We start from the raw sequence: 57671 nt of genomic DNA, 5'->3' as shown, positions 1-57671 counted from the left end.
GAGATGTTCGACATCGTCGCCGATGACGAGCGCCATGAGCGGCGCTTCCAGCTTCGCGGCCAGCTTCTTGCCTTCGCCCAGCAGCTGCCAGGACACCTTCTTCGCAACGCCGTCGCGCTGCTCCACTACGATGAGCACGCCCCGATAGGCGGACCAGTCGGGCATTGCCGCTTCGGCTTGGTCTTGTTCATTAGCCAAGATGACTCCCTCCATTCGTTACGAGATCGCTTATTATACGCATGAGCCGTCTCTTCCTCATGGCGACGACCAATCGAGCAGCTTCTGCATATCGTCCGTGAGCAGCTGGTCGGCCAATTGAGCGGCGGCCGCTTCCGGCGTATCAGACGTAATCATTTGCGTCTTGACAGCCTTTACCTCCGGCACCCAGGTTTTGGCGACGATCGTCGGCGAACCTTTGAGCCCGATTTTGGCCCGCTCCAAATCCGGGAAGTCCGCTGTCGTCCATACCGTCGGCTTATACCGTGCCGCGCGGATCATGCCCGGCAGCGAGGCCCGCCTAACCTTGTTCAGTTCCTTGAGCGCCGTAATCAACACCGGCATGCTTGTCTCCACAACTTCGATGCCGTCTTCCAACAGCCTGTGCACGCGCACCTTGCGCTTCTCTTCATCAACCTGAACCACTTTATTCACATACGTCAGCTGCTCCAAATCCAACCGGCAGGCAACGCCCGGCCCCACCTGTCCCGTATCGCCATCCAGCGTTTGTTTGCCGCAAAACACCATGTCCACCGGTCCCCACGTTTCCGCAATCTTGCGGATCGTTCGCGCGACCACATAGGAAGTCGCAAGCGTGTCCGCTCCTGCAAAGCCGCGGTCGGTGACCAAAACGGCGTCATCCGCACCGAGGGAGATGCACTCCTTTAGGCTCTTCTCTGCAGGTGGCGGCCCCATCGTGACGACCGTCACCCTTGCGCCGGTTTCATCCTTAATCCGCAGCGCTTCCTCCAGCCCGTGCATATCGTAGAAATTGACGATACTGGGGACGCCTTGGCGGATTAACGTATTGTTTTTCGGATCGATACGAATTTCTCTGGAGTCAGGAACCTGCTTAATACATACGACAATATGCAGCATCTCTGCACCCTCCTGTTTCTTCGGGGGAACTCTGTCGCATCCATTGACAAAGCACCCGCAATGCTTGTCATCATTGTGAAATTTGTCACTAAACGCCGCATAGAAATCGCTTTCAACAAAAAATGATGCTATACATAGCCTACAACAATATATGCTTCCGAAAATCTAACATGACACTTACTTTTGACCGTAGCTCCGCAGATATCACAGAAAGTACAGTTTTTCACTTATCGTAAGGTTCGTGAGGCTGGTCAAGAAGAGCAGGCGTAAATATGCATCTTGTAGATATCGCAGAAAGTGCTGTTTTGGATATTGCGAGGTTGATGAGGTAGGCAAGACCCGGCGCACTCATGCATTTTGCAGATATCACAGAACCCACTGTTTCGGATTTGCGAGGTTGATGAGGCAGGCAGGACCCGGCGAACTTATGCATTTTGCAGATGTCACAGGATGCGCTGTTTTTTGCTTATGGCGAGGCTGGTGGAGTTGGTGAAGTTGGTGAAGTTGGTGAAGTTGGTGGAGTTGGTGAAGTTGGTGAAGTTGGTGAAGTTGGCACTCATGCAATTTGCAGATATTACAGGAAGCACTGTTTTTGTTCGTCGGCGCTGCCACAGTGACTAACCCGCAATTTAGAAATTCTGTTGTATCTACAAAGATATCCCCCAATATTTCCGGCCTTCCGCTTTAAGTTGGCACAAAAAAGGCTCGTCAGGATCCTCCAAATCCTGACGAGCCTTTTTGCGTTTCAGCTACTCATCCTCCGGGTCTATCTCATAGGTGCAAACAAAGCGCTCGACGCCCGGATATTTTTCGCCTATGCTGCGAATGACGAACCCGATGCTTCGGTAAAACTGCACAGCCTCCTCGTCCGTTTCCACGACGATTCTGAGGGGATGCATGTCTTCGATAATTTCGAGAATGATGCCCCGCCCGAAGCCCGCTCCCCGGCTATGAGGCTCCACAGCCAGATGATGAATGGTCATCTCTTGGTCGCGATTAATGTCAAACCCGATAATGCCAACGAGGATGCCTTCGGATTCGTATCCATAGAGCATCAGGTTGGAGTCATTCACATAACGGCTAACCGTCTCTTCCAACTGATCGGGATCGGGAAATATGCTATAGCCGAGCAAGTCCTGTATTTGTTGTTCATGCAGCTTGAATTTCACATCGATCAGCACGTGCACTCACTTCTTTCTCTTGATTTGCAAATTTTAGATTAACCTAAATATAATCTAACAGACGCAACAGCTTGTCAATGTGCGCTGCTGGCCGAACTCTTTTTTCCGCCATCGCAGATGAAGGTGAGTCTCCATAGCTAATAAACGGAATCCCCGCGTCCTCGGCTGCCCTGCCGTCTATCCAAGAATCTCCGATCGCGATCCATTGATCACCCTTCAACGAGTTAAAATGCTGCAATACAGTCAAATTGCCTGAAGGAGAAGGCTTCATCGCTTCCATTTGCTCGCGGCCTACGATGAGATCGAAACGATCCTTAATCCCCGTTATCTGTAACGCGCGGATGGCGGCTGCATGCGAATTGTTCGTCACGATGACCAGCTTATACCTGCCATACAACCGGTCCAAAAGCTCGGCTGCGCCAGGCTCGAGCCCGGCCCCCTCCATTCCCTTCAGCTCATGGGTGGCTGCGATGCGCAGAGCCTCGGCTATCATCTCGTCGGTTGCTCCGTTCTCACTCGCGTAAGCAAGAAGTGTCGATGTCGTATGCGCATCCGCCTGAAAGTTTGCGGGCAGGAGTCCCTTTTCCGCCAACCATGCCGCTACCTCGCTCTTCATCGCCTTGAAGTCAATGCGGGATTGAAGCAGCGTATTATCCATATCAAAGATAATGCCTCGAATGCTTTTTGGAACCATCTTCGATCCTCCTTTCCCTACTTTTGCAAAGTTTTCGTGGATTTCGACAGTTTTCGCTAAAAACACTTATGAAGCGCTATATACAGGCTATTACTCAGTTACTATAATAAGAAAGCAGTGTATTCCGGATTGAGAACACTTTTCAATGAGAGGTATTATATATGCAGCATGCACTTGCGAACCACTATACGATGTATCTTGTTATGCTGGCATTCGTCATTATTTGGCTAGCCTCTTATACATGTCTGAGTTTATCCCACCGTATTGCCATCAGCAAGGGGTGGCAGCAAAAGCTATGGATCGCCTGCAGTGCGATGACGATCGGATCAGGCGCATGGTCCATGCATTTTATCGCCATGCTCGCGCAATATCATCCGGACCGGCTAGTTTATAACGTTCAGACCATCCTAGCATCATTGGCGGTTGTCGCCGCCGGTTCGCTCATCGGTTTTTTCATTGCGTTTCTAACCGGTCCCGGCGTTCCAAGTATACTAATTGGCGGAGTCTTTATGGGACTTTCCGTTTCCAGTATGCACTACATAGGTCTGAGTGCCATCAATGCGGTTGAGGTCCGCTTCTCACCGGTGCTTTTCATCCTCTCCGTACTGCTCGCCGTCGCTGCCTCGATTGCCGTACTCAAGATGTCTGTCGCAAGGAGCCCCAAAATACTCATCCGAGGCTTCCTTATCTCTGTAACTATCACGGGTATGCATTATTTGGGTACGCTATCCGCTTCGGCCGCACTCCCGTTGAACCATACGGAATACGGCGAGAATGCTTCGCAGCTGAACGCTTTCGTACTAGCGATGCTGATTGCATTCGGTACGATTATTTTTTTATCGCTGATCATTATTTACTCGCTCCGAATCGATCAGAGGCTCGCCGACCACTCTTCGCTCAAAGCCTTGCTGCTCGATACTAGCATCGACAGTATTCTCATGATTAACAGCCGGGGGTGGATTATTGAATTTAATCCTGCCGCAGCGGCTACGTTCGGGTATAGCCGCAAACAAGCATTATCCATGACGATGCTCGACTTCCTATACCCGTTCGATCAGAACGGAGAGGCTGCCGCTTCCTTGTACAGGCAATTAGCCCGGCAGGATGCCGCTCTCCTCGGCAAGCGGGTTCACATGAAAGCCTACCGCTCCGACCGTTCCGCATTTCCGGCTGAAGTTACGATTACGAAGATTCCATACGCCGGTAATATGATATTCGCGGCTACGGTTCGTGACCTGACCGAAGGTAAGCATGAATTTGCCGCCATTTCCTAAATTGGCTGGATGATGAAATACCCTGAGGCTGCTGCCTCAGGGTATTGGGATTGCAATCAAGCTGTCTGCTTGGCCGGTGATTGAAGTAGAAACGGGATGAACATCGAGACCAGGCTGGCAATGAAGCCGAACACGAACATCCCGTGAAACCCGCTGTAAAACATCGTCGATTTGGTTAGTATGGCGCCCATAATCGTCACGCTCACCGCTGTGCCGATATTGCGGGCGAACAATTGGAGCGATGTGGAAATCCCTTTTTGATGAGGCTCAACAAGCTGCTGGGAACCAATCGTGGAAACCGTAAAAATTAATCCGTAGGCAAGTCCGAGCATGGTCATCGTCGCGAAGGAGTACCAGAAGGATGTCGCTTCGTTCATCAAATACAGCATGATCGCCGTCACCACGAGCAGACCGTTCCCAATAATGAGCAGCGGCTTGTAACCGTACTGCAGCACCCATTTACCGCTTGGAACGGCGACTGCCATCCAGCCTATGGACGTTCCCAAGAGGGCAATGCCGCTTATGAACAGCGAATGACCTTGATTTTGCAGGAAAAGCGGGATAAAGCTCGAAGTCCCGAACAAGGCCGTACATGTGATGAAAGAAATAGCGATCATGATCGCTATCGGCCGGTTGCGCAGCAAATTGAGCGGCACGATCGGGGCGCTGATTTTTTTCTCATAAAGGAAAAAGACGATCATGCAGATCACGCCGAGTATGCCGTATATGTAATTGTTCCGCTCGACTGTCGTCGTTAGCAGCAGCAGGGAAATCCCAGCCGCAAACAGCGCCGCTCCGCCGTAATCGACCATTGATTTCTTCGGTTCATATACTTCCTTATACGGCTTCAGCGCAATTAAGGCGACCAAACAGATCGGAATATTAACGAAGAAAATCCATCGCCAACTCATATATGTGACGAAAAATGTACCTAGCAGCGGCGCCAACACAGCCGCCAATCCCCACATCGCAGTGAAGAACGCCTGCACCTTCCCCCGCTGCTCAACCGGATAAATATCTCCGGCGATAATCGCAGGAAATGGCATCATAACCCCCGCTCCGATCCCTTGCACCGCGCGAAATATGATGAGCTGCAGCATGCTCTGGGACATTCCGCAGAGCACGGATCCGCCTAGAAATAAAAGAATACCGGCGGCATAAATCCTTTTCCGACCGAATAGATCAGATAATCGTCCGGCTAACGGAGCCAGTACGGTCGATAGCACCATATACGAGGTGAAAGCCCATGCAAACAGGTCTTCGCCGCCAATCTCCTTCACAATAATCGGCATCGTCGTATTGGCGATCGTCGTATCCATTGAAGCCACCAGCATCGCGAGCACAATACTGATCATGACTGTCGTTCGATTGCTCAAATCATACACCTCCAAGCTGTCTTCTAAAAACTGTCCTCCAATGTCACATCCACATATTGTAACTTATTCTCCGCTTAATGAATAGCATGTACGGAGATTGGATTGCCAAAGGCCTTCGTTCACATCAAAAAATTTCTCTTTACATATCGCTTCTCCATATAATAAAATTAATCCAATTGAATTAGTCGGTAATTGATTGGGGACATGACAACATGACTTTAAGCGTTTTGTTAATGGGTGTAATCGTTGGTTTTCTGGTCGGATTGACCGGAGTTGGGGGAGCTTCGCTGCTCACCCCCATATTAATCCTGATTGGGATTCATCCATCTATTGCCGTAGGCACGGACCTCCTTTATAATTCCATCACGAAGCTGTTCGGCACGATTCAGCATTGGCGGCAGAAAACAATTGACTTCAAACTGGTCAAAATGCTAGCCATGGGCAGTATACCAGGCGTTATCCTCGCAGTTATTTTTTTGAAAATTTTCAACTCCTTCTACCACAATCAAGAGGTCATTATTAAGCACGCGCTTGGCTATGTCTTGATTCTGGTCGCTTTTGCCACTCTGTTCAAAGTGTTCTTCGGCCATAAGATCAAGGAGAACCGCTGGCAGCTTAGAAGCCTGGAGGAGAAAAAGGGGCTGACGATCACGATCGGCGCCGTCCTCGGATTCGTGGTCGGATTAACCTCGATCGGCTCCGGCTCGTTGTACGCGATAGCGATGCTCTACTTTTTCCGCATGGTACCCGCTACGCTCGTCGGAACTGACATCGCACACGCCTTCTTCCTGGCTACGACAGCCGGCATTTTGCACGCAAGCATGGGCAATGTGAATTATACGCTCGTCATTAACCTGCTGCTTGGTTCGATCCCCGGCGTACTGCTTGGCAGTATGTTGGCTACCAAGGCGCCAACGAATGTCCTGCGGACGATTATCGCCTCTTTAGTTTTAATTAGCGGCCTTAAATTAATTTAATCCACCGCAGAAACGCCCGAGCCCGCTCGGGTTTTTTTGTGTGCAAACGGATGTCGATTCCTGCGATTACCCGGGAAATCGGCATGGTATCTACCCATTTTTGGGAGGGGCTGGGCCATTGCCTACACAAGAAGACTTGCCTTCATCATACGTTGTGATGAACACCCAATGTGATGATAAAGGAGCTACTGCATATGCAGCGACTAATGTGTAAAGGCAAGATCCACCGTGCCACCGTGACGGAGGCCGATCTGAACTATGTCGGGAGTATTACGATAGATGCCCTGTTGATGCGCAAAGCGCACATTTTACCTTACGAAATGGTGCAGGTCACGAGTTTGCGCAATGCGACCCGTTGGAAAACATACGCCATTCCGGCTCCGGAAGGCTGCGGCAAAATCGGGCTGAACGGACCGCCGGCCCATCTGTTTCAACCCGGCGATCTTGTCATTATTTTGAGCATGGGGCTAATGAACGAGGAAGAAATCAGCGTCTTGAAGCCGCAGGTGGTATTCGTGGATGAACACAATCAAGTGCTGCGTGTGGAAGAGCACGACATTGTCATTCAAGAGCAAGAAGTGAAGTCCTATGAGTAATCTCAGCACGAGCAAATGGACGAAATACAAGCTGCTGCGAAGATCGGAGGAGCTCCGGGCGCATCTCCCGGAAACCGCTTGGCTGAAGGAGTCGACCTTCTGGCGAATGATCGATAAATACGGTCAAGTCATTATTAAGCCGACCGGCAGCTATGGCGGGCATGGCGTTGTGCGAATCAGAAAAACGGGAGATTCCGAATATGAAGTGCAAGACGGAGCCCGCAAAAAACGGTACACGAGCCAAGAGCAGATGGCCGCTTATCTCAAAAAGAAGGCTGGGAAAAATTACATTGTCCAGCAGCGCATCCATCTGGCCACGGTGAACGGCCGTCCCTTCGATCTGCGGGTCATGGTACAGCGCAACCCCCGCTCACCGTGGCAGGTGACGGGCAAGCTGGCCAAAGTTGCCGGAGCAGGCTTCATCGTGACGAATATTCGCATGAGCAGCGGCAAAGTCGTATCCGTTGATCATGCCATCCGGCATTCGGCATTGCGGACGATGCGATCCGGCGATCTCCTTGCCCGGCTGGATAGAGTCGCTCTGAAAAGCGCAGCCAAGCTCGGTCCCTCCTATCGCTGGGTGAAAACGATGGGCATCGATATGGCATTGGACACTGAGGGGCATGTGTGGATTATTGAAGTTAATTTCGCTCCGATGCTGGAGCTGTTTCTGAAGCTGAAAGATAAATCGGCCTTCCGAAAAATCAAGTCTTTTCACAAAAAATAAACAAAAGCAAGAGACACAAGCCGTCTCCATCTTCGCCTCACGGTAATAGTCTACATTAGAGTTTGCATGTGCGAATTCAAAGGATGACAACTACAACAGTTTTCCCGCTGAAAACGGTGAGGAGGCCCAAAAGATGAAGCAATTGGGGCTTTATTGCTCACGATGTTCGGCAAAGCTCCCGTTCCGCTACCAAGACATGAAATGCGCGTGCGGCGGTACGTTGTTGGTCGAGTACGACCTGGAGCGCTTGTCCCGAACATTCAAGAAGGAAGCCTTACTGACTCGCTACCCATCCATGTGGAGATACAACGAACTGCTTCCGGTGAGTGACCCGGATTGTATCATCACGCTAGGCGAGGGCTGGACCCCGCTTGTTCGCATGCAGGAATGGGAAGCCAAGCTGCCGCTCCGGCAGCTGTGGATTAAACGAGAGGAGCAGAACCCGACGGGCAGCTTCAAATCACGCGGTTTCTCCGTCGCCGTCTCCTTATTGAAGGAGTCCGGCGCCGCCAAGGCTGCCGTACCTTCGAACGGCAATGCCGCGGGCGCGTTGGCTGCCTACGCCAGCCGTGCAGGAATTGAGGCTTCTGTCTTTATTCCTCAAGACTGCCCGCCGCTCATCGTGGAAGAGTGTCCCTTATACGGCGCCGACACTTACCTCGTCGACGGCTTCATTCACGATGCCGCGGCGATCATCGAAGCCGGCAGGACGGAGCAAGGCTGGGTAAACGTCGGCACCCTGAAGGAGCCGGGCCGTGTCGAAGGCAAGAAAACGATGGGACTTGAGCTCGCCGAGCAGCTCGGATGGACGTTCCCGGACTGCATCATCTATCCGACCGGCGGAGGCTCCGGTATTATTGGCATGTGGAAAGCCTACCATGAGCTCAAAGCGCTTGGCTGGATCGACGGTCCGATGCCGAAGTTCGTCTGCGTGCAGGAGGAAGGCTGCCAACCGATCGTTGACGCGTTGACTCAAGCTCCTCCGCCTGCCGGCGTTGAAGCTAGTCCGACCGGCATGCGTGTCCCGCAGCCGCCCGACTTGGAACTGCTGCTGTCGATTGTGCAGCAGAGCGGCGGCACGGCGCTGGCGCTCTCGAAGCGCCAAATCGCCGAAGCTACGCGCACGTTGGGCGCGCAGGGCATCTCCGCGTCGCCGGAGGGCTCGGCAACGTGGGCCGGACTGCTCGCGCTCTGCGACAGCGGCTGGCTTCGCCCGAGCGACTCCGTCGTGCTGTTCAACACGTCGCACGCCATGAAATACGCGAAGCTTGGCAGCGGCTTCACGGTTCCGACGATCAGGAGCTATGCGGATTATGTGCAGCTCCGTCACTGATCACGGCCAAAAAAAGCCAGGAGGCTGAAACCTCCTGGCTTTCTATTAAGCTTGGCCGAGATTATTTTCTTCGTACAGACGGTACATCGCTTGAATCATCGGCTCCGCAGGGTCGCGATTCAATAAATATAACGTCATTAAATATTGCAGCGGAAGCGCACAAGTGTTATTGCCCTCTTGTACCGCAACAAAGCCGGCTTCCAGAACCGGACCATGCTCCTCATGAAGCTCGAGATCCACATAAATCTTCTGCTCCGGGAACTCTTCACGTACAGCCGTAGCTACATATGGAACGATGTGCTTATCGAGCAGTTCCTTCGCGTCATCCTCGGTTTGCGGCGGGTTCGGCAGCGGATGACTTTCCGGGCTTCTCAATAAATCCACGAAGAAGGAAGACAGCCAAAGGCCCGCGTTCGGATTCGTTTGGAAGTTACGCATAATCTCATTTAAGAAAAATCCGCATGTCGTGAATTTCTCTTCTTGTTTAAGAGTAAAAGCAAACATCGGACCATAGATCGGATTGTTTCCAATTTGGCCATCGACTTCATATTCCGGAAATTGCGCTTTCACAACTTCATTGATGTGTTGAAACCAAGTCATTATGATTTGGGCTTGTTCTTGCTCCAGATCTTGGGTTGTATTTTCTTCAGCTTGTGTATCGATCTCTTTTTCTGTCATTGGGGTGAAAGCCTCCTGAATCATTCATATTGGCACGAATATACCTATTGTACCGCATTTAATCCCGTTCAGAAAGCTATTGTTGCATTTTTAAGGCCGGATGCGGACGACGCCGACCTCCGAAGCGTTGACCGAGATCGAATTGCCGCCTTGGCCGATCGTCGCGCTCGCGGATTGTCTCACTCTGACTTTCGTTTTGCCGCTGCTGTAGCCGGACTTTTTACTCGATTTGCGCTGCATGCCTTCACCCCCTCTCGTTGAACGAAAATTATCCGTTTCCCGACGGGGTGCTACCGCTTTTTACGTTTTTTTTGCTTTTTGAAGATTTGAATATTAAGCGCATTGCTGGCTAGGGCATTGCCCATCTTAGCCGATGCCCGGGCAGTTTGATAGATTTTAATGACGATAAATTGTTTTTGACCGATACGGTAACGATACGTTTTCACTTTGGACTGAAGCATAGCAGGCTCCTCCTCGTCAACGCCGAACAATGACGTGTATGAAGTAGCATATGCAGCAGGATGACAGGCTGTATCGGCACTCGCATATCATCCGTCCGTGTGCGGGCTACAACCGTTTCGGCGTCGGCATGCCGAGCAGTTCGAGCGCTTGATGCAGCCTGCTTCTCACCAATTGCGTGATCCACAAGCGATGCGCGATGCGGTCCTCATTGCCTTTCAACACAGGACATGCGCTGTAGAAATGATTGAACAGCGAGGCCAGCTCAAACGCATAATGACAGATTAGGCTCGGTGCCAGCTGATCGGTTGCATTGTCCAACGTTTCCGGCCAGTACGCCATATGGCGCAGCAGCTGATACTCGGGTTCCTCCAGCAGATTCCCGGCAAAATGGGCCTGTATCGCCTGCAGGCGAGGTTCTTTCTGCGCTTTATCCAAAATGCTGTTCGCTCTCGTATACGCATAGAGCAGATAGACGCCTGAGTTTCCCGTTACCTCAGTCGCCTGCTCCATATCGAAAACCACCTCGGTCTGCAGCTGGTACTTCAGCAAATAGTAGCGGATCGCCGCCGCGGCGATCGCTCTGCTGGATATGCCCGCTTTCCTCGAACGCTTCGCGTCGATCACCTGCTCCATGCGATCCAGCAGATCCGTTACTTTGATGCCGATGCCTTGGCGGCCTGACATCGCGTAGGAGCCTTTGCCATCCGACGTATCGATGCCTAGCCCCGCTGCCGTGCCCGGACTGAGTGACACGACGCCATAACTCACATGCTTGAGCTGGCTGGCCTGTTTCTCGTATCCCAGCACCTCCAGCGCGAGCTTCACCATCTCCTGCGGATATTGCTGGCGATAGTCGATAACGTTAATGACCATATCCGCGTGCCCGATCGGTTTTTTACGGCCCTCGGCTGCTGTGGACCAAAGTCCGTCTTCCCATTTTTTATAGACAAAGTCATTCTCGAGCAGTCCGAACTTCCACAGATGATAAGCGATGTCCTTGGCCGTATAGGTCAGAATGCCGTTAGAACGCACGAGCACCTTATCTCCCTGAAAGTCTTGGCTATCCGTTGACGCATCCGCGCTGTCCTCCGCCTGTTTGAGCACCCAGCAGCCGGCCAGCTTCCCTTCCGTCACTTTGTGGAACATGTTCGTTCGGCTTAACAGCTCGAACGTCGTATCCCAGAATCCGGCGCGAACGATGGAGCTCTCCCAGACCAGCACATCGTAGTTGATACCGAACTGCTTCATTTCCTCCAACTGCTCGCGGACGATCCGTTCCGCCACCAGAGCGCCCATCCAAGCCAGATTGGATGTACCGCTCTCAATCGCGTGCAGCACGACAGCGCGCTGCTCCGCCAGCTCCGGCTGCGCTTTATAAGCCTGATTCACCTTCGCGTACGTTTCCCAACAGAAATCGCCGAAACGCAGAAACGTTCCTTCGGATTGCGTATGAAGAATGCCTACCACCGTATCCGCCAGCTGATTGCCAAGGTCGTCGATGTAGTTGTGCACCTCCACCTGATAGCCCGCATGAGACAGCATGCGAGTGAGCGTATCCCCGATACAGGAATTACGCAGATGGCCCACATGCGCCGCTTTGTTCGGATTGATCGAGGTATGCTCCACCAGCACCTTCGTTTGCTCGCGACGCATACGCTGCTTATCCTCCGTCTGATAAGCGCCGGAAGCCCATACGTTCCAATCGATATAGAAATTCAGAAATCCGGGTGCCACGGCAGCTACCTTGCGGAACAAGCCCTGCACCGAACCGCCTTCTTCGATGCGGCTTTGCAGCTCCCCGGCGATTTGCAGCGGTGATCTGCGTACGATCTTGGCCAATTGCATAGCAATATTGGAGCTGTAGTCTCCATGCTCGGGATGTGCGGGATGCTCGGTCAAGATCTTCAATTGTGCCGGGCGTTCGGCGGCATAGGCAGCGAGCAGCGCTTCGACATGCCCCTCCAGTTCTGCAAGGATAAGCTGTTGAATCATGGATAAATCCTCCCTCTCTCGAATAAATACAAAAAGCCCCCGTCTCTAATAAGAGACGAGAGCTGTTTCATTCCCGCGGTACCACTCTAAGTGTTAAATCTGCGGATGATGTCCGGATTTAACCCCTCCTAAGATAACGGCATGCGCCGGATCCCCCTACTCACCAGTTCGGGAGACCATCTCCCAGGTCCGCTTCGTTCCTGACATTCGTACCGGTTCCCACCAATCCCGGCTCGCTGCGACTGTCCGACAAGAACTACTGTCCTGTTCCTCAATGTTCACTATCAAGTTATGAATTGACTGAATATTACTGCAATAAGTGCCGTTTGTCAAGAAGCAACCAACTTCATCATCACAATTCCGATAAAAGCAAGCGCCAGCCCGGACTGCTCCAGCCTGGAAAACCTGTCCTTCAATATAAATCGCGTGTACAGCAGTACGATTAGCACGTTTAGTGCAACGACGGCGGATACAAGGCCCGCCTTGCCATGTTCAAAGCCATGCAGGATGAAGATCATGCCGACCACATTCGTTATCCCCACGAGCATCCCGAACAGAAATGTGCGCTGCTCCGACCACTTCGCAGAGGAGATCGCCACTTCCCTTCCGGGTTCCCGTGACGACTGGTCCTTCAGCCACCATAGTCCGAAACATACGGTGCCTGTGGCGAACATGCAGAACAGCGTCGGAAACAGCGGAGCGGATACGAGCGTCGTCCATTTGCCCGAGAGATCGTTACCGGCGAAGAGCAGCAGCGCCAGCGCTCCCCATCCGGCCCCTTGCAAATTCTTCATCGTGATTTCATTGGAATATCGGACGACGAGGATGCCGATGACAATGATGACGAAGGCTGCAAACTGCAGCATATTCAGCCGTTCGTCCCAGATCAGGTAGGCGACGAAGACGACGACGACGGATGGCAAACCCGTGAGGATGGCCACGAGCGAGGCTTTCCCTACGGCAAAGCCTTTGAACATACTTGCGTTAGCTCCGAAGGAAAACAGCCCCATCTGAACGCCGATCAGCGCCGAAACCGTCCAATCCTGATGCAGAAGAAAAGCGCTGATACCGCTGATCAGAGCGCCCATGAAAAATGTGCCGCAGAGCAGCACATTCCGATTCAGCGATTGCTGGCTGGTCCAGTGATAGAGGATGCCCCGGAGCCCGAAGCTTAGAGCCGCAAGCACGGAGTACATAAGCCACATGCGAAATGCTTCCCCTTTCTAACAACATGCCAAGATCGGGTAATTTTATCACACTATGCGCTATTGAACAACCGTCTGCTGCAAGATCAGCCGCTCCAGAATGGCATCGCCGTTCTTGGAAACCTTCACTTCGGCGAACTTCGCCTGCCGTTCGTAATCGCTGCCGGTTCCTTCTGGGATGAAATAGTGCTCGATGCCGTATTCCACGGTTTCGAAGCCGGTCCGTTTGCCGTTCAAACGAACTTCACCTGCCGCCAGCGGCCCCCCCTTCTTATAAACGCGGCTGAACTCATAAACGCCCGTGGCTGCATTCGGAGCCAGCACGACCGTAATGCGTTTGGAGGCGGCCTCCTCCGGCCTGTCGCCAAAAATAGGCGGCTCCGAAATCGTGTACCGCAAGCGCACATAATCGCCTTGGATCAGCGAGCGCGGGTCGAGCGGCTCCAGCTGCAAGCGGATCTGCTGGCCGCTTGCGAGCAGCCACTCGCTTTTGCCGATTTGCAGCGACATCGCGGCAATTTGCAGCACGACCAGCACGGCGATCACAAAGCGGTTCGCCGCATAGTCGGTCTTCGCAGCGGGTTCCGCCGCCTCAGCGTGCTTCTTCTCATACCATACGGTGAAGGCGAGAATCAGAATGCCTAGTATCGCGAAGGTGAACGACTTGTGCAGCAGCTTCCAGGCGAGATCGTAATATTTGTACACAAGGAACGCTGTCCAGAAGCCCATCGACCAAGCGAACACCCATCTGATTTGCAGCTGTTTGCTGACCGCCAGAGCCAGCAGGACTAGCAGAAAGAAGAAGCCATTGGCCACATAATACCAGTAAGACTCGGTTATAAAAGTGAGAACGAACATCGACAGCAGCAATGTTGGGTAAGCGCTGTACAGCACCGGCTGCCTGATGGAGGCATTCGGAATAACCTGACCGCCGGCGAATAGAGCGAATAAGAGCACCGTAAGGATCGTAACGACCGTTACGCCGCTCTCGATCCAGTTAAATAAGATAGCAGCGGTTAGCACGATGGCGGCCAGTACAAAGAAAATGCGGTGCAGCAAGCCCGTTATATAAATAAACGCTGCGACCGTAAGCGCCAGGAATGCCCATAGCACCGGAACGTTCTCGGAGAACGCGGCTGCCCCCGCGCCCAGCAGCAAGCCGCTGATGAGAATCGTGTACCGGACGAGTGCGTTCAGCTTTTTCGCCGCAATCATCCCAAGCACAACCGCAAGGCCGTAACCGATCAAAATATTGGCCGGCTCTTCGAACCCGAGCACCAACGTCACGATGCCGATGACGGTCAAGCTGCCTAGCAAAGAACCGACGATCACGACGGAAACCGTCAATACGCGGACGACCCATTTGGTGAAATCGCCATCCGCTTTCCCGCTCCCGGATGCTCCTTCAGCCTGCTCATCCGCAGCAGACTGCGTGCCCGACGGCTGCCAAGCCCGTATATAATTCATAAATTTCACGTTGGCACCGATGAACACGATGATGAACAATAAGCTTACTATGAAGAACAGTTCATTATAATAGTGGGCGACCAGCTCGATATATTTCACCGTGATCGCAGCGGAAATCCAGAGTCCGGTAAACAGCAGGTACGCTTTGTTTGTCGTCTTATGCGTATATCGGACGGCTGCTGCCAGCGCAATAACGAGCGGCAGATTCATGAAGACGCCATAATCCTCGAAGGCGTGTGAATTGGAAACATACACCAGCATGCCCAATGCCGCTTGAAACGAAATCCATTTCAGGAAGGGAGCTTGCAAGCGCCCTTGTTCCGTCCATACGAAAAGCGCGCCGTTCACCAGCACCAGGCCCAGCCAGACGGCGAGCTGAACGGCTTCCGTCTCCAAGCTTCCCTGCCATCGCGGAAAGAAATAATAGCCGTAAGCCAGATGGCCGAGGATATAAGCCAGTACATAGAACGGCTGCCACCTCGTTAACAGGCTGAACAGAAAAGCCGGAACGAACCAGACGGCGAACAACGCATAACTGTCGGCATGCGAGTTGTACGTTTGCCCGATAACACCGATTCCCACCCCGAAGGAAATACAGCTGGCGAACAAGCTGAGCTTGCTGAGAAACTGCCTGCCTGATTGCCGGGATAACCATATGGATAATCCATAGAAGCCGAGGATGAGGAGGAAGGCGGGAACGAATTTCTCCCAGCGGTTTAGCTTCTCCCAGTTGGTTGCGAAAAAATATACAATGGCGGTTAGCAGCGCGCTGGCTCCCAACACATAACCTAATTGAATTGTGATCCATTTCGATTTCATGTTGCAGGACCTCCTCTCGTCATACTCTTATTGTTACTCAAGTTACGCCGATTGAGAAGTACTATCTATTCCTAGTACCTGATCATTAGCCCTGGTGATTATCCCTTTGCACCGCACTGCGGTAAGGTTTGCCGGTGCCATTCATAAGAAAGCTCGGCTCCTCCAAGAGAGCTAAGCCTCTACCGAGAGTCCCGCCCATAGCGGGAATTTCTCCTGTTACATGCAGCCTGGCGAATCCTCGAATGCTGAATAACAGGAATTCCTCCCGTTTTTCAGCCCGTACTCGCGGCCTTTACGCGAAATGGGGATGAATGAACGGGAGGAATTCCCTTTATTCGTACAACTAGGCTAATTTTCTCGCGAATAACGGGAGAAATTCCTGTTACGACCTGCGGCTGACCAAATAAAGCTCGGCTCCCTCAACGAGAGAGCCCCGCCCCGCCGCAGTTCAATAAAAAGAACCGTCAAAGTGACGGTTCTCCAAGGCGATCATCCGCCCGCTTCGTTCATTGCTTCATGTTAAACTTCTGCACGGAACCTTGAAGCGCTGCCGCCATCTCCGACAGATTCCGAATCGCCGCCGTGATTTCCTGGATGGAGGCGCTTTGCTCCTCAGCGGCGGCTGCAACCTCCTCGTAGCCCGCGGATTGTTCTTCCGTAATTCCGGAGATTCGCTGCATCACAGCCGAAATCGTCTCGAACGATTGGACCGCTCGTTCCAGCGTATCCAAGAGTCGATCTGTCCTTTCGGAAAACATGGATATACCATTGAAAATGATCTTGAAATTCTCATAGGTATCGTGAATCCACGTTTGCCCCTGCTCCACGGCTTGATTGCCTTGCGTAATGCTCGCCATCACCACAAGACTGTCGTTCTGCGTGCTGGATACAAGATCCGTAATCGAACTCGCCGCACGAGTAGACTGCTCGGCCAACTTCTTCACTTCGCCGGCAACGACGGCAAAGCCTTTGCCCTGCTCGCCGACACGGGCCGCTTCGATCGATGCGTTCAACGCCAGCAGGTTCGTCTGCTGCGCAATTTCGGTAATGATATGTATGATTTCGCCGATCTCTTTGGAGCGATTGCCTAATTGCTGAGCCGCTTCTTCGGATTGCTTCATTTCCTTCTGAATCACGTTCATTTGATGCAGCGTTTTCTCCACAAGCTGCTGGCCGTCAACCGACTGCGCCCCGACTTGGTGGGCCATGAGCTGCATTTGTTTGACCTCCGACGTCACTTCCGTCAGCTCCCCATTGATTTCGAAGATGGATGTCGTGCTGTCCGTTATCGACGAAACGACTTCCGCGACACCGCCGTACATATTGTTCATCGAGACGGCGACGACGCCGGCACTCGAGCTCGACTCGTCCGCCGAGTGATACAATTGCTCGCTGGTCTGTGTGATCATATTGGCGGAGGTGAACATTTGGCGGATCAGAATGTCCAGATTCTCCCGCATGACATTGAACGCCTCGGCCAGCTTGCCGATCTCATCCTCCCGCTGGATATGCACCCGCTCGGATAAATCGCCTGCCGCCACCTTCTCCGTCATATGCATCAGACGCACAACCGGCCTCGTTACGCTTCTGCTGATGAAGTAGGCGATCAAACTGCCTAGCAGAAGAATAAGCAGCGTTATCATGATCATCGTCCAGACCAACTCCTGCTTCGTCTGCGGGATGACCGTTGCGTCGAGATCGATGCCGACGATGCCGATGTTTTCACCGTTTTGGTTGCGGAGCGGTGCGAATATGGATTTATGAATGCCGTACTCATCTGTATAAATGGAGCTGATCACCGGCTTATCCTGCTTGACGGCTTCGTTCATCTCAGGCGTGAACGGATACTCGGTGCCGTAATCGTCCTCTACGCCGGTTAGCACAATGATCTGTTCTTTGTTGTCTTTCTTCATCAACACATAGACGTTCTCCAGCGAATCTTCCTTCTTGAACGCCTCGAATTGTTTTTTGATTCGCTCATAAGCTTGGTGTTTCGTATCCGATATCTGCTCGGGGCGGTCCGGAATGACAGCGAGGTAGTTCGTCACGTTCTGAATATTCGTCGTTAACCGCAGTACGAACTGATCCTCCAGCTTCGCGGATAACTTGGTGGAGATCCAGTAGCCGGATAAAGAAAAGATGCCGCTGACCAATAAGAGCAGCAATACGATGCTGGCGGTCATCTTCACCGCGAGACGGGAACGGAATCCGTTCACCGCTTTTTTAAAATATGACTTAATCCCTAACATTCATTATTACCTCCTGCTCATCGCTGCTTCACCGGCGTATTGGCGATACGTCTGATCGATCGTTTCTTTCAAATAACGGACGATTTCGTCCACATGCTGCACTTCCGTATAGGGGGAGATGATGAATAGTTTGGAGGCATAGAGCGCCACAGAACTGTGATCGGAAGTTGGAACAAGCAGGTGCTTCTTCGTATCGCCGAAGAAAATTTGGTCCCGCCGTTCGCCCAGCAGCTCGAACCACAATTCGTTAAATCGGTTGTTTCGCTCTACCTCCTGCAGCGTGCATGTACCGCCAAGCTCGTCCTGAAACCTGGAGACGCCTTCCGGATAAATGCGCAGCAGTGTAATGATGCCGGGATTGTCTTCATTCACGATGACAGCCTGCGGGATTGCCTCGCGAATCGCCTCACGAAAAGCGAGATTCACCTCAACGAACTGCGCCAGAAGGCGCTGATAGCCCTGAATGCCAAAAGCCAAGAGTGCACTGTAGATGCTGATGGAGCTGCCCATACGGGAACATTCCAACGTATACCCCGTGTGGTATTGCCCATAACCCCGGTGTCCGACATACGGCGTTTCGTCAGGATGCAGATCCATCAACCGCAAATCGCCGGCCTCCCGCACCAGAAACAAGCTGGTGACGTAAGGAGTTTGACCCAGCTTCTGAAAATCGAAGCATAGGGAATCCGCCATATGCAAATGCTTCATTCTGCCATGAATCTGAAGCAGCGCATGCAGAACCTCCTGCTTCAGATCGAGCGGATTCAACTCGAAGTCGTAATCGTTGAAGAAGGCGAAGAACCCGCCTAGAGCGGAATCCGCATGAATGTGCGCTCTTGGCAAATCATGCTGCTTCGCAATGGCATCGCTAACCGCATAAATTGCGGACAAATCGTCGATTCCCATAGCATCCGTCGTGCCTGTGGTCGCAACAATATAGACGGGAATGCCGCCGCCTGCGACCACTTCTTCCATCTTGAGCCGCAAATCGCCGACATCCATGGAGCTATCCGGATTCGTGCGAACGCGAATCAAGTGGTCGCTTCCGATCCCCGATGCTTCCATGGACTTGAACAAGGAGTAATGCGCCGCTTCGGAGCAGAACGCGTAGAGATTGCCGGGGACGCCTTGCTGCAAGGCATTCGGCGCTACTTTCGCAATCGCGATGCGCAGCCCGGAGAAGACGGCGCCCTGCCCGCCCCATGTCGTATAGCCGCCGCTGGTAAGCGGATCGTAGCCGATGAGCTTCGACATCATACTGATGACGCGAACTTCCGCTTCCGCGCCCGCCGGTCCGTATACATCCCACAAGTTGTTGCCATTCACCATGAACGCCGCCATCATGCCCAGAATACCGGGGATGGAGGCCATCGGTAGAATGTTGGTCAGAAAATATTTGGTATGGTAGGGATGGGCGTGCAGCAGCTTCAACAGCTCTGCGTTCACTTCCTCCAGGGGAACGCTGTCTCCCGGAATCGCGCTGTTCCGAATCAGGTTGCTGTAGAAATTCCCCGACCGGTCCTTTTCTCCTTTGAGGTTAACGCCATTCGGGTTTTTCAAGGCGTCGACGCCCGTCAGGATTTGTTCCATCAGCTGAAGCACCATTTGACGCGTTTGCGGATTCCCATTCTCACTTGGGAACAAATGCTGCATATTCGCAGGTCTTCTCTCTCTCATTATCTCTACTCCTATCGCTAGATTCGCTAGATTGGCCAAGCATAAATACGCACACAAAAAAAAAGTGAACCCTGGCAACAATGCCAATAACTTCACCAATCGCAGAGCTGCAACTGGCTGACATATCCTTGTTGGATGTAGTCCCTCTAGTTTTGCGTCCCTATTTTTCAATAGGTTTGCCAGTATGCTGTTTGAAAAACTACAACTCCTTTCGACATCCATCGACATAATGTTTACAATTTTATACATCAGTATAGTACATTAGTCCAAATTAAACAACATAATTTACCACTTTTGTTTAGAAACCTTATTTTCTCTCTTTATATTGGTCCGCTTACATTTACTTGACCGAAGGTAGAATAATAGAAAAAAAAGCTTAGCTACGACTCTAATTATGAGTCATAACTAAGCTTATCCTGATGCCTATGATATCGTTTGAGCGGTCTCCGCGCTGCCCTGCGAGTGCAGGTACAGCTGCTCGTAGTACCCGTGCTGCGCCAACAGCTCCGCATGGTTCCCTTCTTCCACGATATGTCCGTGGCTCATGACCAGAATGCGGTTGGCATGAATGATCGTCGAGATGCGGTGAGCGATAACCAGTGTCGTCCGCCCCTCTGCGACAACCTGCAGCGCAGCTTGGATAAGCTGCTCCGTTTGCGAATCCAGATTCGCCGTCGCTTCGTCGAGAATCAAAATTTTGGGCTGGAACACGATAATGCGCGCGAACGAAATGAGCTGCCGCTCGCCGGCCGACAAGCCGCTTCCCCGTTCGGAGATCCGCGTGTCATAGCCATCCTTCAGCCTGGCGATCAGCGCATCGGCGCCGACCAACCGGCAAGCCTCAATCACCGCTTCCCGAGGGATGGTTTCATCGAACATCCGCACATTGTCCAGAATGCTGCCGGCGTACAGATACGGCTCCTGCTGCACAAGGCCTACGATCCTGTGAAGTTCAGCCTGCGGGATATCGCGGATATCCGTCCCGTCGATGCTGACGCTTCCCTTCTGCACATCGTAGAAGCGGCAGAGCAGCGAAATCAGCGAGCTTTTACCGGCGCCCGTCGTACCGACAATGCCGATCATTTCACCGGGTGCGATGCGCAGCTCCAGATTCTCGATAACGGACACCTCCTTCAAATAGCCGAAGGTCACATTGCTGAAATGAATCTCGCCTTTCACGTTCTGCATGGCAACCGGCTTCGCGTCCGGCTTATCCTTGACTTCCGGCTGCGTGGCGAAAATGTTCCAAATCCGGTTCATCGAAACTGTCGTTGATTGGAGCGTATTCCACTGCTGCGTAATATTATTGATGGGCTGGAAAAACTGCCGAATATACGTAATGAACGCATAGAGAACGCCAAATTCGATCGTTTTATCGAAAACGGCAATGCCGCCGATCCACGTAATGAACGCGACCGACAAATTGCCCAAAATATCAAAGGAACGGTTGAACAAAACGTTCGTGCGAATTTCCCGCAAATTGGCCCGGAAATAGCTGTGATTGCGCTCCTCGAAGCGGCTCATCTGCTCCTTCTCCTGATGGAAGGCCTGGATGAGATGCATGCCCGACAAATTCTCCGCGGCGAAAGCGACCATCTGGGACAGCTGCGTTCTGGACAGCTGGTACGTCTTGCGCATGTACCTGCGGAAGCTGATCGCGATAAGCGCAATGATCGGAATAACGATCATACTGTACAGCGTCAACACCGGATCGAGATGATACATCAGCACGATGATGAATATCAGGGTCATGCCGTCGCGCACGAGACTGAGCAGCACTTGCGTAAAAAACTGGTTAAGCGTCTCCGTGTCGCTCGAAACGTGCGTAATCAAGCTGCCGCTTGGCGTTTTGTCATAATAGGACATCGATTGTTTGAAAATGTGTTGGAACAGGTCCTTGCGAATTTTGGCCACAATGCTTTGGCCGGCGAATTGAAGCAGGTTGTTCTGCAGATAACTGAAAAACAGCGAGCTTATCGAAAGTCCTACATAAAATAAACAGATGAGCAGCAGGGCTCTGTAATCGTTTTTGCCGATCATCAAGTTATCATCGATCGCGATCTTGACGAGGTACGGCTGGAACAAGTCTGCGGCGATTCCCATCAGCGCGCATACGAGGACGGCCGCGAAGGTCCATTTGTGCGGCTTGGCGTATCCGGATAAGACCCGTAAGGACGCTTTGGCGGGCTGCGGCTCTTTCATGCCGGCGGTTTTATTCTGCGACATCGTGGCTCCCCCCTTCCTGTATCGCATGAAGCTCTGCATACAAGCCTTCCTGGGCGATCAGCTCTTCATGTGTGCCGCGCTGCACGATGCGGCCTTCATGGAGCACGATGATTTCATCGGTATGCTTTAACGCCGATATCCGGTGCGCGATCCAAATCGTCGTTTTGTTGGAGCGCTCCTTGCGGATCGTATCGATAATGTGCTTCTCTGTGACGGCGTCTACAGCGCTTACACTATCATCCAGAATCATCAGCGGCGAATCCTTGATAATCCCTCGGGCCAAGCTCGTTCTCTGGCGTTGTCCGCCCGACAGCGTGACGCCGCGTTCGCCCAGCTTCGTTTCGAACTTCTCGGGAAACGACGTGATGCTGGATAAAATCTGCGCTTTCTTCGCGGCGCGCTCCACCTGCTCCAGCGGCAGCTCCCTTTTGTAGAAGGCGATATTATCGCGAATGGTTGTGCTGAACAGGAAGCCTTCCTGAGGCACATAGGCGATCTGGTTGCGCAAGCTTTCCAAGGTCACGTTGCGAATATCCGTATCCCCGATGTAAACGGTCCCCTCCGGCGGGTCGTAAATCCGCAACATCAGTTTCACCAAAGTTGATTTGCCGCTGCCGGTTTTACCGATAATGCCGATGGATTTGCCCGGTTCGATCGTAAGCGAGATGTCATGCAGCACCTCATCGTCGTCATCCGGATAGGCAAAGGAGAGATGCTCGATGCGTATGCCTTCATGATCCAAATGGCTGGGCTGCGCAAGCTCGTTCTGCACGACCTCTGATCTCAGATTCAGCAGCTCATTGAGCCGTTCGAGCGACGCCTTGGAGCGCTGCATGGCGTTGATGACGCGTCCGATCTGCTGCAAGGGGTTCACCATCATGCGTATGTACAAGGTTAATTCTACGAAATTACCGATTGTAATTCTGCCGAGAATCGTCAAATAGCCCCCAAAAGCAATCGCGATAATCAGCGATATTGCGCCCAGAAACGGAATGAGTGCTTCAAATAGGGAGGAAAGCCGGACCAGTCTCAGCTGGTTGTCGCGAATCCGGTCAACCGTCGCGCTAAACCTGCCGATCATAATGGACTCTACAGCGAACTTCTTCGTCACCCGGATGCCGCCGAACTGTTCTTCGGCCGACTCCGTCATTTTGCCTAATGCTTCTTGAACTTGCAAGGAACGGTTCTTAATGATCGGCTGAAACTTCACCGTCAGGAAAGGAATGAGCAGTAAAGGCAAAATGCAGATCGCAATTAAATACAACGGAATTGAGCTGAACAGCATCGTTGCCACGACGGCGATAATGAGTATCGCTGAGTTCGTGATCTGATTGATGCCCATCGAAATCGATTCGCGGATGACGGTTACGTCGTTCATGACATAGCTGAGCAGCTTGCCGACACCGTTCTTGGAATAGAAAGTAGCTCCCAGCTGTGTAAAATGATCGAACAACCGGTTACGGGTGACGAATTCGAATCTTCTGCCGTTGCGCATGATCAAATACTGGCCGATTGCCGTCAGAATGCCGAAGCTCAGACCGATGGCCAGCAGCATCAGGCTGTAATCGATAATCAGTTCCTTGCTGAGGCCTCCCTGCTGCAGCTTGTCGGTGAATTCGCCCAACAGCTTCGGATAATACGAATGAATGATGTTGCCAAGCGAGATCGACAATACGGCAGCGGCATACAACGGCCATTTCACTTTGAGAAAATCAATCAACAACCGTGTAGACTTCAAAACGACATCACTTCCTGTTACTTGTTGTCTGGAATATACAGCATTCCGATATAATTTCTGCAAGCTTCACGCGTCCCCTTACCAGTATACGCCTATTCCCCCCCACTTCCTATATCAGATATTGACGGTATAATAGAGAAGTGATCTAATCTTTACATCAGTTTCCCGGGAGGATTATCGCGATGGACTTCATACTGGACCGCATGGAAAATAAAATCGAGTTTTATCAAGGATATGATTTGAAACTGCTGGAGAAGCAGATTAACGAGCAAATCGATAACAATAAAGCGCTGCTGCTCGATGTTTTCGCCATTCAGCATCAGTCTGCCTTCGATCCGAATGCCGGCAAAATGCTGTACAGCGCCGTCGTTCATTTTAAAGCGAAAGCTCTCGGTTAAACCCTGCAAGACGACGAAAATGCCCTCCCATCTATGATGAGAGCGGCATTTTTCTTTTATAAACCAAGCATGAATTGCAAGGTTTTATCGTTAAAGCCAGGCAGACCCTCATGACCGAAATCAGGGTACAATTCATAGCTTTTTTTCGATTTGATTTTATTGTACGCGGCAAATTGCGTTGAAGGCGGGCAGACGGTGTCGGCGAGTCCGACGGCCATCATCACTTCCCCTTGAATTCGCTCCGCGAGGTTCTGAATGTCGATATAGCCCAGCTTCGTGAATACTTCGTCTTCACGCTTATGCTGCGGGTCGTGACGGCGGAAGAAGTCCTTCAGCTCCTGATACGCATCCTTCGCCAAATCCATTTCCCATACGCGCTTGTAGTCGCTGAGGAACGGATAGACGGGTGCCAATCGCTTGATTCTCGGCTCGAGCGCGGCGCATGCGATCGTCAATGCCCCTCCCTGCGAGCCGCCCATTGCGCCTACGCGCTCCGGATCCACCTCCGGCATGCTCATCGCAATGCCTGCAAGCTGCGCCGTGTCCAGGAAAATGTCGCGGAACAGCAGCTGGTCGGGATGGTCGTCCAGCCCTCTGACAATATGTCCTCTGAGCGTTGTCCCCTTCATCCCCCCAACATCTTCGGACAAGCCCCCTTGACCGCGGCAATCCATAGAGAAGAACGAATAACCCAGCGCTGCATATTGAATTTTATCGGACCAATCGCCGGAATTGCCGGAATAACCGTGGAACTGCACAATCGCCGGATGCGGCGCGGATGTGTGCTTGGGACGAATATATTTGGCATAAATGCGCGCGCCTTTCACCCCTGTGAAATAAAGGTCGAAGCATTCTGCGAAAGGCACTTGATACTCGCTTGGACGCAGCTCGATCTGCGGGTCAACCGCTTTCATTTCGGCAATCGCCCGCTCCCAATAAGCATCGAAATCGTCCGGGCGCGGGTTGCGCCCTTCATAGCTAAGCAGCTTCTCTAACGGCATGTCCACTAATGGCATGTTAACATCCTCTTTTCCTTTTATTTTAAAGGGACCGTGTAATCGGCGAAGTCGGCGGCAAGACCGTTCACATATCTGCCGGCTTCAACGTTCGGGCCGCTTCGGAAAACAAGCAAATCGTCACTCAGCGATGTATAAACAAGGCTGTTCTCATCCATGGTCGGCCGCTTCCGTCTCATGATGTCGGCAAATTGCCGGAGATCGGCGATCCCTTTGGCCGCTGCAGCGGTCTGATCCGCACACTCGAACACGACGGCATTGGCAAAGCCTCGGCTTGTGACCACCGAGCGGTCGGCGAGCACCTCGCGCTGGTACGGCTGCTGCAGGAATACGGCCATATATACATGTCCGCACAGCCCGAATAACGCCCCGTCATCTTCCATCCACTCGCCTGGCGGCAGGCATCCGATGATGCGGTCAGGCTGATCTTCCGGAATATGATACATCGAGATGATCGTATTGCGGTGAAAAAACACTTCTGAGTATTCGCTTTGATGGCGCAAATCTCCTTCTGCGAATCCGGGTCCCGGATGGAAAAAATACGCGTGATTGACCCCATGCACACGTCCCAGCGGCAGGGCGACATCCCAGCGGTGCTGTTCATTGTCGAACTCGAGAACGCGTTCGTACATACCGCCCATGGCATAGTGATCCGTGATATAAACATAACTGTGCAGCACATCCTCTGAGTGAGCGGCGACAGCAGCTTGCTTCGGAATTTTCGATTTGACCTGTACGGGAGCTTCACGGTTCAAAGCGAGCTCGCGCGCATCGGCCGGCGCTTCATAGACAAGGAAGCCTGCATACTCCGTGCGCGGCATGTCCGCAGGCAGCGCGAAATCGCCATACTGCACGTAGTCATGCAGCACATTCGTGTCCTTCGGCATGTCGTGCGGCCACATGCGGGCATGCGGTCCCACCCACGCGCCGCCCAGGTAATACGTCGAGCGCACGCGCCATAAATAGTCCAACAAGCGGGACAGCTCGGCTTTCACCTCTGGATCTGCGACCAGCTGCCAAGCGCATGTGAATGCTTGGACCCAATGCCAGAACCAAGGCAGTCCGCCGTACTCGGACATTCCCAGCGAAGTCACTCTGTCTAAGGTCAGCCGCAAGCTCTCCGCACCATCTGCGAACAGCTCCTGATCGGCAAAGCGCTGCCCGAGAATGAGCTTGGCCGCCGTATATTTGGCTTCGTGATGGTTGAAATGCTCCATAGGCTTCCGGTAGAAATCGCTCCTATAAATATGGTGAAGAGCATCCTCGAACAAGCTTCTTAAATCTTCTCTCAGAACATGGGCGTACCGCTCATAAAAGTAAACCATCAAGCTGCCCATCAACTCGACAGGCAGCGTGTTCTTCGGCGCTTCCTTCGGCGCCGATCTCAAATTCAGCGGCCAATGCCCGTAGGTCGGGCTTGCCGGATCCCGGTCCTGGAGCTCCAGCAGCAGCTGCAGAACGCCTTCCGCCTTGGCCTTCGCCAGGCTGCGGTCGCCGGCGAAGGCGATCTCTTCAGCTTGAGACGCTGCAAACAGATAGGAGGCGTAGTAGAAATTGTCGCGCACATCCCCATGAAATAAAAAGCCGCTGCTCAGGAGCGGCTGGTCAAATGCCGCTTGCGCAACACGCGATTGAACCTCGATTTGTCTTTGTTGCAAATTTGTCAAATTTGTCATCCCCTTGGATACTTCACTATAAGAGCGTTTTCTTCACCGAGTGAAGCGCTCTCTTTTTCAGTTGAAACGTTTAACTTAAGTTTATATGCAAATAAATACAGCGTCAATGCGCAGTCGCAGATTCAATTTTCAATTTTTAGCTGTTGCATCCCCTTGCATTTTCTAATAAAATGATCTACCGTCGGTCAAAATATATCAACACCATAATTTGCATGGAATAGGAGGTATTCATCCTGATTCATATCGATAACTTGCTCAAAGTGTACGAGGATGTACCGGGACGCTTACCGGCCATCCAGCAGATCCATTTACATATCGAACGCGGAGAAATCTTCGGCATTATCGGGCACTCCGGGGCAGGCAAGAGCACTCTGCTGCGGTGTGTGAATTTGCTCGAGCGTCCTACTTCCGGGAGCATCCGGATCGACGGAGAGGACATGACTGCTCTGAATGCCAGACAGCTTCAGGTGAAGCGCCGCAAGATCGGCATGATCTTCCAGCATTTCAACCTGCTCGCTTCGGCCACGGTGGCCGAAAATATTGCCTTTCCATTGAAGCTGGCGGGTACGGGTCAAGCGGAAATCCATGCAAGAATCAAGGAGCTGCTTGAGCTCGTAGGGCTGCAGGAGCACGCTCACAAATATCCGAACCAGCTGTCCGGCGGTCAGAAGCAGCGTGTCGGCATCGCCAGAGCGCTGGCGAATCATCCGGATATTTTGCTCTGTGATGAAGCGACCTCCGCACTCGATCCGCAGACGACGAACGCCATTCTCGCCCTGCTCCTCGACATTAACCGGAAGCTGGGCATTACCATTCTGCTGATCACGCACGAGATGCAGGTCATTCGCGCGATCTGTGACCGGGTAGCCGTCATGGAAAAAGGCACGATCGTCGAAACCGGCAAAGTGCTGGATGTATTCCTTCAACCCCAGCACAGGGTTACGAAGGATTTCGTCGGACAAGTTTCCGATTTGACCGATAGAGCCGGCCATACCAATTTGCAGCCTAGCGATCCTTCAGGCACTGTGATCCGCATAACGTATATCGGGGCCAAAACGTATGAGCCGATTTTGTTCGAAACCGTGAAGTCGACAGGCGTATCCTTCGCCATTCTCCAAGGGACGATTTCGTCCATGAAAGGGGTGCCTTACGGTCAATTGGTCGTTCAATTATCCGGCGGAACCCCTGGCGAAATCGCCGAAGTGACGGGCAAGCTGAAGCAGGAAGGCATGGATGTGGAGGTGCTGGTACCGTGAATATGAGCTGGGAAATTAATTGGGCCGAGATTGCCGGAGCAACCGGCGATACGCTGATCATGCTTCTCTGGTCGCTGCTGTTTACGGTGATCATCGGCTTGGCGCTTGGCATTATTTTATTTCTTACTTCCAAAGGCCAGCTGCTGCAAAATTTGCCCTTGTACGGCGTGCTCTCGCTGATCGTCAATGTGCTCCGCTCCGTGCCGTTCGTCATTCTGATGATCAGCGTGTTCCCGATCACCAAAGCGCTCGTGCACACCACCATCGGCGTCAAAGGCGCTATTCCGCCTCTGGTCATTGCCGCAGCGCCGTTTCTTGCGCGGCTGGTGGAATCCGCGCTGCGTGAGATCGAGAGCGGCGTCATTGAGGCCGCTCAATCGATGGGCGCAACGCCATGGCAAATCGTGTGGCGCGTCCTTCTGCCGGAAGCGCGCCCGGGCTTGATCTCAGCCGTGACGGTAACGGCCGTCACGCTGCTCTCCTACTCCGCCATGTCAGGCGTCGTAGGCGGCGGCGGTCTCGGCGATCTGTCCCTCCGTTACGGTTACATGCGGTTCCGTACAGATATTATGATCGTCACCGTCGTGATCCTTGTCCTTTTCGTTCAATTGCTGCAAATGCTCGGCGACCGGATGGTTGCCAAATACAACCGCAAATAAGACATCATAACATTATTGGAGGTCCTTGTACAATGAGAAAGCTTACTTTATCCCTAGTTTCCTTGTTCCTCGTGCTGGCGCTAGCCGCATGCGGACAAAAGCCGGCTGAGAACCCGGCCAGCACCGCTCCGGCCGCATCCGCTTCGCCTGCAGCGGCTGCGCCAGGCAAGGAAGTGACGCTGAAAGTCGGCGCTACGTCCGTGCCTCACGCAGAAATCTTGAACAGCCTGAAAGCCAAAATGAAAGAGCAGGGCGTTAACCTTGAAGTCATTGAGTTTAACGACTACGTCCAACCGAACGTTCAAGTGTTCGAGAAGCAATTGGACGCTAACTTCTTCCAACATCTTCCTTACCTTGAGCAGTTCAACGCCGACAAAAAACAAAACCTGGTGAAAGTCGCCGGCGTACACATTGAGCCTTTCGGCGCATACTCGCAAAAAGTCAAATCCGCTGCCGAACTGAAAGAAGGCGCATCGGTTGCGATTCCGAATGACCCTTCCAATGCCGGCCGCGCGCTGGCGCTGCTGGAGAAGAACGGCCTGATCAAGCTGAAAGACGGCGTAGGCATTAAAGGTACTGTGAAAGATATCGTAGAGAACAGCAAAAAGCTGCAAATCAAAGAGCTTGATCCGGCGATGCTGCCGCGTACGATCGGCGAATTCGATCTTGCTCTGATCAACACCAACTATGCGCTGCAAGCTAACCTGAACCCTACGAAAGACGCGCTGTTCATCGAGGATAAAAACTCTCCGTACGTGAACATTCTCGTTTCCCGTCCGGATAACAAAGATTCCGAAGCTATGCAGAAATTGGCGAAGGAATTGAACTCCGCCGATACGAAAAAATTCATCGAAGACAAATACAAAGGCGCAATCGTTCCTGCGTTCTAATAAGGCAAAAGGTGTCCCACAGCCATCATCATGGCGGGGACACCTTTTTTGTCATTTTTGCTCAATACCAAGTTAACGCCGTTGGAAGAACACGAATAAACAGAACGATATCTTGCATGAATTTTCTCATGACACTCGCCTCCGGAAAGACAGAAAGCGCCTATCCTCATTCAGGATAGGCGCCATTGCCTCAAGTATATTAGGTGCACGTCGTTGTGCGGTAATATTAATATACATCGTTGTGCGATATATGTCAACTATAATAACATACTTAAAGAATCTCTATTATTTGTGTAATGAAACATGACATAACATCTATCTTAACAGCGAGTAAACGTCCGTATATTCATATCCGTGTGCCTCTGCCACTGCTTTGTAGGTGACATGGCCGCCCACGACATTCACCCCTTTGGCGATCGCGCTGTTGTCCAGCGCCGCACGCACATAGCCTTTGCCGGCAATCTGCAGCCCGTACGGCGTCGTTGCATTGGTCAAGGCCAAGGTAGACGTACGTGCCACGGCCCCCGGCATATTCGCTACCGCATAATGGATGACACCATGTTTCTCATATGTCGGGTTATCATGCGTCGTGATGCGGTCAATCGTCTCGATGGAGCCGCCTTGGTCAATCGCGACGTCGACGATCACACTGCCCGGACTCATCGTTCTCACCATGTCTTCTGTCACGAGACGCGGTGCCCGGGCCCCCGGGATCAGGACGGCCCCTACGACCAGATCGGCCCTGCGTACGACTTCCGCGATGTTGTAAGGGCTGGACATGATCGTTTTGACACGGCCTTGGAACAGATCGTCCAACTGACGCAGCCGGTCCGGATTCAAATCGACAATCGTGACATCGGCGCCAAGACCGATCGCCATCTTCGCCGCATTCGTGCCGACGATCCCCCCGCCGATCACCGCTACGCGCCCCGGCTCGACACCCGGCACACCGCCGAGCAGGATGCCTTTGCCGCCATGCGCCTTCTCCAGGAAATGCGCCCCGATCTGCACGGACATGCGTCCGGCCACTTCACTCATCGGCGTCAGGAGCGGCAGGCTGCCGTTAGCCAGTTGAATGGTCTCGTACGCAATCGCCGTCACTTGGTTGCTGGCGAGTGCGTGAGTCAGCTCAGCTTCCGGCGCCAAATGCAGATACGTATATAAAATCAAGCCTTCATGGAAGTAACCATACTCCTCCGGAAGCGGTTCTTTCACTTTAACGACCATCTCGGCGGACCATACTTCAGCAGCGGAATGTACGATGCTGGCGCCTGCTTGCACATAATCCTCATCCGTGAAGCCGATGCTGTGACCCGCCTTCGTCTCCACCTTCACTTCATGACCGGCTTGCGTGTAAGAAAGCACGGAGCTTGGCGTCATGCCAACGCGAAACTCATTGTTTTTGATTTCTTTAGGAACCCCGATGATCATTGCGCATCTGCCTCTCTTAGGGACCCTTGACATAAAAAGGATCCGTCTTTACTTGATATTTCCAAGTATAAGAGGGATCCGCTATCGTTCCATTAGACAAAATGTAAAGAAACTGAATCTATCTTTTTCACAATTTCGTTTCGGGGTGCAGCAGTTGGTAGGCGCGAATGCCTACCTGCAGCGCCAGGCGCTTCTCCGGGAGCATATAATCGGCTCCGAGCAGCTCCTCGATCTTCTCCAAGCGGTAATACAGCGATTGTCTCACGATAAAAAGCTGCTGAGCGGCAATTTGTTTGGAGCCGTCGCTGTCGAGATAGACTTTGAGCGTGCGCAGCAGCTCGCTGCCTTTCAGCCGGTCATGGTCGAGGATCGGCCCCAAATACGTACGGACGAACGATTGCAGCAGCTGTTTGTCCGCAATATGAAACAGCAGCTGGTACACGCCCAGCTCATCATAAAACAGCACTTTGCTTTGCAGCGTAGGCGCAAGGGAAATCGCCTGAAGCGCCTCCTGGTAGCTCTGATGCGCCTGCAGAAAGCTTCGATTGCTCTGACCGACGCCAATCGTCAACTCCATCTCTTCCTCCGCTTTCAACAGCTGCAGCGACGCTAGAACGTGCTGCAGCCGTTCTTTGGCCGGCCGCTTCGGCGCTTTGTCGAACGCGACGACAACAAGCCGGTTATTTTTGAGCGTAAGCAGAGGATGGAACGTATGCTGTTCAAAAACGGACCTTGCCGCAAGCGAGAGGTGAATGCCCGCAGACTCTACGCCATCGCTCGGCAGCGCCGGATGGTCCTCGCCTGCTTTTGACTCGAATTCTATTAAAATGACATAGTAAGGCAGCTCGTTCAGCTGTTTGAAGCTGCTCCCGATCAGCACCTTGATCTGCTCTTCATCACGAATGCGCAGATGCAGCAGATCATCCACCCACAGCGTTTGGGAATAAAGCTTCCGCTCCTCCATATACCGCTTGCGCAATAAATCCTGCGCGATCGACAACGAGGCTGAGTCCAGGATCAAGTACTCGTATTCCTGCGGCTTACGGGCGAGAATGAGAACAATATGCGCCCAAGTTTTGCCCATGGCGCCGACAGGGTGAACGATGACGGTCTGCCCTTCCCAGTCAAATACCGCTGGCGCGCCTGCATGCCGCGAGTTCCCGCCATCCGGGAGACGGCCGCTTACCACATCCAGCCATTCCTTCATCTCGCGGCTGCCCGTCTGCGGGACGAATCTCGGCTGCCCGTCCGTCGGCACATAGATGACTTGGGCTTTCGTGCTGCTCTGCAGCAGCCCCAGCACGTGCCCCACCCCCTGCGAGGAGAGCGTCATGCGGTGGAATTCACGCGATATTTTCTCCAAATCCTGCAGCGCTTTATGATGTTGATTAATGATATGCGCATGAATATCCTGCGTAATGTCGATGAAGCGCACAGCCTGCGGGAATATAATAAGCGGCAATTGGCATGCTTCCGCAGCAGCGATCCACGGCTCGGGAATGGCTGTCAAATAATGGCCCATCTCGATGCAGAGACAGGACACGTTGTTCGTAACGAGCTGGTTCAGATAGGTCATGAACAGAGCCGTATCGCTCTTGAAAGCGGCTCCCGTCGTCAGAATCATCTCTCCGCCCTGGAGCAGCTCCTCGAATTGAATCACTTCGATAATATGGACCCAACGTACCGTCCGATGCAGCCCGTTCCGGCCGGCCGCGATATGGGCGTGTTGAAAAAACGGCCTGCCCAGCACTTCTTGTACCGTTAACTGATAATCTTCATTCAAAAGCGTCACGCTACTTTCTTCTGGCTCGCGAAGTTATCCACAATCGCTCTATATGGCTATTTGGGGATAACAGGATTTTACGCCATTTAGTATACATGAAAAATGGCGCTGCGTCATATAAATCCCGGCTGCCCGCACATGCGTCGTTGGACAAAAAAAAGCGCCTGTTTCACGAGGAAACAAGACGCTTCGTTGTGTTACACATATATCGCTTTGTCAATGGCAACCGTGTGCCCCGCCCATACTTGCTGCGATGTCCATAGCGCATCGGCTCCTTGCCAGAACGGATCGTCCGCCGGCAAGCCGAGCGGCAGGAACACCGCCGAGCATAAGTACAGACTGCCGGTTGAGATATACGGTTCGCCCAGCTCCGGCTGATGGCCGCACAGGCCGATCTTCAGCCAGCCGGCCTCGTCGAACGTACCCGGCGCTTCGATCAAGCGCTTGATCACCGCGGTCAGCGCGCAGCGAACTTGAGCCGGCGCGACGCCGTCCGGCAGCTCGCGGCGCTGTGCGGTTTGGGCCAGCGCTTGGAAAGCGCCGAACCGGTACGCGAGCGACCTGCCGACGACGGGGAACGTACCCTCCGGTGAAATGGAGCGTTCCTGTACCGCGGCGAAACGCTGCGCGCGGATGATGATTTTTTCGCGCATAGCGCCCCAGTCCGCATATTCCTCGCCGACATGCTCGATGATATCGACCATCATCGGCTGTATGACGAAGCTGTTATAATAATCGGCATGATATTCCGGGCCGTCGCCGTACATGCCGTCGCCAAGGTACCACTGCTCATGCTGCTTCAAGGCGAAGTCCACCCGCATCCGGTCCCAATCCGCGCCCATGAAGCGCAGCGCCGTTTCTGTCATGGCGGCGAACAGCAGCCAGTTGTTGAACGCAGGCTTGCGCGTTCGCGACGACTGCAAAGCTTTCACCAGATTAGCCTGCACCCGGCTGTCCAGACCATGCCACAGCGCATTCGGAGCGCGGAGAATGGCATGGGACAGGAAGGCGGTGTCAACGACCGGCTGAAAGCCGTGGCTAAAGTTCAGGAAATCCGGAGACTCCGGATCCGTCGCGGCGTCCAGCCCTGCCTGCACCAGTGCGACATAGCGCAGGCGCAGCTTTTCTTCTTCCGCGTCTGCAACCGGGTTCTCCAGCCAAGGAGCAAGACCGACCAGCGTACGCGCCAAAGCTTCCAAGTGCGAGTATTGGCGCTGCTCTTCTTTTTTATTCTCGACGGGCATGGTTGCTCGCAGTTGTCTTGCCGCCAGCGCCTGCAGAACAGGATCGGCAATGCGCAGCATCGTTTGAAGCCAATATGAACGCGTATTCTGGCTAGATGTCGTTTGATTACTCATACCAGTATCCTTTTAGTCCTTTCTCCATGCGAACCAAAGCCTCTAAGTAGTAGTAGTCGCCCCAAATCATGAAATCGTCCGGCGCCGCGCCGCCGCGAACGCTGTAAGAACCGCGCTCAATGAACCCTTGGGCATCCGGTTTGCCGATCGTTGCGTATGATTGGACGAGTCCCGTCATCGAACGTTGGATGCCATCCTGCAGAATTGCACGGTCGGCGTCATCCGCAGCCAGATGCTCCAAAATTTCGAGCGCGCCCGCGGAAGCAATCGCCGAGGCCGAGCTGTCGCGCTTCGTATCTGCGTTAACCGGTGCATTGAAATCCCAATAGACTACGTTGTCTTCCGGCAAGCGTTCGAAGAAATATTTGGCCAAACGTTTTGCCGTCTCCAAATATAGCGGATTGCGCGTATAGCGGTAGGAAAGCGCAAAGCCGTAAATCCCCCATGCTTGACCGCGTGTCCAGGTGGAGCCGTCTTGGTAGCCTTGATGCGTTCCTCCGCGCAGCGGCTCGCCGGTTTCCTGATCAAAGTAAAACGTATGATAAGAAGAATCGTCACCGCGCACCAGGTAGCGGCGGCTCAAGTCAGCATGAATGACCGCCGCCTCTTTGTATTTGGCATCGCCGGTTTGCTCGTACGCCCAGTACAGCAGCGGCAGGTTCAGCATGCAATCGATAATGATGCGGCCGCCGTTCTGAGGATCGCCTTCCAGCCCCCATGCTTGAATGTACTGGCCTTTCGGTCTCCAGCGCTTCATCAGCACGTCGGCAGCCTGCAGAGTAAGCTGTCTTGCCGCTTCGTCCTTCTCGATGATCCACTGCGCTTTGGAAGACAGGGAATACAAGAAGCCGATGTCGTGGTGATCGAGCGCTACATGGTTCTCCAATCTTTGCTTGAAGCTTGCCACTGTTCTCCGCGCTGCTTCCTGGAACACCGGATCACCGCTGTATTGGTAGCTCAGCCACAGAATGCCTGACCAGAAGCCGTCCGTCCAATCCGTATTCGGATTCAAGTGATACACATCGTTCTCGCTGACATGCGGAAATAGATCTCCAAAACGTTCAATATTCGCTCTCGTTTTCTGTAAGGCATCTTCAATGGCTTGTTTCCACATGAATGTATCACTCCATTATCATAATTTGGTCGTTTCTCGTTCTATAAATGTAAGCGGGACCTCTATTTCCCGGTCTTCCCCTGAATCCTCTTTACTGCCGAACTTATGCAGCAGCTTCCCGATCGCTTGGTGCGCCTGCTCATAGTAAGGAATGTCCCAGCTCGAAATGCCCGGGTAACTCTCCTTGGCAATGTAATCGTTGTTGATGCCGATCAGCCGAATGCGATTCGGAATATCAATCCCGAGCCGGTTAGCAGCCGATAGTATGCGCAATGCCACATGGTCGTCAAAGGCGATGATGCCTATCGGATGTTGGTAACGCTGCACCAAACCGCTTAAATACGCTCCGATATCCAACCCTTTGCTATCGGCGATTTCGTGACCAATACCGCTTCCATGCTGCGCCATTCCCGACTGGAACCCCAAGCGGCGCCGTTCGTCGATCACTTTGGAGCCTTTGCTTCCTATGTAACATATCGTGCCGCAGCCGCGGTCAACGAGCACCTTGACGGATTGCTCGCAAGCCCCTGCAAAGCCTAAATTCACAGCTCCCGTCGCAATATCTTCCGGCCAATTCCACCCATTGATCATAACGAGCGGCGTACCGCTGTTCACAATGGAACGCGTCGTCTCGAAGCCCATGGCCAAACCATGGCAAATAAGTCCGTCGACCCTGCGCTCCAGCAGCACTTCCAAGTGCCTTCTCTCAATGGCCGGATCGAATCCTCCGGAAGAGAACACGGAGAGATGGTAACCGACATTGTGCGCTTCAAGCTGCAAATGTTCGGCAAGCTGGCCATAGTAACTGCCCAGTGCCGGGATAATGACACCGATTTCATAAGTTTTGTTGCGGCTTAACCCCGCTGCCATCGTGTTGCGCCGATATCCAAGTTGTTCAGCAGCCAATTCGACCTTGCGGATCGTCTCTTTCGACGAACGAATACCACCTCGATTCAGCACATTGGAGACGGTGGCGATGGAAACGCCGGCGGCTTCTGCCACTTCTACAATGGTGACTTGTTTGGGCTTAGACATCCCTGTTTCAACTCCGTTTTGTTAAACGTTTAACATACATGTATAGCTTAATTTGAAACGTTTAACCTGTCAAGAGAAAAAAAAGACCGGATCTCCCGTTTCGGGAGAATTCCGGTCTTCGTTCTTACTTGGCTTTATTTTTCGCCAAAACGGCATTGGCATCCTTACGGAATTTCGCCGCAGCTTCTTCCACGCTCGTCTTCTTATACAAAATTTGCTCTGCCGTTGCTTTCAGCAGCTTCTCAACTTCGATCGAACCTACCGGATTCGGAGGATCCAATTGGGAGGAGTTTTGCTCAGCCCATGCCACGTAGTCGAAAATTTTCACTTCGTTCGGGGTCAGCAGCGGCTTCAGCGCTTCCTTCACTTTGGAGGAGACAGGCACACCGCGGTCGCCTTTGATCAATTTATTCGCTTCGATATCGTTCACGAAGAAGGAGATGAACTTCGCCGCTTCTTCTTTCTGCTTCGAGCTGTTCGCGATCGAGAAGTACATACTTGGCTTCAAGAATAGTCCCTTACTGCCGTTGCGGCCAGGAAGCGGGTACAGCTCAAGCGGACGGTCTTTCACCAAATTCGCTACAGCGAGGAACTGGTTGGACCAGCCATTGCCTGTAATCGAGTTGCCCAGCAGGATTTCATCCTCCTCGGCTACCCCTTTCTTCTGGGATTCTTTATCCAAAGAAAGGATGCTGCCTTGATCGTACCATTTCTGATAGCGTTTGAAATAGTCGATTAACGGTTTGTCATCTTTGAATCCTAGCTCGGTGCCTTCTGCATTGTACATTTTTTGATCGATAGAACGCAGGTAATACGGGAAGAATACTTCATGGTGAAGGGCGAAACCGCCAACTTGCTTACCGGCCGCTTTGGCTTTCGCCGCGATAGCGTCATAATCTTCCCAAGTCCAATCTTTAGATGGAAGGTCGATGCCTAAGCTTTTGAATGTGTTCACATCAACCGTTGTGGAAAGTGCGTTCACACCCAGGTTCATCGCAACCAGCTTGCCGCCGACTTCACCGCCGGAAAGCGCGTTTGGCGAAATGGAGGAAACGTCGATTAATCCGTTCTTGGTATAAGGCGTCATATCCGCCAGCTGATTCTTACCGCCATATTGCGTCAGATAGGAAATATCCATCTGAATGACGTCCGGCAGCTGATTAGCCGATGCTTGCGGTGCAAGCTTTTTCCAGTAATCGTCAAACGGTGCGTACTCCGCTTCAATCTTCACATTCGGGTTCTGCTTCTCGTACATTTCGATCACTTTCAACGTGTAATCGTGACGGGCTTGACCGCCCCACCATGCTACGCGTAATTTAACCGGATCTTTGCTTGGTGCTGCGGATGCAACAGCCGCTTTACCCGGTTCGCTGCTTGCCGCAGGCTTCGATGTGTCGGTCTTGCCGGAAGAGCATGCAGCCGCCGTGAACATCATCGTGAGCGACAGCGCTAGTGTGAATACCTTTTTCATCTCTATTCCTCCCCTAAATGAGCCGTTCTAAGTTTGGGTAACGCTTACATCCTTATTATCCAACTTTATGAGCCAAAGTTTAATCCAGAAAGTAGAGGTATTTGTTTAAAAAACAGTGTTAAAGATTTATTAAAAAAAAATAAAACCATCTTCGCACTTTTTACGTAGTACTGTTTATGCTCGACATTCTTTCAGGGTTAGGGAGGTTTATTGCTTATGACAATGACACTCAGGCTTTACCAAACCGCTTCAATCCGGGATTCCATCTCCATGTTAGTCTGGTATTTACGTAAAAAACGCCGAGCGTAACATGTTTGATATTGATTGCCAAAGAAAAGGCTGCTCCGAGCTGGTTCTCAGCTCGGATGCAGCCTTTTTTTCAGATCCAATGCCTTGGACGCAACTCCCGGAGCTGACAGTCAGCTCTCCTGTTATGGTTGTTTGTAGCCAATATCGGTACCGGCTGGTGAACCTGATCCGAGCAAATCGCTGCCTGTCGCCAGCTTCATAAAGCTGCCCAAATTCGGCGACCCATCGCTATTGCGCGTGAGTGCAGGCGTCAGGCTGACGAAATCCTCATCGCTGGCCAAGAGGCCGGCCGCATTGGTGCTCTTGTTGTTTTTCCACCAAACATTGGAGTTCTGTACGTCGGTGCCGCTGGATTTATCGCTGGAAGCACCTTTGTAAGACAGGTTATTCGTGAATATATGCGTTCCCACATCGAAGGTGAAATTGCCTTGGCCATTGCTGAAAGCCGTATTGCCCGTTAACGTGATCGAGCCAGGGTTGCTGTTGTAGGTAAAACCGTGCTTCTTGTTAAGATAGGCCACAGAGTTGGTTACTACATGGTTCACCGCAATTTTCTCCCCGCCAAGCTTGTAACCGTTGCCGTCGCTGTTGCTCGTCGAGCTGCCGGAGGACGTCTGTCCGTTATGATGTGCTACGCTGTTCTTGATCGTAATCGTCCCAATCGGCCCCGTCTCCGTCTTCGTATACAGATCCCATCCGTCATCGGTGTTATAAGCGGCTATACATCCATCAAAAACATTCCCTGAACCGACCGTCAGCTTAGCGGCAAAGCCGTCAGCATCTTCACCGTTATCGGGATCGAAGTTATCATGCGAGTAGGTGTTGAGGACGAGATTATCCGCCGGCCACTCGCTGTTCGGCGCAGATGAAGAATGCCTTCCGAGTTGAACGCCTGTATCCCGGTTATGATGGACGTCCAAGTTCTCAAGCCGGTTATGATTGCCCGCTACGTAGACGCCGTTATCCGCAGCTCCCTTGATCTCCAATCCTTTGACGGTCCAATAACTTCCGTTCAATTGCAGCCCGCGATTGTTCAGGGAAACGTCCGAAATATTGTAGGGTTGAGAACTGAAATCAAGGATAGGCTTCTCCGAAGCGTAAGGCATGATCTGCTTAACCGCACTTGCCGTCCCGCTGTTCGTCCGGTCTATCGTAATTTGCGTGCTGTAGCTGTACGTTCCGCCACGCATATAAATGATGCCGCCTGGGGCTACCTTCGTCAGCGCGGAGCTTAAAGTCGTCGGGCTCGCCAATGTCCCTGCATTGTTGTCCGAGCCGTCAGGAGCAACATAGACGGCGCCAGCTGTCGGCGGCGTCGACGGTGACGGCGAAGGGCTTGGTGGTGCCGAAGGCGACGGACTTGGCGGTGCAGACGGCGACGGGGATGGCGACGATGTCGGCGCAGGCGTTGAAGTGGCGCCTGAACTGTCCGTTACGAGGACGTTATCGAAGCTGGCTGCACTTTTGTAAGCCACCAAGCCCACCGCGCCGGAAGTTAAGCTTGTATCCGTTGCCATTAATTGAAGTGTACCGTTCACATACATGCGAATCGTCGAGCCTGCCAGTTCAAGCTTGACCGTATACCAGGTTCCGGCTGCCAGCGGATAATCCAACGTAGCCAACGTTGTCGTGGAACCGCTTACTTTTTTGCGGATTTCAAGCTTGCCGCCTCCGCTGTTATACAAAGATGCGGCATAGAAATTGTTGCCGTCCTGATAGCGTCCTGCCACATACGCCCGGTTGGTGCCGTTCCAATTATCAATCTTCACATTGGCCTCTACCGCGTAATCCGTCCATGCCGTATTGCCCGCCGATGCGCGGCCTTCAATCGCACTCGTTTGGCGGTACACGTAGGATCCATTATCTTGGACGACCGACCAGGTGCCATTTTGCGTCGACCATCCGGCCGCGTCCCCGTCATCGAAATTATCCCCCAATAAATTAGCCGCGAAAACCGGCGGAATCAGCATCATCCCTGCGATCAATGAAGCAGTCGCTGCAGCTGCAAGCATATGGACAGGCTTAACTTTTGTCATTAATTACATTCCTCCTTTAATATTCATACATGCTTTCCGTATGCAGGCTCCTAGATGTCATTTGAATCCTCGGCCATCCAAACATGCGCCTCTATTCCTTCATTCATTCGCCCCCTCATCGACGATTCTCCCGGTGTCTCGGGGAACGGGCATCGTTCCCGCCCGCACCCTGACTATATCCAGTGTTTACCAGGTGCAGCAATAATCATTTTTACATTTTCTAACTTTTCTGCGTAACAGCAAGCCTTGTCAGCGCTCAGTAATCACTAGCTCAGGTGATAATCACTTCGTCAGGAAATTTGCTCTCAGGAGGTGCGGGGCGGGAGTTGGCGCGATTGGCGGGCAGATTCGGTTGGAAGATCGAGCGATAGGATCGAAAGGGGAAATACAGTTCCTTATTTGGGAATAACGAGGGCAAATGGACGCTGAAGCGGAAATAAGATGCGTTATTTGGTTGATTCGGGTGCGAACAAACCAAATTCTGCACGGATAACGCATTGTATTTCCGCTTTAACTTCCAAAAGGACTATTCCAGCCGTATTAGCGAATCATATTTCCGCAAGCGCGATGCGATCAACAGTCCATACGAGCGCAGCCGCTGCTCGTAGTCAGCAACCGGCGTCACTTGCCACAGTGCAGTGCCGAGCGCCCGCATCCAGCTCCCCGTACACGATCGCCACTTCAGCCGTATCAGGAGTTTACTCTCATGGAGGGCGAGGCGGGGGTTGGTGGTTCGCAGGTAGATTCGGTTGGGGAGTTTGGGCGGCAGGAGCGGAAGCTAGTTGGTTGGACGTGTGCGATAGTGTAGGAGTTTGCTCTCTTGAGGTGCGTGACGGGAGTTGGTGCGGTTGGCAGGTAGATTCGGTTGGGGAGCTTGGACGGCGGGAGCGGAAGCTAGTTTTCTGGACGTGTGCGATAGTGCAGGAGTTTGCTCTCATGAGGTGCGGGCGAGAGTTGGTGCGGTTGGCAGGTAGATTCGGTTGGGGAGATTGGACGGCGGAAGCGGAAACTAGTTGTTAGGACGTGTGCAATAGTGCAGGAGTTTACTCTCAGGAGATGCGAGGCGGGAGTTGGTGCGGTTGGCAGGTAGATTCGGTCGGGGAGCTCGGACGGCGGGAGCGGAAGCTAGTTGTTAGGACATGTGCAATAGTGCAGGAGTTTACTCTCATGGAGGGCGAGGCGGGGGGTTGGTGGTCCGCAGGTAGATTCGGTTGGGGAGCTTGGACGGCGGAAGCGGAAACTAGTTGTTAGGACGTGTGCAATAGTGCAGGAGTTTACTCTCATGGAGGGTGTGGCGGGAGTTGGTGCGGTTGGCAGGTAGATTCGGTTGGGGAGCTTGGACGGCGGGAGCGGAAGCTAGTTGTTAGGATGTGTGCAATAGTGCAGGAGTTTACTCTCACGGAGGGCGAGGCGGGAGTTGTTGCGGTTGGCAGGTAGATTCGGTTGGAAAGATCGAGCGATAGGATCGAAATGGGAAATACAGTTCCTTATTTAGGTAAATCGAGGCCAAATAGCCGCTGAAGCGGAAATAAGATGCGTTATTATGTTAATTTAGCTGTGAACAAGCCAATTTCAGCACGAATAACGCATTGTATTTCCGCTTTAACTTCCAAATCGACTGTTCCAGCCGTATTAGCGAATCATATTTCCGCAAGCGCGATGCGAGAACCCCTTAGCCAATTGCGTCGCTCAGCAGTTCATAGGAGCGCAGCCGCTGCTCATAGTCAGCAACCGGCGTCACCACCAAAAACTCGTCGACGCCACAGTGCCGGGCGAGCGCCTCCAGCTCCTCGCGCACGCTTGCCGCTGTGCCGACGAGCATTTTCCGCGGCGCGTCCTCCGCGCCACTGGCATCGCCGTCCGCCTGCAGCCACGGCACATCAGCGGCTAAGCTTCTCGCCGCTTCGGCCGTCTCCGCGCAAACGACGCCGACGGCGACGATCGCCTGGTGGCGCCCGCCTTGTGCGGACGGTACGAACTTCGCGCGATAGCCGCTCAGCACTTCCAGTGCGTCGGCATCACTCATAAACTGGCCGAAAACATAGCCAGCCCCGAGCTCAGCCGCGAAGTCCGCGCTTTTGCTGTTCGTGCCGAGCATCCACACCTCCGGCGGCACCTTCGGCACCGGCCTAGCTACGACCGGCTGCCCCTCGCATTCGAACCGGCCTTCGAGCAAGGCCATTAATGACTTCAACGACTCCGGCAGCTGCCGGACGTTCTCAAGAAAGTTCCCGCTCAGCGCGATCGCCGCATTCGCCGACCCGCCCGGAGCCCTACCAATGCCGAGATCGACTCTGCCGGGATACATGGCTGCAAGCATATGAAAGTTTTCGGCCACTTTCATTGGTCTGTAGTGAGGCAGCAGCAGCGCCCCTGAGCCAAGCCGAATTCGATCGGTCTTTGCACCGACATGCGCGAGCAGCACTTCCGGCGATGTACAGGCGAGTCCGGGCATATCATGGTGCTCCGCAGCCCAATAACGAGTGTAACCCCATTGCTCTGCCTGGACTGCCAGTCTGACCGCCTGTTGATAAGCAATCCCGGCATCCGCCGGAGCTATAACAGGAACAAGATCTAATACACTAAGCTTCATTCAAACGTCCCTCCCTTTACTCATTATGCGCTTTTCAAGGAGGAAACGCCAAATGGATGATTGTACACGTTGTCATTTTTGGCGGTCGTCAGCCCCCTACAAACCGGGCGCAGCAAGTACTGTATATGAACCGGGGCTCATCCAATAGGAAACCTTAGCGCGTGGCAGCGGTAATTCCCCCTCTGGAAGAAACCGTTTGCAAGAGTGTTGGTCACACAGCTTGGTGCTGCACCTTCCCCCAGTATATGGGGGCAAATGCCTGGGCTGTTTACCCTGCTTAATTTAGCATTTCCTTTATAAAAGTATAGAATAAAGCCCCTTATTCTTGTGCGAATAAAGGGCGACTATCGGACGGACTCCTGTCTGGTTACAGCGCTTCACCTTTGCCGCCGTCAATATTCACCGACGTGCCGGTAACATAGGAGGCTGCTTGCGAGGAGAGAAACGTAATGACACTGGCCGCCTCTTCCGCGTCCCCAATTCGGCCCAACGGAATCGCGTGCCTTGAGTCTCTTGCGTATTCCTCCCAAGTTAGCTCGGGCGCTTCCCGCTGCCAAGCTTTCTCCAGCTGGTCGCTGCGGATTTTGCCGATGCAGACCGTATTCACGCGGATACCGTCTCCGGCGAGATCTTTGCTCATCGCATTCGTCAGAGCTTGTCCTGCAGCCCGGCTGACCGATGTCGGCAAGGAGGAGGCAGGCGGCGTTTTGGCTGCTGATGTCGTGATGTTCACGATGGAACCGCCTCCGGCTTCGCGCATATACGGAATTGCATAACGCGAGCAATGAATCGCTCCGAACAATTTCAGTTCGAGATCGTACCGCCACACCTCCGTGCCGACCTGCTCGAACGGCTTCGCTGCGGAAGTTCCTGCATTGTTCACGAGGATATCGATGCCTCCGAGCTCGTGAACCGTCTTCTCAACGGCGCGCCGGCAGTCGTCCTCGGAAGTGACGTCCGCTTGAACGGCCAGCACCTGACCTCCGGTCAAGCCGGCAATATGACGGGCTGCTTCCTGCAGCTGCTCCTCATTCCGCGCGCAGATCGCGACCTTCGCGCCTTCGCGGGACATCGCGATCGCCGTAGCTAATCCGATGCCTTTGCTCCCGCCGGTAATCAGGGCCACTTTCCCTTGCAAACCTAAATCCATGCTGATCTCCATCCTTTCTTAGATACCATAGTCTTTCAAGCATACTCTTTTTTGTGGTTACACGAAAGAGCTGCCGTGTGGAAGTCGTTTGGGCCGGCTGATTCTATTCGAAAAATCGCATACAATTCCCGTTTCGGGCGACGAATTCGGTAATTGAATATGAAATATCGAATACTTTTCCGCTTCTAACCCGCCGCATCGATCATTCTATTCGAATGCAAAAAAAGAGAGGCCCGCGGCCCCTCTTGCTGCTAGCTAGTTATTCAAATATACAGCTTTGCCGGTACGAGCCGACTCATAGATCGCTTCCAAAATTTGCGACACGACATATGCTTGCTCCGGCGTAACGACAGGCTCCGAATCCGTCTCGATCGCTTTGATCCACGTGCGCATTTCCAGATCCGCATCGCTCTCTTTCGCGCCGTCATAGAAGGCAACGCCGCCCGCTTTGAGATCTACCTCGGTCGTGAACAAACGGCTGTGCTTCTCGCCATTGATACGAAGGCCGCCTTTCATGTCGGCGCCGCCTTCCGTTCCGCTCAAGGAACATTTGGCTTCATCGACTTCCAGCGTATTCAGCGCCCACGAGGACTCCAGAATAATTGTCGCCCCGTTCTCCATGACGATCATCCCGAAGGCGGAATCCTCTACGGTGAATTTGCTCGGATCCCACGGCCCCCAAGCGTTGGCGGCATTTTCTTTCTTGGACAGCTCGTGGTAGGACGTGCCCAGAACGACTTTGGGCTTATAGTTATCCATCATCCACAGCGTAAGATCCAGTGCATGCGTACCGATGTCGATCAGCGGGCCTCCGCCTTGCTTCTCCTCATCAAGGAACACGCCCCAAGTCGGTACGGCGCGGCGGCGGATCGCATGCGCTTTGGCAAAATAGATGTCGCCCAATTCCCCTTGCTCGCAAACCCGCTTCAAATGCTGGCTGTCCGGGCGGAAACGGTTGTTGTAGCCAATAGTGAGCTTCTTGCCCGTGCGCTTGGCTGTTTCGGCCATGCGCTTGGCATCCGCCGCAGTTTTGGCCATCGGCTTCTCACACATCACGTGCTTGTCTGCTTCCAACGCCGCAATCGCGATTTCGGCATGGGAATCATTCGGTGTCAACACATGCACGATATCGATTGAATCATCTGTCAGAAGCTCTTTGTAATCCTGGTACACCTTGGCGTCTTCGACGCCGTATTTCTCAGCGGCCTTGACCGCGCGTTCTTCAATAATATCGCAGAATGCCACCAGCTCGACATTTTTCAATTTGCTTAGGCTCGGTAAATGTTTGCCATTGGCAATACCTCCGCAGCCGACGATACCAATACGGAATGTTTTGGACATAGGAATGACCTCCATGATTATAATGAGTTCGGCAGTTCGATAGCCACTTCGCGCTTCAGCTGCGAAGAGCGGATAATACCGTCGATAATGGCTTGATTGCGGACGATTTGTTCACCTGGAATCGGGGCCGGCTTGCCGCCTTGCACCGCTTCGACGAAATCGCGAACCTTCTCGTGGAACAAATTCTTTTTATGATCAATGATTGGAATCTGACTTTCGGTATGGTGTCCCAGCACATCGTGGAAATAGGTAATCGAGCCTACGCTTCCATCAAATACGCCGCTCCACGGCCCTTTGCCGGCAGGCGTCACTTTGAGGCCGCCATCCGTGCCAAGGAACAGGGTTGGCCCAAGCGTGTCCATGTGCATCGCCCAGGAAATTTTGAAGTTCAGCACAAGATCGCCTTCGAAGCGAACCATCGCAACACCGAAATCCTCCACGTCAAAGCGTGTGGCCTCTTTATGGTACAGCGGGTTCGTCCCGAAATAGTTGGAGCTGTAAGCGGATACGGTAAGCGGTTTCGGATAACCCATTGCGTTCAGCGCCATATCGAGCGAATAGCAGCCGATATCGGCCATAGCCCCGGCGCCGGCTATTTCCTTGGAAATAAACGTGCCGCCCGGCATACCTCTGCGGCGGCCGCCGCCTGTTTCCACATAGTACACTTTGCCCAGCTTGCCGGATTGTACGATGTCTTGAATCACTTTCATGTTCGGATCATATCTCGGCTGAAACCCAACATTCAGCATGAAGCCGGTTTTCTTCGCCGTTTGTGCCATTTCAACGGCTTCCTCCAGTGTGACCGACATCGGCTTCTCCAGCATCACGTGCTTGCCTGCCAGCAGCGCATCTACGGTCGTACGGTGATGGGCCACATTCGGCGTACAAATGCTCACACCGTCAAGCTCCAGTTCCAACAGCTGCCGATAGTCGTCATAAGCTTGAGCTGAAGGAAGCTGATGGTGCTCGATGAATTGCGCTGCTTTGCCAGGTATGGCATCTGCAACGGCTACAATCTCGACATCCGCCAGTTCACGATAAGCTCTCACATGAGCGCCGGCAATACCGCCGCCGCCAATAATGCCGATTTTCAATTGTTTGCTCATCCCATTACCTCTCGCCACATGTAATATTAAGACATCCCACCTAAATGTAGCATAGGTAAACTGGGATTTTTAGTCTAACATTAGGACAGATGAATTAAGATATTACGACATGACTTCCGCGCCGTCTGTAAGCTTCGTTCATTAAGGCAGCGAATCGGAACGAAACGGATGCCACAACGAAAGGAGCTAAGCGCATATAAGCGCCTAGCTCCTGCACCCCATCCCTATAATGATTCGGCATACAGCCGCGCATACACGCCGCCCTCAGCCAGCAGTGCGTCATGCTTGCCTTGCTCCACGATCCCGTCTTCCGTCAGCACAAGAATTCGCTCGGCGTTCCGGATGGTGGACAGCCGGTGGGCAATCACCAATGTCGTACGCCCTTTGGCCAACGTCTCCAGCGACTCCTTGACGATGCGCTCGCTTTCGTTGTCGAGCGCGCTTGTCGCCTCGTCAAATATGAGGATCGGCGGATTCCGCAAGAACACGCGAGCGATGCTCAGACGCTGCTTCTGTCCGCCCGACAGCTTGACACCCCGCTGCCCGATCTCGGAATGGTATCCGTCCGGCAAGCTCATGATGAAATCATGGGCGTTAGCCCTCTTGGCGGCCGTGATAATCTCATCTTCGCCGGCATCCGCCTTGCCGTAGCGGATATTGTCCATGACCGTTCCGGCAAATAAATAAACATCCTGCTGCACGATCCCGATATTGGTGCGCAGCGAATCAAGGTCGATATCCCGGACGTTCATGCCGTCAACCAGCACTTCGCCCTGGGTCACTTCATAGAAGCGGGGAATCAGCGACCATAACGTCGTTTTGCCCGCTCCTGACGGACCCACCAAGGCGACATATTCGCCGGGCTTCACCCGGAGGGACAAGTTGTGGAGCACACGGTCCAGATGCTCTTCATACCGGAAAGAAACCCGTTTGAACTCGATAGCTCCTTGCACGGCAGGCAAAAGAATAGCGTCAGGCTCGTTCGCGATTCCCGGCTTCATATTCATGATTTCCATAAACCGCTGAAACCCTGTAATCCCCTCCTGCAGCTGCGTGCTCATATGCGTCAGCCGCTGAATAGGTTCGATCATGAAGCCGATATATAGCAGAAACGTAATGAGATCGGCCAATTCAAGCGTTTGACCGACGATACCGGCACTGCCGAATATCACCACTGTGATCGTAATCAACTGAATCATCGTCTCAAAGCTGTTGTAGAACAGCGCTTCCGCTTTATACGTTTGCTTCCGGCTATTCAGGAAGCGCTGATTTTCCTTATCGAACTTCGCTATTTCCAGCTGCTCATTGGCGAACGCTTTCACGACGCGAATGCCCGATAAGCTGTCTTCGACCTGCGCGTTAACGTCCGCGATTCGCTCCCGGTTGTTTCTTAACGCCCTGTTCAGCAGGCGATTGAAATAGAAGGAGAAGGCACCTAAGAAAGGGAAAAAGCAAAACACAGCTAACGTGAGCGGAGCGTTAATCGTAAATAAAATGACAAAGGCGCCGATAAACCGGACGAGATATCGGACATAGTCCTCCGGACCATGGTGATACAGCTCCGAGAGAAGCAGCAGATCGTTCGTAATGCGGGACATGAGCTGTCCTGTCTTCGCTTGATCGTAGAAATCGAACGAGAAGGATTGCATATGCGCGAACAGCTCGCTGCGCATGTCGCTTTCCATCCGGGCGCCGACGGCGTGCCCGTAATAGTCCATAAAATAGTTGCCCGCATTTTGGATAACAGCCAGAACAAGCATCAGCGCGCCGATGCCGTATACTTGTTGCAGTGCGGTGGTCATATCGCCGGTCAGCACCTTTTTCGTAATATGCTGAACGAGCAACGGAAACGCCAAGGTCACACCGGATACGATCAGCGTACAGAGCAGTACGAACAGATATAACCTCAAATAAGGCTTATAATAGGAGAAAAATTTGCGGAGCGGGAATTGCATGGTTGTTACCCCTTTGCGTGTTATTGTCTAACACTTATAAGGGAGATCACATCTTTTTAGCTGATTAAGAAAGTGTTACACCCCTATAAGCTGCTGCGGTGCCACTCATCTTGTTTTTCATATCCGTTCCTCCTTGTCGATTGTTACTCTCATCATAAGCCTTTTCGAACCCGAATTGACCATAGAGTTTGATTATAATCATATTGTCCGGAGCCTCATTCTAGCAGGCCGTACAACACTTTGCTAACCGGATGAAAGACCAAAGAGATCAGGTCTAACGGATTGGGCAGCTTCACCCGCAAGCTTTGCGCAATGCCCAGCAGGGAACCTAGCAGCAGCAAACTGCAAAAGACCATGAATTCTTTGCGCTGCCTTTTCTTCCGCAGAGCTGGAATTTCGACTACGCCTATGAGGGTAGAAGCCGCGAGTATCGCTGCTATTGTCCACATCATTCATCATTCCTTTGCTTGTTGGATCAAGGGATCGGTCACGGTGCCAACGCGGCGAATTTTGGCCTCCGCATGCACGTCGACCGGCAAGTCGAGGAATTGCTCTTGCCAGCTTTGATGATGTGCATTCCAGTATTTGGGGTTGGCGCGATAAATCGCGTCGCCGAAGCCGAAGATATCCACTTCATATTTTCTGGCTTTTTGGAGCACGGACTCGATGATGCTTGTCACCTCAAGCTGCGCAATCCGCTCCAGTTCGGCGATCGTTTGCGGCTCCATCAGATCGATCTTGCATTGAACCTCCCCCACATTCTCTTCCAGAAAGACGTCAACCCGGATTCGCGGTTCACCGTTGACGACATCGCCTCTCATCTTCGTCTTCGTTCGTACCACCTCAAGCGCAATAATGCCTCCCGATGGACATGCAATCTCCCCGGCCGAGCTTACAACATTATCGGTCACATAGTTATAGCCTTTACTTTCTTTCTCATTCAGCCAGCCGATCAGTTTATCGCCTCGAAACACAGCCAGTCCCGAATTTTCCAAATACGTTGAGGCGGCGATTCGGTTTACATTGCTTTTCTCGCCGCCTTTCTCCGGGTCCCCTTTCAGCCGGATCCCCGGCAGGACCAGATCTTTACCTTCCGTTTGCAGATCGGTAATTAACGTATCCAATCTGATTTCAACCGTAGGCGCCCATACTTTGGCCGACATTTCGAGCGTCGAGAACAATTTATTGGCGGGGATCTTCTCAATCGAGGTTAATGTACTCAGAACGTTCTCGGCGCTCGCTTCTCTGGCGACTACGATGTAGAAATCCGAACGCATCTCATGGTTCCTTGAGATCCCGTCCAGAATCGGCATGATGCCTTCTCTGGCCAATTCTTCACTGATCACAAGAACGCGAAGATGGGACGAATAAACTTTGCGCGGAGTTTGATTCGTTAGTTTCCTTAGCGCCTCGAAGATGGTGCGGGACGTTGTTTTGAAAGTACTTACAGGCGTCGTAAGCCCTGTAGCCCCCCGTTTGGAAGCGACTTCGCCAGGATTGACAATTTGCACGGTGACTTGGACACCGTCCTCTTTCTTATCAAACCCCATGCCGACGGCGATGGCCAGATCATTCAATTCGCTCCGGCTCCAACAGCCCGACATGACGATCATCATCATGAGACAAACGGGGAACAGCATGAATGGCTTGCGCATACCGCGGACTCCTTCCTGTCAGCTCAAGTTTTCTGCTTATTCGAGGGAGTATTATTCTCCCTTCTGTTATTCTTCTGGCTAATAAGTCTTGGCCTTGCGAATAAAGCCCACAGCGGGAACCGGAAAATCGTATCTTTCTGGTCGTCCATGATGAAAGGTGCCATTGGCGACATATATGGGATACCGAACGACCTTAAACTGCATAGATGTAACACAATGGCAATGAGCCCGACCGTAACGCCGAACAAACCGAAGGAAGCGGCAAACAGCATGAGCAGAAAGCGCAAAATCCGAATCGTGATGCCCATATTGAAGGAAGGGATGACGAAGTTGGCGATCGCCGTGATGGCCACAATGATGACCATCGCCGGAGACACGAGCCCCGCTTCAACCGCTGCTTGGCCGATAACGAGCGCGCCTACGATGGAAACGGCTTGACCGACGGTTTTCGGCAATCGCACGCCGGCTTCCCGAAGAATTTCGAAGGTGACCTCCATGACAACTGCCTCGACGAATGCCGGGAACGGAATACCTTCCCGCTGAGCGGCCAGACTGATAAGCAAAGAAGCCGGCAGCAGTTCTTGATGAAAGGTCGTTATGGCGATGTAAAGGGACGGGGCCAGCAGCGAAATAAAAAAGCAGACGTAACGAAGAAATCTCAGGAGTGTCGCAAAGTCTGCGCGTTGGTAGTAGTCCTCCGCCGATTGGTAAAATTGAATGAATAAAGCGGGCGCCATCAGCACAAACGGTGTACCGTCGACAAGAATGGCAACCCGGCCTTCCATTAAGCCGGCCGCAACGACATCCGGGCGTTCCGTATTGTACAGCGTCGGGAAGGGCGAATAGGAATCGTCTTGAATAAGCTCCTCGATATTGCCGCTTTCGAAGATGGCATCGATGTCGATCCGCTCCAGCCGAGTCCTCGCCTCCTTGACCAGCTTCTCATTGGCGATGCCGTTCATATACATCAAGGCGACTTCCGTATGGCTCACCCGCCCGACGGTCATCGATTCCATCCATAGGTTCGGATCTTTGAGCTTGCGCCTGATCAGCGCCGAGTTCGTGCTGATTTGCTCCGTAAAGCCTTCCCGCGGTCCTCTGACAACCGATTGCGTTGTCGGTTCCTCTACGGAACGGTGTTCTCCGCCTTGCGTTTGCGCCGCCAATCCCTGGGCATAGCCATTCACCATAATAATCGTATGCCCCGATAAGATGGACTGGTATAAGCCTTCGAAATCGTAGATGTCACGCACTTGACCGAGCGTGCTGATGGCATTACGGATGGTATTCAGCGTGAAACCGGCCGAATCCGTTTGAACATATTCTGCGAGCAGGTTATGAATGGATACCTGGCTGATGAGACCTTGGATATAGATAAAACCAATTTCAACCGGCTCCTCTTCACTCCATTGAATCGTCTGCATGACGATATCGGTGCTGCTGCCAAAAGCTTGCCGGACCTTCTCGAAATTCAGCGCGAGAGAAGCTTCGAGCACAGCAACCGGCTTCGAACCGGTGGGATGCGGGCTTGTCTCCATAGAGCGGTAGCTGCTCTGCTGAAATAATTTTTTGAAGAACGCCAAAATATCCCTCCTTCCCTTAAGCCTTCGCCCGCCCCGTCTTCTTCCGGATCCCTGCCGTGATGAGAATAAGCAGCGGGTACAGCCCGCCGGCCGTTAGTACATAGGGGATGAAAGATTGGGTATCGAACTTGGACATATAGGCTACGTTCGGATAAACGACCAGCGAGTAGACGACCAGAATCATGCCGAGCGGCATCGTTAGCGGTCGATAATCTTCGATATTCAATATTTGGGCCAGTCCCATCACGAAGGCATAGAAATAAAAGGTCGTTTTGAAATAAACGGTAAGGAACCAGATGCCGGCGATCAGAATTTCAACCCGCTCGAAGAAATTGCCGATGTTAATCTCCTTAGCCAGCACATAGCTCGGATACATGAGTCTTTCCGTCAGCTTGGTACCTAATACGGCAATACATAAGAACGTGATCGCAACAAAGCATAGTCCCCCGAAAACGGTAGCAAGCAAGTAGGCTTTCTTGATTTTACCATCCTGGTTCACATGAGCGGGAAAGATCATGAACAGGACGATAAAAGGCAGCGATGACGTGCCGGCAACCTCCAGAGCGGCTTTAATAAGTGAGCTGCCTCCCGATGAGAACACAGGCTGCAGCTTCTCGGCCTGGATCTCCGGCAGCAGACAAGCCACTAACACCGTAAATAAGATGATAATCCATGGAAAAAAAATCTCTGCCGCACGGACAATCGTTTCAAGTCCAAGCCGTACACCCATGACAACTACAAGAGCGAACAACAAATTGATCGCTTGAATCGGCGTATCAGGCATCACTTGGGTGGTCACAAAGTTGCCCATATAGAACAAAACCGTGGTCGCTCCGACAAATGCGAAAAAAATAAACCCCAAAGAGAACAGCTTGCCCAGCCACTTGCCAAACAAGTGCTCATTATAGGCCGTTAAGGTCATGTTCGGAAAGCAGCTGCCCACTTTGGTGTATAGTGCAACGACTCCTACATTCATGCAAACGCCTAATAGCGCGCCTAACCATGCATCTTGTTTGGCATCCGCCGCCAGACCCGACGGGATGACCAGAATGGTCGTGCCGATCGTAAAGATCATGACAATGACGGCGAACTGGTTAACGGATATTTTCACGTTACGCAACATAATGAATTCCCTCATATATCAATTCCATTTTCTGATAATATCCCCACAATCACATATATCATGACAAAAGATAGCAAAAAGACGTCCCCTCGGGACGTCTCGCTTCCTTATTTCCCCTCGCCGCCCGCCTTCCGCTGCGCTTCCTCCAGATAGCCGCGATAGGCCGGCTGGTCCGGATGATCGCGAACCAAATCCTCGTAGTAGCGCGTCACTTTCTGAAAATAGTACGAATGCACATCGCGTGTCGGTACGAGACGGTACGGTTCCCAACGGTAAGTCTGCACCTGATAGGCCCTTTCTGCCTGATCCTGTTCATTCACCCAAAGCGCAAGCTCGCAAAGCCCGTCGGTACCGTCCCGGGTCGGCATATCTTCAATCTCCAGATGTGTGTACGTAGTTCCCGGGGGAATAAGCCGTTGGTAGCCGTTCGGCGTCCAGCCGATAATGTCAAGCTCCGAAGCCCCGTCCTCCTGCCGCCATCCGACGATGATGTCCCAGCCTTCCCGGCGCGAGACGGGCGCAGCTGCGAAATCACTCACTGCCCGAACGCCCCCTGCAGCTGAAGAGGCAATCGGAAACCAGCTGCCGGAATAATTTTTCAATGAGAACAAATACTGCGTATCCAAATATCTATACATAGCGGTAATCTCGGGAGATCCGTCACCGTCAACATCGGCAAACAGAATGGCTGCGGGAGCCCCCTGCTGCTGCAGTTGAACGATTTCAGCCTCTTGCGGTATGCAGCTGCGAACGACGCCTAGATAATCAATCGGAGTCATACTCATGGTCATCCCTCTCTTCGCATCATCATCAACTAAAATATATGTCGGCTATGACTTGGACCATGAATGAAAAGTCAAAAAGACCATGCTTCCCGATGCTCATCGAGAAACATGGTCTCTTATCGTCTAGGCGCTCCCCAGATACTCCTGTGTCTGATGGACACAATGAATGAAGCGCACCGTTTGCGTTTGCGCGCGCATCACGACGGAATGCGTCTCCGCGCGGCCGCCGTATTGAAACTTCACGCCGCTCAGGAATTCACCCGAAGTGACGCCCGTCGCCGCGAAATAAATATCGGCTTCGCCTACGAGATCGCGCATCACCAGCACCTTGGATGGATCCTCGATGCCCATCTCCGCGCAGCGCGCCATCTCTTCTTCGCTGTCCGGGAGCAGCCTGCCTTGCAGCTCGCCGCCCATGCATCGAAGCGCAGCTGCCGCAAGCACCCCTTCGGGCGCTCCCCCGGAGCCGACGTGCAGATCGATGCCCGTCTCGGGGAAAGCGGTGGCCATCGCTCCCGCCACATCGCCATCGCTGAGCAAATGAATTTTCACACCCAGCGTGCGCAGCGTTAAAATTTTGTCCGCATGCCTTTTGCGGTCCAGGATGGATACGGTCATCTCGGTGATGTCTTTGTTCAGCAGCTCAGCCGCCTTCCGCACCGTTACATCCAGGGGTTCCGCCAGGCTCAGCTTCCCGGCCAGCTTCGGTCCTACAGCCAGCTTCTCCATATACATATCCGGGGCGTGAAGCAAATTCCCTTTCTCCGCAATCGCTACAACGGATAATGCGTTATGCCTGCCGCTGGCGACGATGTCCGTGCCTTCGAGCGGATCCACCGCAACGTCATACTCCGGCCCTGTTCCGCTGCCGACAGGCTCGCCAATGTAAAGCATCGGCGCTTCATCCATTTCACCTTCCCCGATGACGACCGTTCCCCGGAAAGGGATCGTACTGAATAAAGAACGCATGGCGGATGTCGCCGCTTCATCGGCGTTATGTTTATTTCCTTTTCCTGTCCAACGTGCGGACGCAATCGCAGCATACTCCGTAACGCGTACAAGCTCAAGTGATAAATCCCTATACATACATCCTTTCACCCTTTCATCATGAGGATTTGTTAGCTTCTAAGTCCTGGCAGCCAGTATCAAACCGGCTGTTTCTTCAATCGCCTTCTCGCTTACATCGATGATCTGACAGCCGAGCTCCCGGTACAGATTCATGGCGAAAGCCAATTCTTCTTTCACTCTTTCGCCTGTCGCATACTTGGCGCCGAAAGGAAGACCGACGGCCTTAAGCCGTTCTGTCCTGATGCGCACGAGATGGTCCGGGTCCATCGTCAAACCTATCAACTTTTTGGGATTAAGCTCATATAGAATCGCCGGCGGCTTCACCTCAGGAACAAGCGGATAATTCGCCACTTTATTTCCTTTATGGGCTAAATAGATGCTCAGCGGAGTTTTGGAGGTTCGGGAAGGCCCGATCAGAACAATATTCGCATGCCGCATCGCACCCGGATCTTTGCCGTCGTCGCTGTTCACCGTAAATTCCACGGCTTCCACGCGCTGGTAATATTGTTCGTCCATCTGATAGAGCAGGCCTACTTTACGCTTCGGCGAATCCTTGAACGTATCGATGAAAGCCTGCATCATCGGCCCCATAATGTCTATCGCATTGACGCTTAGCCGAATTGCTTCCTGCCGCATCATTTCTCTAAGCTCCGGCAAAACGAGCGTGTAAGCGATGAAGCCGCCTACGCGCGAAGCTTCTTCAACCAAAGCCCGCACCTCATCTTCCGTCCGGATCGAGCCGTAACGTTTCACCTGCACCAAGCTTGCATTAAATTGCCGAATGGTTGCTTGTACGACGGTATTCGCCGTTTCCCCGACGGAATCCGAACAAACAAAAATCGTATGCATCTTCTCTCCCACTTGCACTCCTCCTGATTAATTCCCCAGCGCTACTTCAAGCAGCAATTTGGTCATCGTCGTTTTGGTAATTCGGCCAACAACTTCATCATGGTTCTGATCTGCACCTGCCGGCTTCACGACAGGCAGCCCGTCGACTTGATGATGAATCATTTTCCGTGCTGCCTCCAGTACACTGTCTTCCGGATTCACCGTCACAATGTTCGGATGCCTGGTCATGACCAGCGATACGGGCATGGTATTGGCCGTCGATTGGCCCAGTGTCACCTTGAGCAAATCTTTGCGCGATACGATACCGACTAAAGCCCCCTGCTGATTCACAATTATCAGACTCCCTACATTTTCTAGAAATAGAGTCACGACAGCATCGCTGACCGTCACGGTTTCCCTAAGCACAACCGGAATTCCCATCACGTCTTTGACCTTCATCGCTTCAATATGCTTGAATGGTGAGTCAACCTCCAAAGCGGCTTTCCCGAGAAAATAACCGACTTTCGGTTTGGCATCGATGTGCTGCAGCATGACGAGCACAGCCAAATCCGAGCGGATCGTCGGGCGGCTGATGCCCAGAAGTTCGGCGATGCGATCACCGGTTATCGGCGCATGCTTGCCCACGAGATCAATAATTTCTAATTGGCGGGATGTAAGCTCGATGATATTTCCCTCCTAAATGATACAAAACCACCTATATAGTGTGTTCTATTTTTTATATATTGTATATTATATATCATAAAAATGAAAAATAATATTGTTTATAGCACATAAAAAATTTTTTATCACACAAAAAAACTCCCTTTCCGCTTCCCGTTTAGGAACGAAAGAGAGTTTTTCTATTGAAAAAATACGATTCCCATAATTCCGGCGCCTACGATAATGACGAAAGGATGCATCTTATATTTAATGATGCCGACGAAAGCGCCGATCGTAATAAGCAGCGTCGCGAGCTGTTGAAAGGAGACCGGCAGCTTCAACTCACCCCAGCCTGCCAGTCCGAAATGTATCGCCGCGAAAACGATCAACCCCGTTACGACAGGCTTCAAGCCGTAGAATGACGATTTGAACCATTTGTTTTGATGCCATTTATACAGAAATGCCGCCAATGCGATGATTAACAGAAGCGATGGAAGCACAATCCCGAATGTTGCCGCGATCGCTCCGGGAACACCGGCCGTATGCAAACCGATTAGCGTAGCGCTGTTCGTCGCGATCGGTCCGGGACCTGTCCCTGCCAGAGCGATAATTTCATTGAAATCTTCGGGTGAAAGCCATCCGTACTTGTCAACCTCGTGCTGGATCACGGGCATCATCGCATAACCGCCGCCGAAGGAGATAAATCCGATTTTAAAAAAAGTAAGAAATAATTGCAGCAGCATGCTTCTTCACCCTCCTTCTTCAAATTCCGTCCGCTATGAAATAATCCGCCGCCCGGCCGGAGACCGTGTCAGTAGCACTCGTTGCCTTCTTGGCGAACGGATCTCTCAGCCCCAATTTTTGCTTCAGATAGACGACGACGATGCCAATGAACAGGCCTACGAAAATGACCAGCACCGGTGAAATCGGGACGAAGAGCAGGACGAACACCGTAGTGATGGCCGCACCAAGCGTCATTTTGTCGACGATGGAGGACTTCGCCATTTTGTAAGCTGCCGCTGCGATCAGCCCGACGATAGCGGCATGGATGCCCTCCATGGTCGCTTGCATTTTCGGATAGTTTTGCAGAAAAGTGTAAACGATACTAAGAAGTATGGCGATGAAAAAAGTAGGAAGCGTAATGCCGATGACGGCTGCTACGGCTCCTCGAATTCCTGCCAGATGATACCCGACCAAGGCGGATACGTTCACGCCAACGCCGCCTGGAGCAGCTCCGGATATGGCGAGCAGTTCCGCCATCTCTTCGTCGGACATCCAGCCGTTCTTCTCAACGACCTCCCTGTGAATCGCAGGGAGCATGGCATAGCCGCCGCCGAACGTTAACGGACTGATACGTAGAAACGTCCAGAAGATGCTGATAAGTTTGCGATAAATAGAATTAGGCATGTGGTTGACCTCCCTTGCACTTAATACTATTTTGAACTAAAGTGACGGAAATGTCCAATTAATTTTCTTAATGACAAAGGAAAACCCCCCTTATAAATGCGGATTATCGCCCTTCCTTAATCCCCACCATCCCGATTAACTCTGTAAGTTTAATCTATTTTGAGCAAAAGGTCGGAAAAGCGGATCATCTGGGTAAGGTAGGAATAAGACCACCTCATT

At 52.6% G+C, this 57671-nt stretch carries 48 protein-coding genes, 2 pseudogenes, 1 riboswitch and 1 other annotated feature (1 of these 52 cut by a window edge); of the genes and pseudogenes, 9 read left to right on the top strand and 41 right to left on the bottom strand.

Translation table 11 applies throughout. The annotated features are described in order from the left end of the window. The 4 genes from PUT07_RS10465 to PUT07_RS10450 form a co-directional block, all read right to left on the bottom strand. Positions 1–165 carry the 5' end (the start) of an electron transfer flavoprotein subunit alpha/FixB family protein gene (locus PUT07_RS10465; RefSeq protein ID WP_274469281.1) on the bottom strand. It extends 954 nt beyond the left edge of the window, so 165 of the gene's 1119 nt are visible here — the first part of the coding sequence; its start codon is at positions 163–165; its stop codon lies off the left edge, out of view. Between the two features lie 90 nt (positions 166–255). Beyond that, a complete protein-coding gene (locus tag PUT07_RS10460) occupies positions 256–1095 on the bottom strand; it encodes an electron transfer flavoprotein subunit beta/FixA family protein (RefSeq protein WP_274467893.1) in 840 nt (279 codons plus the stop codon). A 749-nt stretch (positions 1096–1844) separates the two neighbouring features. Further along, positions 1845–2282 (bottom strand): GNAT family N-acetyltransferase, encoded by a 438-nt coding sequence (locus PUT07_RS10455; RefSeq protein WP_310190586.1) that lies wholly within the window; start codon positions 2280–2282, stop codon positions 1845–1847. A gap of 37 nt (positions 2283–2319) precedes the next feature. Next, a complete protein-coding gene (locus PUT07_RS10450; RefSeq protein WP_274467892.1) occupies positions 2320–2970 on the bottom strand; it encodes an HAD family hydrolase in 651 nt (216 codons plus the stop codon). Between the two features lie 161 nt (positions 2971–3131). Here PUT07_RS10450 and PUT07_RS10445 point away from each other — a divergent pair, with 161 nt between their 5' ends. Beyond that, the gene (locus PUT07_RS10445) at positions 3132–4244 is read left to right on the top strand and encodes an MHYT domain-containing protein (RefSeq protein ID WP_274467891.1); all 1113 of its coding nucleotides are present in this window, start codon (positions 3132–3134) and stop codon (positions 4242–4244) included. 56 nt (positions 4245–4300) lie between these two features. Here the strand turns inward: PUT07_RS10445 and PUT07_RS10440 are convergent, their stop codons facing one another. After that, the gene (locus PUT07_RS10440) at positions 4301–5620 is read right to left on the bottom strand and encodes an MFS transporter (RefSeq protein WP_274467890.1); all 1320 of its coding nucleotides are present in this window, start codon (positions 5618–5620) and stop codon (positions 4301–4303) included. A 212-nt stretch (positions 5621–5832) separates the two neighbouring features. Between PUT07_RS10440 and PUT07_RS10435 the strand changes: the two genes are divergently transcribed. The 4 genes from PUT07_RS10435 (at position 5833) to PUT07_RS10420 (ending at position 9253) form a co-directional block, all read left to right on the top strand. Further along, positions 5833–6597: a sulfite exporter TauE/SafE family protein gene (locus PUT07_RS10435; RefSeq protein ID WP_274467889.1), complete on the top strand. Its 765-nt coding sequence runs from the start codon at positions 5833–5835 to the stop codon at positions 6595–6597. 194 nt (positions 6598–6791) lie between these two features. Then, complete coding sequence (panD, locus tag PUT07_RS10430) at positions 6792–7193, top strand: aspartate 1-decarboxylase (protein ID WP_274467888.1); 402 nt, start codon at positions 6792–6794, stop codon at positions 7191–7193. Beyond that, the gene (locus PUT07_RS10425) at positions 7186–7920 is read left to right on the top strand and encodes a YheC/YheD family protein (RefSeq protein WP_274467887.1); all 735 of its coding nucleotides are present in this window, start codon (positions 7186–7188) and stop codon (positions 7918–7920) included. Before panD ends, PUT07_RS10425 begins: the two co-directional genes overlap by 8 nt. 133 nt (positions 7921–8053) lie before the next feature. Beyond that, a complete protein-coding gene (locus tag PUT07_RS10420) occupies positions 8054–9253 on the top strand; it encodes a threonine synthase (RefSeq protein ID WP_274467886.1) in 1200 nt (399 codons plus the stop codon). A gap of 45 nt (positions 9254–9298) precedes the next feature. Here the strand turns inward: PUT07_RS10420 and PUT07_RS10415 are convergent, their stop codons facing one another. The 10 genes from PUT07_RS10415 to PUT07_RS10370 form a co-directional block, all read right to left on the bottom strand. After that, positions 9299–9931 (bottom strand): hypothetical protein, encoded by a 633-nt coding sequence (locus PUT07_RS10415; RefSeq protein ID WP_274467885.1) that lies wholly within the window; start codon positions 9929–9931, stop codon positions 9299–9301. Positions 9932–10021: 90 nt separating this feature from the next. Next, positions 10022–10171, bottom strand: a complete 150-nt coding sequence (locus PUT07_RS10410; RefSeq protein ID WP_274467884.1) for a hypothetical protein — start codon at positions 10169–10171, stop codon at positions 10022–10024. 50 nt (positions 10172–10221) lie between these two features. After that, on the bottom strand, positions 10222–10392 hold the full coding sequence (locus tag PUT07_RS10405; RefSeq protein ID WP_274467883.1) for a hypothetical protein: 171 nt from the start codon (positions 10390–10392) through the stop codon (positions 10222–10224). Between the two features lie 106 nt (positions 10393–10498). Further along, positions 10499–12385 (bottom strand): arginine--tRNA ligase, encoded by a 1887-nt coding sequence (locus PUT07_RS10400; protein ID WP_274467882.1) that lies wholly within the window; start codon positions 12383–12385, stop codon positions 10499–10501. A gap of 48 nt (positions 12386–12433) precedes the next feature. Continuing rightward, positions 12434–12666 (bottom strand) — a binding site (T-box leader). Between the two features lie 48 nt (positions 12667–12714). Then, positions 12715–13590: an EamA family transporter gene (locus tag PUT07_RS10395; RefSeq protein ID WP_274467881.1), complete on the bottom strand. Its 876-nt coding sequence runs from the start codon at positions 13588–13590 to the stop codon at positions 12715–12717. Positions 13591–13650: 60 nt separating this feature from the next. Then, positions 13651–15876, bottom strand: a complete 2226-nt coding sequence (locus PUT07_RS10390) for a GDYXXLXY domain-containing protein (protein WP_274467880.1) — start codon at positions 15874–15876, stop codon at positions 13651–13653. 506 nt (positions 15877–16382) lie between these two features. Then, positions 16383–18125: a methyl-accepting chemotaxis protein gene (locus PUT07_RS10385; protein WP_274467879.1), complete on the bottom strand. Its 1743-nt coding sequence runs from the start codon at positions 18123–18125 to the stop codon at positions 16383–16385. A 6-nt stretch (positions 18126–18131) separates the two neighbouring features. After that, a complete protein-coding gene (locus PUT07_RS10380; RefSeq protein WP_274467878.1) occupies positions 18132–19802 on the bottom strand; it encodes a pyridoxal phosphate-dependent decarboxylase family protein in 1671 nt (556 codons plus the stop codon). Between the two features lie 105 nt (positions 19803–19907). Then, positions 19908–19993, bottom strand: a riboswitch (cyclic di-GMP riboswitch). A gap of 232 nt (positions 19994–20225) precedes the next feature. Continuing rightward, positions 20226–22028 carry an ABC transporter ATP-binding protein gene (locus tag PUT07_RS10375; RefSeq protein ID WP_274467877.1) on the bottom strand — a complete coding sequence of 601 codons (1803 nt, stop codon included), beginning with the start codon at positions 22026–22028 and terminating at the stop codon, positions 20226–20228. Continuing rightward, on the bottom strand, positions 22015–23766 hold the full coding sequence (locus PUT07_RS10370; RefSeq protein ID WP_274467876.1) for an ABC transporter ATP-binding protein: 1752 nt from the start codon (positions 23764–23766) through the stop codon (positions 22015–22017). Before PUT07_RS10370 ends, PUT07_RS10375 begins: the two co-directional genes overlap by 14 nt. Before the next feature lie 182 nt (positions 23767–23948). Between PUT07_RS10370 and PUT07_RS10365 the strand changes: the two genes are divergently transcribed. Continuing rightward, positions 23949–24164: a YrzA family protein gene (locus PUT07_RS10365; protein ID WP_274467875.1), complete on the top strand. Its 216-nt coding sequence runs from the start codon at positions 23949–23951 to the stop codon at positions 24162–24164. 56 nt (positions 24165–24220) lie between these two features. Here PUT07_RS10365 and PUT07_RS10360 read toward each other — a convergent pair whose 3' ends face one another. Next, complete coding sequence (locus PUT07_RS10360) at positions 24221–25180, bottom strand: acetylxylan esterase (RefSeq protein ID WP_274467874.1); 960 nt, start codon at positions 25178–25180, stop codon at positions 24221–24223. Between the two features lie 20 nt (positions 25181–25200). Further along, complete coding sequence (locus tag PUT07_RS10355; protein WP_379239648.1) at positions 25201–26856, bottom strand: hypothetical protein; 1656 nt, start codon at positions 26854–26856, stop codon at positions 25201–25203. A 233-nt stretch (positions 26857–27089) separates the two neighbouring features. Here PUT07_RS10355 and PUT07_RS10350 point away from each other — a divergent pair, with 233 nt between their 5' ends. From PUT07_RS10350 to PUT07_RS10340, 3 genes are read left to right on the top strand one after another with little or no spacing between them, the layout of a single operon-like run. Beyond that, entirely contained in the window at positions 27090–28112 is a 1023-nt protein-coding gene (locus tag PUT07_RS10350) for a methionine ABC transporter ATP-binding protein (RefSeq protein WP_379239773.1), read from the top strand. 2 nt (positions 28113–28114) lie between these two features. Continuing rightward, positions 28115–28771, top strand: coding sequence for a methionine ABC transporter permease (locus tag PUT07_RS10345; protein ID WP_274469279.1), 657 nt, complete (start codon positions 28115–28117; stop codon positions 28769–28771). A 32-nt stretch (positions 28772–28803) separates the two neighbouring features. After that, positions 28804–29661, top strand: coding sequence for a MetQ/NlpA family ABC transporter substrate-binding protein (locus PUT07_RS10340; RefSeq protein WP_274467871.1), 858 nt, complete (start codon positions 28804–28806; stop codon positions 29659–29661). A gap of 315 nt (positions 29662–29976) precedes the next feature. On the opposite strand, the gene ald is transcribed toward PUT07_RS10340, so the two are convergent. The 24 genes and pseudogenes from ald to PUT07_RS10225 form a co-directional block, all read right to left on the bottom strand. Beyond that, positions 29977–31092, bottom strand: coding sequence for an alanine dehydrogenase (gene ald, locus PUT07_RS10335; RefSeq protein WP_274467870.1), 1116 nt, complete (start codon positions 31090–31092; stop codon positions 29977–29979). 127 nt (positions 31093–31219) lie between these two features. Next, on the bottom strand, positions 31220–32884 hold the full coding sequence (locus PUT07_RS10330; protein ID WP_274467869.1) for a PucR family transcriptional regulator: 1665 nt from the start codon (positions 32882–32884) through the stop codon (positions 31220–31222). 188 nt (positions 32885–33072) lie between these two features. Then, positions 33073–34233, bottom strand: a complete 1161-nt coding sequence (locus PUT07_RS10325; protein WP_274467868.1) for a DUF2264 domain-containing protein — start codon at positions 34231–34233, stop codon at positions 33073–33075. Beyond that, positions 34226–35347 carry a glycoside hydrolase family 88 protein gene (locus PUT07_RS10320; RefSeq protein ID WP_274467867.1) on the bottom strand — a complete coding sequence of 374 codons (1122 nt, stop codon included), beginning with the start codon at positions 35345–35347 and terminating at the stop codon, positions 34226–34228. The genes PUT07_RS10325 and PUT07_RS10320 overlap by 8 nt, the downstream gene beginning before the upstream one ends. Positions 35348–35365: 18 nt before the next feature. Continuing rightward, complete coding sequence (locus PUT07_RS10315; protein WP_274467866.1) at positions 35366–36382, bottom strand: LacI family DNA-binding transcriptional regulator; 1017 nt, start codon at positions 36380–36382, stop codon at positions 35366–35368. Positions 36383–36506: 124 nt separating this feature from the next. Next, positions 36507–37853 (bottom strand): ABC transporter substrate-binding protein, encoded by a 1347-nt coding sequence (locus tag PUT07_RS10310; protein ID WP_274467865.1) that lies wholly within the window; start codon positions 37851–37853, stop codon positions 36507–36509. A gap of 431 nt (positions 37854–38284) precedes the next feature. After that, a pseudogene (locus PUT07_RS10305) lies at positions 38285–39493 on the bottom strand (right-handed parallel beta-helix repeat-containing protein); the annotation flags it as partial. 111 nt (positions 39494–39604) lie between these two features. Then, positions 39605–40132 (bottom strand): annotated as a pseudogene (locus PUT07_RS35595) (LamG-like jellyroll fold domain-containing protein); the annotation flags it as partial. A gap of 592 nt (positions 40133–40724) precedes the next feature. Beyond that, the gene (locus PUT07_RS10300; RefSeq protein ID WP_274467864.1) at positions 40725–40853 is read right to left on the bottom strand and encodes a hypothetical protein; all 129 of its coding nucleotides are present in this window, start codon (positions 40851–40853) and stop codon (positions 40725–40727) included. Positions 40854–41870: 1017 nt separating this feature from the next. After that, on the bottom strand, positions 41871–42791 hold the full coding sequence (locus PUT07_RS10295; protein ID WP_274467863.1) for an LLM class flavin-dependent oxidoreductase: 921 nt from the start codon (positions 42789–42791) through the stop codon (positions 41871–41873). Positions 42792–43158: 367 nt separating this feature from the next. Then, a complete protein-coding gene (locus tag PUT07_RS10290) occupies positions 43159–43941 on the bottom strand; it encodes an SDR family NAD(P)-dependent oxidoreductase (RefSeq protein WP_274467862.1) in 783 nt (260 codons plus the stop codon). Positions 43942–44196: 255 nt separating this feature from the next. Beyond that, entirely contained in the window at positions 44197–45282 is a 1086-nt protein-coding gene (locus PUT07_RS10285; protein WP_274467861.1) for a Gfo/Idh/MocA family protein, read from the bottom strand. Positions 45283–45299: 17 nt separating this feature from the next. Next, a complete protein-coding gene (locus tag PUT07_RS10280; protein ID WP_274467860.1) occupies positions 45300–46388 on the bottom strand; it encodes a Gfo/Idh/MocA family protein in 1089 nt (362 codons plus the stop codon). A gap of 224 nt (positions 46389–46612) precedes the next feature. After that, entirely contained in the window at positions 46613–48343 is a 1731-nt protein-coding gene (locus tag PUT07_RS10275) for an ABC transporter ATP-binding protein (protein WP_274467859.1), read from the bottom strand. 215 nt (positions 48344–48558) lie between these two features. Next, entirely contained in the window at positions 48559–48795 is a 237-nt protein-coding gene (locus tag PUT07_RS10270) for a hypothetical protein (protein WP_274467858.1), read from the bottom strand. A gap of 3 nt (positions 48796–48798) precedes the next feature. Continuing rightward, complete coding sequence (locus PUT07_RS10265; RefSeq protein WP_274467857.1) at positions 48799–49998, bottom strand: Ger(x)C family spore germination protein; 1200 nt, start codon at positions 49996–49998, stop codon at positions 48799–48801. A gap of 23 nt (positions 49999–50021) precedes the next feature. Beyond that, the gene (locus PUT07_RS10260; protein WP_274469277.1) at positions 50022–51536 is read right to left on the bottom strand and encodes a spore germination protein; all 1515 of its coding nucleotides are present in this window, start codon (positions 51534–51536) and stop codon (positions 50022–50024) included. A 61-nt stretch (positions 51537–51597) separates the two neighbouring features. After that, positions 51598–52704, bottom strand: coding sequence for a GerAB/ArcD/ProY family transporter (locus PUT07_RS10255; protein ID WP_274467856.1), 1107 nt, complete (start codon positions 52702–52704; stop codon positions 51598–51600). Between the two features lie 107 nt (positions 52705–52811). Then, complete coding sequence (locus PUT07_RS10250; protein ID WP_274467855.1) at positions 52812–53489, bottom strand: hypothetical protein; 678 nt, start codon at positions 53487–53489, stop codon at positions 52812–52814. A gap of 123 nt (positions 53490–53612) precedes the next feature. Then, positions 53613–54575, bottom strand: coding sequence for a class II fructose-bisphosphatase (glpX, locus tag PUT07_RS10245; protein WP_274467854.1), 963 nt, complete (start codon positions 54573–54575; stop codon positions 53613–53615). A gap of 39 nt (positions 54576–54614) precedes the next feature. Beyond that, on the bottom strand, positions 54615–55406 hold the full coding sequence (locus PUT07_RS10240) for a pyruvate, water dikinase regulatory protein (RefSeq protein WP_274469276.1): 792 nt from the start codon (positions 55404–55406) through the stop codon (positions 54615–54617). A gap of 27 nt (positions 55407–55433) precedes the next feature. After that, complete coding sequence (locus PUT07_RS10235; RefSeq protein ID WP_274469275.1) at positions 55434–56072, bottom strand: helix-turn-helix transcriptional regulator; 639 nt, start codon at positions 56070–56072, stop codon at positions 55434–55436. Between the two features lie 173 nt (positions 56073–56245). After that, complete coding sequence (locus PUT07_RS10230; protein WP_274467853.1) at positions 56246–56788, bottom strand: chromate transporter; 543 nt, start codon at positions 56786–56788, stop codon at positions 56246–56248. Positions 56789–56807: 19 nt separating this feature from the next. Continuing rightward, positions 56808–57452 carry a chromate transporter gene (locus PUT07_RS10225; protein ID WP_274467852.1) on the bottom strand — a complete coding sequence of 215 codons (645 nt, stop codon included), beginning with the start codon at positions 57450–57452 and terminating at the stop codon, positions 56808–56810. Positions 57453–57671 lie beyond the last annotated feature (219 nt).

The sequence above is a fragment of the Paenibacillus sp. MAHUQ-63 genome (assembly GCF_028765165.1).
Classification (GTDB): domain Bacteria; phylum Bacillota; class Bacilli; order Paenibacillales; family NBRC-103111; genus Paenibacillus_E.
Note: the sequence above shows the minus strand (reverse complement) of the source record. Positions and strands in the feature narration are given on the sequence as shown.

Excerpts from the sequence above, each read along its gene's own strand:
- PUT07_RS10460 (WP_274467893.1), bottom strand. The coding sequence starts at position 1,095 with ATGCTGCATATTGTCGTATGTATTAAGCAGGTTCCTGACTCCAGAGAA.
- PUT07_RS10450 (WP_274467892.1), bottom strand. The coding sequence starts at position 2,970 with ATGGTTCCAAAAAGCATTCGAGGCATTATCTTTGATATGGATAATACG.
- PUT07_RS10445 (WP_274467891.1), top strand. The coding sequence starts at position 3,132 with ATGCAGCATGCACTTGCGAACCACTATACGATGTATCTTGTTATGCTG.
- PUT07_RS10435 (WP_274467889.1), top strand. The coding sequence starts at position 5,833 with ATGACTTTAAGCGTTTTGTTAATGGGTGTAATCGTTGGTTTTCTGGTC.
- panD (WP_274467888.1), top strand. The coding sequence starts at position 6,792 with ATGCAGCGACTAATGTGTAAAGGCAAGATCCACCGTGCCACCGTGACG.
- PUT07_RS10425 (WP_274467887.1), top strand. The coding sequence starts at position 7,186 with ATGAGTAATCTCAGCACGAGCAAATGGACGAAATACAAGCTGCTGCGA.
- PUT07_RS10420 (WP_274467886.1), top strand. The coding sequence starts at position 8,054 with ATGAAGCAATTGGGGCTTTATTGCTCACGATGTTCGGCAAAGCTCCCG.
- PUT07_RS10415 (WP_274467885.1), bottom strand. The coding sequence starts at position 9,931 with ATGACAGAAAAAGAGATCGATACACAAGCTGAAGAAAATACAACCCAA.
- PUT07_RS10410 (WP_274467884.1), bottom strand. The coding sequence starts at position 10,171 with ATGCAGCGCAAATCGAGTAAAAAGTCCGGCTACAGCAGCGGCAAAACG.
- PUT07_RS10405 (WP_274467883.1), bottom strand. The coding sequence starts at position 10,392 with ATGCTTCAGTCCAAAGTGAAAACGTATCGTTACCGTATCGGTCAAAAA.
- PUT07_RS10400 (WP_274467882.1), bottom strand. The coding sequence starts at position 12,385 with ATGATTCAACAGCTTATCCTTGCAGAACTGGAGGGGCATGTCGAAGCG.
- PUT07_RS10395 (WP_274467881.1), bottom strand. The coding sequence starts at position 13,590 with ATGTGGCTTATGTACTCCGTGCTTGCGGCTCTAAGCTTCGGGCTCCGG.
- PUT07_RS10390 (WP_274467880.1), bottom strand. The coding sequence starts at position 15,876 with ATGAAATCGAAATGGATCACAATTCAATTAGGTTATGTGTTGGGAGCC.
- PUT07_RS10385 (WP_274467879.1), bottom strand. The coding sequence starts at position 18,125 with ATGTTAGGGATTAAGTCATATTTTAAAAAAGCGGTGAACGGATTCCGT.
- PUT07_RS10380 (WP_274467878.1), bottom strand. The coding sequence starts at position 19,802 with ATGAGAGAGAGAAGACCTGCGAATATGCAGCATTTGTTCCCAAGTGAG.
- PUT07_RS10375 (WP_274467877.1), bottom strand. The coding sequence starts at position 22,028 with ATGTCGCAGAATAAAACCGCCGGCATGAAAGAGCCGCAGCCCGCCAAA.
- PUT07_RS10365 (WP_274467875.1), top strand. The coding sequence starts at position 23,949 with ATGGACTTCATACTGGACCGCATGGAAAATAAAATCGAGTTTTATCAA.
- PUT07_RS10360 (WP_274467874.1), bottom strand. The coding sequence starts at position 25,180 with ATGCCATTAGTGGACATGCCGTTAGAGAAGCTGCTTAGCTATGAAGGG.
- PUT07_RS10355 (WP_379239648.1), bottom strand. The coding sequence starts at position 26,856 with ATGACAAATTTGACAAATTTGCAACAAAGACAAATCGAGGTTCAATCG.
- PUT07_RS10345 (WP_274469279.1), top strand. The coding sequence starts at position 28,115 with ATGAGCTGGGAAATTAATTGGGCCGAGATTGCCGGAGCAACCGGCGAT.
- PUT07_RS10340 (WP_274467871.1), top strand. The coding sequence starts at position 28,804 with ATGAGAAAGCTTACTTTATCCCTAGTTTCCTTGTTCCTCGTGCTGGCG.
- ald (WP_274467870.1), bottom strand. The coding sequence starts at position 31,092 with ATGATCATCGGGGTTCCTAAAGAAATCAAAAACAATGAGTTTCGCGTT.
- PUT07_RS10325 (WP_274467868.1), bottom strand. The coding sequence starts at position 34,233 with ATGAGTAATCAAACGACATCTAGCCAGAATACGCGTTCATATTGGCTT.
- PUT07_RS10320 (WP_274467867.1), bottom strand. The coding sequence starts at position 35,347 with ATGTGGAAACAAGCCATTGAAGATGCCTTACAGAAAACGAGAGCGAAT.
- PUT07_RS10315 (WP_274467866.1), bottom strand. The coding sequence starts at position 36,382 with ATGTCTAAGCCCAAACAAGTCACCATTGTAGAAGTGGCAGAAGCCGCC.
- PUT07_RS10310 (WP_274467865.1), bottom strand. The coding sequence starts at position 37,853 with ATGAAAAAGGTATTCACACTAGCGCTGTCGCTCACGATGATGTTCACG.
- PUT07_RS10300 (WP_274467864.1), bottom strand. The coding sequence starts at position 40,853 with ATGCGGGCGCTCGGCACTGCACTGTGGCAAGTGACGCCGGTTGCTGAC.
- PUT07_RS10295 (WP_274467863.1), bottom strand. The coding sequence starts at position 42,791 with ATGAAGCTTAGTGTATTAGATCTTGTTCCTGTTATAGCTCCGGCGGAT.
- PUT07_RS10290 (WP_274467862.1), bottom strand. The coding sequence starts at position 43,941 with ATGGATTTAGGTTTGCAAGGGAAAGTGGCCCTGATTACCGGCGGGAGC.
- PUT07_RS10285 (WP_274467861.1), bottom strand. The coding sequence starts at position 45,282 with ATGTCCAAAACATTCCGTATTGGTATCGTCGGCTGCGGAGGTATTGCC.
- PUT07_RS10280 (WP_274467860.1), bottom strand. The coding sequence starts at position 46,388 with ATGAGCAAACAATTGAAAATCGGCATTATTGGCGGCGGCGGTATTGCC.
- PUT07_RS10275 (WP_274467859.1), bottom strand. The coding sequence starts at position 48,343 with ATGCAATTCCCGCTCCGCAAATTTTTCTCCTATTATAAGCCTTATTTG.
- PUT07_RS10270 (WP_274467858.1), bottom strand. The coding sequence starts at position 48,795 with ATGATGTGGACAATAGCAGCGATACTCGCGGCTTCTACCCTCATAGGC.
- PUT07_RS10265 (WP_274467857.1), bottom strand. The coding sequence starts at position 49,998 with ATGCGCAAGCCATTCATGCTGTTCCCCGTTTGTCTCATGATGATGATC.
- PUT07_RS10260 (WP_274469277.1), bottom strand. The coding sequence starts at position 51,536 with ATGGAGACAAGCCCGCATCCCACCGGTTCGAAGCCGGTTGCTGTGCTC.
- PUT07_RS10255 (WP_274467856.1), bottom strand. The coding sequence starts at position 52,704 with ATGTTGCGTAACGTGAAAATATCCGTTAACCAGTTCGCCGTCATTGTC.
- PUT07_RS10250 (WP_274467855.1), bottom strand. The coding sequence starts at position 53,489 with ATGAGTATGACTCCGATTGATTATCTAGGCGTCGTTCGCAGCTGCATA.
- glpX (WP_274467854.1), bottom strand. The coding sequence starts at position 54,575 with ATGTATAGGGATTTATCACTTGAGCTTGTACGCGTTACGGAGTATGCT.
- PUT07_RS10240 (WP_274469276.1), bottom strand. The coding sequence starts at position 55,406 with ATGCATACGATTTTTGTTTGTTCGGATTCCGTCGGGGAAACGGCGAAT.
- PUT07_RS10230 (WP_274467853.1), bottom strand. The coding sequence starts at position 56,788 with ATGCTGCTGCAATTATTTCTTACTTTTTTTAAAATCGGATTTATCTCC.
- PUT07_RS10225 (WP_274467852.1), bottom strand. The coding sequence starts at position 57,452 with ATGCCTAATTCTATTTATCGCAAACTTATCAGCATCTTCTGGACGTTT.